The sequence below is a fragment of the Shouchella rhizosphaerae genome, from assembly GCF_900142675.1.
Classification (GTDB): Bacteria; Bacillota; Bacilli; order Bacillales; family Bacillaceae_D; genus Shouchella; species Shouchella rhizosphaerae.
Genome location: NZ_FRBS01000005.1, coordinates 230331 through 288001, shown reverse-complemented (window position 1 = coordinate 288001; position 57671 = coordinate 230331). Strand labels below are relative to the sequence as shown.

Genomic DNA, 57671 nt, shown 5'->3' with positions numbered 1-57671 from the left:
TTTGCTATTCAACCGTTTCTTTATTAATAGCCTGACGCAAGGCGCAGTGAAAGGATAGAGTCGTTTGAAAGAGAACCATGCAATTACGATTAAAGACATTGCTAAAAAAGCCGGTGTTTCCCAAGCGACCATTTCAAAAATCCTAAATGATTACCCTGATGTGAGTCAGAAAACAAAAGAACGGGTTTTTCGAATTATGGAAGAAGCAGGATACCGGCCTTCCCACTCTGCGCGCACATTGGCGCAAAAAACGTCAAAGCTCATTGGCGTTGTTTATGCAGGGCGGATAAATGCAGATTTTGACCACCCATTTTTTATTGAAGTGCTCAACGCGTTTAAACGGACGATTGGCATGCACGGGTACGACTTGTTGTTTTTTTCCGATGAAACATTCCAAAAGGAAGAAAATTTCTATGCCAGATGCCTTTATTATAAAGTGGATGGCTGCATTATTATTGCTGGGGAAGATGTCCAGCAATCGATTGAGGATTTAACAAAAAGTGAAATTCCCTGTATCGGCGTGGACATTCAATTAGATGGGCCAAAGTCAGGCTACGTGATGACCGATAACAAAAAAATTTCCCAATCGGTTGTCGACTATTTCTATTTGCAAGGCCACCGTGATATCGCTTACATTGGAGGGGCAAACGAATCGGCTGTTTCGAATATTCGGCTAAAAGGGTTTCGCGAAAGCATTCATGAATACGGGCTGACGCTCCGCCCAGAATGGGTAATTGAAGGGGATTTCTTTGAACAAAGTGGGTATGAGGCAGGTTTGTCCTTGTTTAAGGGAAACGCTCAGAAACCGACAGCTGTTTTTTCTTCCTCTGATTTGATGGCATTTGGCTTTATGAGGGCTATGCAAGAACTAGGAGTATCGATACCAGGCGATGTCTCGCTTGTTGGCTGTGACGACCAGCTAGCTGCAAGATACGTGCAGCCGCCACTTACAACGGTCCGCCAAAATAAAGAGAAAATAGGGAGACTCGCTGCATTGATGTTGCTTGATTTTATTGCCGGCAGGGCAAGTACAGCCCGGATTTTAGTCGAACCTGAGTTAATTGGTCGTGAAACAACCGCTTCTCTTTTGCTGTAACGTAACATTCGTTTCATTTGTCGCTAGAATCGCGATCGAAAAAGAGTAGTGGTTTGTTTTTTTGGTCGATAACGAAACCGATTTCGTTTGCAATAATTCTAGGAGGCGTCATATGAAGAAACAATGGTCCGCAGTGGTATTGGGCATGTTGCTCATGGCTCCGATCGAGCAAATATCTGCTCAATCTGTCGTCGAGGAAGTGGGAAAAGGAAGCTATTCACTCGAATATCCACCGATTGATTTCGATTCAATTGCTGATCCAGGCTACGCTGAGCAACAACAAGAACCTCCTGAGCACATTTACCGTACGGAAAACGTGAACGGGCCAATGCCAACGAACCGTTGGTGGAGCTCTCTTGCAGTTGATCGGTTTTCAAACAACCACTATCCTCATCCGTTTAGCGTCAAGCATCAAGAAAATGGTTTAAATGTGTTTTATGATGCACCTCATAATGTCGTTGTCCATGAAAATGCCGAGGCTGGCACGTGGCATATTACAGGCGCGATCTCAACGGACTTTACCATTGGCCATTCGGCTACCGCTTCGTTTGATGATGCCAAAGTCGATGTCTTTAGCGATTGGTACGTGAGTGGGTTGTTGCAAGACGGCGATGCCATGCTTCGCCTCACTTATGGCGTCGGTTCCCCATATATATTTGCCGAGTATGAAGGGGGGCATGCGGAGATCGATTTCCCAATTGAGCCGCAGATTTGGGCCAATCAAGGCAATGTCATTGGTTTTTCCACCCATGACAATAAGCATTATGCTGTCTATGCGCCAGATGGATTTGACTGGCAACTTCAAGGAAATAAATGGGGAAATGACGCGTCGTTTATCTCTGTGGCGAAACTGCCGGAAGCAACCGATGAGCTCCTCCACACATTTGAAGAATATGCCTTTTCCGTTGTACGTGACTCAAGGGCAGAATATAGCGTTGACCATGATACTGGGGAAGTCCGCACTGTTTATTCAGTAGAAACCGAAGCAAAGGTCGCAGGAGCGAAAGAAGGCACCATTTTTGCTTTATACCCCCATCAATACCACCATTTAGCAGCAACTTCAGAAGGACAATTGTTGGAGCAAACGATTTTTACGATTCGTGGGGATATGAAACTGCTCCCAGGCAACGAATTTGAAACAACACTTCAATATACAGGCGTATTGCCGAGCCTGCCAAATGTCGGGACCGATACCGATCGCTTGCACGGATATTTGCAAGAAGCACAAGCCGATTACCCAACAGGCCAAGATACGTATGAACTTGGCAAGTATTTAGGGAAGCTAGCTAACCTTGCGCCAATTGCCGACCAAGTAGGTGACGAAGCCCTTGGCGATTCTTTTCGAGATGAACTGCGAGTGCAGCTGGAAGATTGGCTTGTGGCCACAGACGAGGATGGACGGCTAAAGAGCGAAAATCTTTTCTACTATAACGAAAATTGGGGAACGTTGCTTGGGTATCATGCCGCCCATGGATCAGCGGTACGGATCAATGACCACCATTTCCATTACGGCTATTTTGTGAAAGCAGCTGCTGAAATTGCCCGGGTCGATCCAGAATGGGCAAACGATGAAGAGTGGGGCGCCATGATCGATTTGTTGATCCGTGACTTTGCTGCGGGGCGCGATGATGACATGTTTCCATACTTGCGCATGTTTGACCCTTACTCTGGGCACTCCTGGGCAGACGGCCTAGCCACGTTTGACTCAGGCAATAACCAAGAATCATCTTCTGAAGCCATGCATGCTTGGACCAATTTAATTTTATGGGCTGAGGCAACAAATGATTCGGAATTGCTTGACCGCGCTATTTACTTGTATACAACGGAAATGAGCGCTATTAATGAATACTTCTTTGATGTCTATGACGAAATCCATCCGGAAGCATACAAACCTGAAATTGTGACGATCAACTGGGGTGGCAAGATGGACCATGCGACATGGTGGCATTCTGGCATGGTCGAAAAATACGCGATCAATTGGCTCCCCCTGCATGGCGGCGCCTTATACTTAGGCCATCATCCTGATTACGTCGAGCGTGCCTATCAAGAATTGTATACGCGCAATGGCTCAACGGATTGGAACTTGTGGGCGAATATGGTGTGGGCGTATCGTGCTTTAACCAATCCAAGCGATGCCGTCTCGCAAATGAACGCCAAAATCGATGATTATGGCGAGTTTAATCCAGGGGATGAACGAATTATCGAAAGAGGCAGCACGAAAGCACAGACGTACCAATGGGTTACTAGCTTGCATGCCCTTGGCCAGGTCGACCCTACCGTACAAGCCGATACGCCAACATATGCTGTCTTTACCAAAAATGGCGAGCGTATATATGTCGCCTACAACTATCGTGATGTACCAACAACAGTGACGTTTACTGACGGCCACACCGCCCAAGTCGAGGCAAATAGCTTTTACACGAACGCCACCGATGTGGGGCCTCCGATTGAACAGCCAAACCCTGGCCCTAATCCAGAACCTAACGAGCCTGGGAACGGAGACCAACATGAGCATGACCATTATTCTGTTACAGTTGCACAAGATCATAACCAGACGGTCATTGCTTTTTCACCAACGGCACCAGCTCGTTACGTTGACTTTCATTATCGTTTAAATGGCGGCGACCAGCAAAATGTCCGCATGAATGAAGGAAACGGACAATGGCACTATTCCATTCAAGGTGTAAGCGGAGGAGATGAACTAACGTACCGGTTTACGTATGAACGAGAAGGGCCTCAATACGAGACAGAGTGGTACACATTTAGGCCATAGCGTGTAAATGCCAAGCTAGCCTGTTAACCGGAGCGACCAAACGGCGGTTAACAGGCTTTTTTTGTAAAACAAACGTGATTAGTATCGGTATGTTTGCGGTTGAGGGTGTTCTGTATAGTAATGCTTGTATGAGGCGGTTCCTTTCGGATGCTGCCCTTTCTCGTTGCACCATGTCGGCGGCCCTAGAATGACCGATTCCTGAATCGGTGCCACTACGTTTTCATAGGCGTTGCCATTGACGCAATAAGCAAGCTCCATCATGCTGCCCGGCGTAAAGCGAAGGAAGTCAGAACCGTAGACGATATCAGGTGTCGGTTTATCAAAAATCGTCAGTAAATGAGTTCCATCTGTTAAAGCGACAATCCAATGAAACCACCCTTTTGGCAAGACGACCGCTTGCCCAGGAACAAGCTCGTATGTAAGCAGCTTTTGGGAGAATGGATTAAAAACAGATGCCTGTACTTTGCCGCAAATGACAAATACAAGCTCTGAGGCGTTCGTATGCCAATGTGGCGTGATCACAATGCCTGCGCTCATATGGACATTAAAAAATCCCGTGGGGATGGCGGGAAGTTGGGCAGCAAACAACTGAGTAATATAGTTTTGCGGATCTCGTTGGTAATTAAGTGTTCTTGTGGAGTCGCCTGCTAAATTCAATGAAGGTGACTGCAACACGGACGTATTCATGTACACTCCTCCCTTTTTTGTCATTGTATGCATAGAGGGAAAAGGTTAGCACACTTAGAGTTTGTTCCCACCGTGATCCTAGCTAAGTTAAACGCTTATTTCATTCACTCAAGAAAAGGCTTCTTGGCAAATGCCAAGAAGCCCTAAAGATTGCTTACGTTTCGACAGCAGTGATGTCATCGCAACAAATGGTTACGATTCTTGATTTTTTGTGGCAGTCACAATTTGCTAAGAACACTAAGTTTTTGCGGACATCAACAAACTCGCCACGGACGCAGCCTCCGCCTTTTAGAAAGACAACGACAAATTGGCCACGGGCAATGTGTTTAAAGAAAGAATGGCAATCGCATTTGTCCCTGTGATGTCGATCGTGTCGATCGTGTCGATCATGCTTATCGCACTTATCGCACTTATCGTGTCTGTCGTGCCTGTCACACTTATCGCACTTGTCGTGTCTGTCGTCCCTATCGTGCTTTTTGTGTTTCTTGTGTTTATGGGAAAAATCTTCAAAGTTGCTTGAGTAGCTGTAAAAGCTCATGTTTTATTCCCCCTTTCTGTTCTATGCTAGTACTATATGTACGATTCCGTTTTTTGCATAGGCAAGGCAAGCAGTACATTCGCACGTTTTGCCATAAACAAACAAATGCTGATAGATAGAAGTCTAATGGGGTTTTTGCCGAATGGCTCGATTCTTATCTAGTATGTGTTCATTTGCTTTCACACTGTGTGATTCCATACAGTGTTTTTTTCTGTCTCGTAAATGGGTGTCCTTAAAAAGTTGATTCGTGTCTCAGCCTCTAGTCGCAGACGAAGTTCAATCTGCCGCTCGTTTTGCCAAACGGCGCAACTGTCTACAATAAATGTATGGACGACAGAACTTACACCAAAGGAGGTGAACGACATTGACAAAACGTGGATGGATGGTCGTTGCAGCCATTGTGCTTGCAATCATAGTGCTATCATCGCTAGGGGCGATCATTGGCCTAGGCGCAGGCGCAGTATTGGCATACTTTGGTTGGCGCCAAGCTGCCCTAAACAACCAAACAATTATGAAAGTGCTCTGGTGGGTGATTTTGCTTATTGGCGTATGCCTTGCGGTTGGCAGCTTGCCAGGAATCATCGGTGTCGGTGCTCTTTATTTGCTAGTCAAGCTTTATGAGAAATGGAAAGAAATGAAGGAATATGATTTCGAGGTTTAATATAGAAAACAAAGGAGAGTTAAACGACATGTCTTTTTTAAAACAGCTAAAAGAACAAGTGCAAGCTGACATTGAACATGTGCTTGATCGTAACGACAAGCCTTTTCAAACAGATGATGGCAAGTATGAAGCTGAATCAAAAAAACTCGACAAGCAGTTGAAATTATGGAAACAATCGATTGAAAAGCAGCGTAAACTAGAACGTTACTTTTACCAAGAGTGGCAAGACGCCAAAAAGATGGCCAGCAAACGGGCGGAGCAATTAGAAATCGCTGAAAATGCCGGGGTGGCAGAATTAATCGCTCAAGCACAAAGTGAATTGGCAGCTTATCAAGAACTTGCAAGTGAATACAGTGATTCCTACGAAGAGCAAAAAGAAAGAGTGAAAAAATTAGAAGCACGAGGCCGGGAGTTGGAATTTCTCCGCAAAAAAATCCGCCGCATGCAGCTTGATTTTATTGCTCGCACGGAAGAAGCCAAGCTTGAAAAAAATGTGGCAAAATGGACGTATTATGCAGAGGAGAACGGCGATCTTGATGGGTATGAAGAAGACGAGAACGAGCAAACTGAAGAGAGTGAAGCGGCAGCACTGAAGAAACAACCTAGTTTTGATGCGCAAATTGAGGAATTAAAGCAGCAATTAGATAAAAAAAGCGATGTTGCACCGTAAAGCCTTATAGTATAATAGAGGTTGTCAACCAACGAAAGACGCGAACGAATGTCTACCGTCTTATAGCGTCATAAAACGAGCCCGCCTATATTTAGCAGGCGGGCCATTTTTTAGAAGGGAGAGCAAAGAAATGAAAAAGAATCGAACGGACATTATTGCTTATATATTCTTTGCCTTGCTGGTTGCTGCCCTTCTAGAATTGGTATTAAGTGTTGGACCACTCATTATGCTAATCATTGCAGCAGGCTTTATTTATTATGGGCAAAAGCGAATGAGCCGCAGAAAAGGGCGTTTTGCTTTTTATATCGGGATCATCATGTTTGTGTTCACGTTGTTCTCCTCTACGTTTTTTATCATTACACTATACGGCTTGCTCTTTTATTCACTTTATTTGTTTTGGGGAAAAATGCGTAAACCGCGACGGGTGAATGTCAACATTGGCGATCAACCAACGGGTGAAGCTGTGCGGCAAAAAAAAGCGCTGTTTTTTAAAAACTTGATCTTTGGCGATCAGCGTGCTGAAGATCAAGTTTTTAGCAGTGATAATATTAATATTCTTTCGGGCATTGGTACTACGAATGTCCATTTTGAAAATACCGTGTTGCCAGTAGGAGACACGATTGTGATCGTTCGCGGGTTTATCGGCCGTATTCAGCTGTATGTCCCTTATGATGCAGGCGTATCTGTTGAGCATTCCGCTATCTTCGGGCAAACGGTTGTATTTGACCACGAAGAAACGGGCTTTAACCAAAATGTCGTCATTAAAAATAGTCAATATGATGAGGCGCCGCGGAAGCTGCGGATCTACACATCCCTTGTCGCAGGAGATATTGAGGTGATTTACCGATGAAATCAATGCAAAAGGTAGGCGTCCTTACATTCTGCATCTTGGCTGTTTGTGCTGGGTTTATTAGCTGGTACTTTGTTACAATCGGGCTATTTCATTGGGAGTCATTTGTAAAAATTGATCCTATTTTTTACAATGTTCCCCCTGTATTGTGGCTTGTTGCTATTTTTACGTTGATTGCGATCCTTGTTTACGTTGTTGCTATGCTCATTTGGAAGCGGGGAATGAATGATATTCGCGGGGCATTGCAACAATTAAGTGATGGCCATATGGAAAAAGGGCGAGAACAAGCTGGTCAGATGTCTGCCGATTTTAAAGAGGCGAGCAGTTTGATTATTGACATGGAACGACGGATGAGCAAGCAGGCAGATCGCTCACAAAAATTGATGGAACAATGGGCTGAAAAAGAAAGCCAGTTAAAAAGCGAAATCGTATCACAAGAACGAAATAGGATCGCCCGTGAACTCCATGATTCGGTCTCGCAACAATTGTATGCGGCATCGATGCTCTTATCGGCGGCTGTAAATGGGAAAAATCAAGATATAGAAGCACTGCAAAAACGGTGCGAGCAAATTGAAAAAGTGGTGAATGACGCCCAAAATGACATGCGCGCTTTGCTATTGCAACTACGGCCTATCCAATTGGAAGACCAATCCTTTAAAGAAGGCGTCGAACAGCTCGTAGACAGCCTTGCCGAAAAGCATCCGCTATCATTTTCTGTACGGATTGCCGACGCTCCCCTTTCACCAGGCATTGAGGATCAGCTCTTCCGTATTTCCCAAGAAGCGATTGCCAACGCCTTGCGGCATGCTGAGGCAAAAGAAATTAGCTTGTACTACGACAAGTTTGACCAATTTGCGCTTTTAAAGATTACAGACGATGGGGTAGGCTTTGACCGCAAAGAACACACAGGTGGCTATGGCCTAAACAGCATTGAAGAACGAGCGGAAGAAATTGGCGCGACAACGCGGATTGTTAGCGTTCCAGGCCAGGGCACAAGCGTCGAGGTCAAGGTGCCGATCGTAAAAGGAGGAGAAGAGGATGATCCAAGTGCTAATCGTTGATGACCATGAAACGGTGAGGATGGGGGTTTCGGCGTTCTTGTCGACCCAGGAAGACCTCCATGTCGCTGGAGAGGCGGCCAATGGCGAGGAAGGCGTTAAGTTGGCGCTTCAGTTAAAGCCAGATGTCATTTTAATGGATCTCGTTATGGATGGAATGGACGGGATCGAAGCCACCAAACAGATCAAAGCAAACTGGCCTCAGGCAAAAATCGTCGTAGTGACAAGTTTTGTGGACAGTGACAAGCTCCGTCCTGTACTGGAGGCAGGTGCTACGAGCTACGTGTTAAAAACGTCTAGTGCGATGCAAATTGCCGAAGCGATCCGAAAAACATACAATGGCGAGTCGGTGCTTGATGCCAAAGTACAAGGGCAAATGATCTCAGCTTTTACCGCCAATGTCCCGTTACACCAAGCCCTGACAAAACGGGAATTGGAAATTTTAAAGCTCATGTCGGAAGGGAAGACCAACCAACAAATTAGTGAAGAGCTTTACATAACGATTAAAACGGTAAAAACCCATGTTAGCCATATATTGGCCAAGTTAGAAGTGGAAGATAGGACGCAAGCTGTGATCTATGCGCTAAAAGAAAAATTGTTCGGCTCATAAAGCCTTGTCTACTGATGACCAAGGCTGAGCGAACCGTTCTTTTTTACTAGACTTCGGTGTGTGTTCTCATGAGACAGCATCGATAAGTGAAGAAGCACTAGACGATAATAACAAACTGGGATGAGGCTAACCGATCAATGGTTAGCTTTTTGCTTTTAACCGCTGTACTGCCGCCAACAGGCAAAACGCGAACACAATAATAGACGCAACCCAATAAAAGGCGAAAACCATATTTCCTGATTCTGTTGCTATGTAGATGCTTGTTGGAATCGTTCGTGTGACGCCTTCGATACTGCCGGCAAACATCATGGTAGCGCCGAACTCGCCAAGTGCTCTTGCAAGGCCGAGCATTCCCCCTGACACGACTGTTTTGGAAGATAAGGGAAACGTTACATTCCAAAAAACTTGCCATTCGCTTGCCCCCATTTGCCGGGCTGCCTCTTCTAAGTCGCTATCGACTGCTTCAAAGCCGTTGACGAACGTTTGATAAATTAACGGGAACGCGACAACGGCAGCGGCTATGACAGCTGCTAAATAAGTAAAGACGATGGGCTGGCCAAATAGTGATTCAAACCATGCGCCGATAAAGCTGCGGCGCCCAAACAAAACAAGCAGCAAAAAGCCAATCACTGTAGGCGGCAAGACGAGGGGCAGCATCAATGCTGTCTCTAAGGCAAGCTTGCCTGGAAAACGCCTTTTTTTAAGGAAAGCAGCTGCCACGAGCGCAGCCACAAAAGCAAGTGCTCCCGCCACTAATACGACACGAACGGAAACGAAAATCGGTGTCCAAAATGCTTCTGCAGCCATTAGGAAGCTCCTAAAAAGCCGAAGTCCTCGAAGACGGCGAGTGCTTCATCTGTTTGCAGCCATTCATAAAAATGGCGAGCTTTTTCATTGTCGTTGATGAGCCCGACTGGGTAATAGATCGGTTCGTGTGAGTGTTCAGGAGCTTCTGCCACAATCGTCACTTGATCCGATGTTTCCGCATCCGTTTGATAGACGAGGCCAGCATCGGCATTCCCGGTTTCAACATAGGTAAGCACTTGGCGGACATCGCTGCCAAAAATGAAGGATTCTTCGAGTTGATCCCACATTCCTAACGTTTCTAACGATTGTTTCGCATATTGACCGGCAGGGACTGTTTCCGTTTGTCCGATGGCAAGGCCCCGCAATTGAGCGCTCGTTAGGTCATCCCATTCGCTAAGGCTGTCGGCAACTTCAGGTGCAGCTACAAGGACGAGCTTGTTTTCAAGTAGATTTACTGAGTCAACAAGGTTGTCGGCATTGGCCACTTGTTCCATATCTGCAACAGAAGCCGACAGAAACACGTCTGCTGGTGCGCCTTCATTGATTTGCTGCCGCAGCTTTCCAGACGAACCATAGTTCATCACAAGTGTTTCCCCTGTTTGTTCTTCATACATAGACTCTAATTTTGTTAATGCATCCGTCAAACTCGCTGCCGCCATCACATGAATCCCATCATCTGCTTCCGGGCTTGTTCCAGAAGGGGTACAGCCTGCAATCATAAATAACAGCGCACAGGCACAAGTAGGCAGTTGTCGTTTCATCTTCGTTTCTCCTATCCGCTCATTCGAGTATCCTTTTTGATAAAAAGGCTAAGGCAATGCTTGGCGAAAGTCAATCCAAACGGCCTTGGGAACGATAGTAACAAAACGAACTAAAACGAATCTTATCCATATAAATTTGTAACATTCTTTTATCGAGTTATTGACGGTATTTTCACACACACTTAAACTAAAGATAAAATTGAATATTTTCCATAAAAAGTAAATAAAAAGGTGGCTAAAGGAATATGAACGTAAAGAGGTGTGAGGAGGTGCACTATTTTGTATTGTTCCGTAAAAGGGGAGGGAAAACGATAGGGCTGAACGGCTGTTTAAGGCCAAGTGTTTAAAATGGTGTGGAACATTTCTTTATGACAATGCTGCTGGCCGCTAGATTATTCGTACAAGTTTTTGAAAGCGGTGCCAAATGGCGGCGATTTCATCCATTATTGATAAAGTGAGGCTGAAAAACATGGAACGAGAAGTAAAAGTGTATACAGATTTACAACGAGGAACGATTAGCAAGCATATTTATGGCCATTTTTCAGAGCATTTAGGCCGTTGTATTTACGAAGGCCTCTGGGTTGGTGAGGACTCCTCCATCCCAAATACAGACGGAATTCGCACTGATGTGCTTGAAGCCTTGAAAGAGCTCAATATTCCGGTGTTGCGGTGGCCTGGGGGATGCTTTGCCGATGAATACCATTGGAAGGACGGCATCGGCCCAAGAGAAAGCCGCAAACGGATGGTCAACACCCATTGGGGCGGTGTCATTGAAAACAATCACTTTGGCACCCATGAATTTTTGCGGTTGTGTGAACTGCTCGGGGCTGAACCTTATATTTGCGGAAATGTTGGCAGCGGAACGGTCCAAGAAATGCAAGAATGGGTTGAATACATGACATTTGACGGCGAATCGCCAATGGCAAATTGGCGTGCAGAGAATGGCAAAAAGGAGCCGTGGCGTTTAACGTACTTTGGCGTTGGAAACGAAAACTGGGGCTGTGGCGGTCATATGAGAGCCGAATATTACGCTGACCTTTATCGTCGTTATCAAACGTATGTTAGGAATTACGGCAACAACAAGCTTTATAAAATTGCCGGTGGAGCCAATGTTGACGATTACCACTGGACGGAAGTGTTAATGCGGGAAGCGAGCCAGTTAATGGACGGGTTAAGCTTGCATTACTATACGGTGCCAGGTGATAACTGGAATGAAAAAGGCGCAGCCTTAGATAAGCATGAGTCGCAATGGTTTAAAACATTGAAAAAAGCCTTTCGTATGGATGATTTGCTGACGAGGCACTCAGCAATCATGGATCAATACGACCCCGAAAAGCGCGTAGGCTTAATCGTAGATGAATGGGGAACGTGGTTCGATGTAGAACCAGGGACAAATCCAGGTTTTTTATACCAGCAAAACACGATTCGTGATGCGTTGGTGGCGGGCGTCCATTTCCACATCTTCCACGAGCATAACGACCGCGTCCACATGGCAAATATCGCGCAAATGGTCAATGTGCTCCAAGCGATGGTTTTAACCGAAGGAGAGCGAATGCTACGCACGCCAACTTACCATGTGTTTCATATGTATAAAGTCCATCAAGATGCGACGAGGCTAGAAGTCAAAACAGATGCCGGTTTGTATCGCTACGATGAGCAAGAGCTGCCAGCCATTACAGCTACAGCCTCAAAAGATAGCAACGGAGCCATTCATATTAGTATTTGCCACCTTGATCCAAACCATGCTGCATCACTAGCGCTCAAACTTGAAGGAATAGAGAAGCCGCTGTCTGCTGCTAACGTTTCTGGCGAACTGCTAACAGCAAATGAGTTAAATGCGCATAACACATTTGAACAACCGAATAAAGTCGAGCCTGTGGCGTATGGGCCGACATCTGTCAGTGGACAGGAACTGAAGCTAGATGTTCCTCCTTCTTCTGTTTTGCGATTAACAATCAGGCCGTAAATCTTTATAAATCAGGGCTTCCAATAAAGGGAAGCCCCTGATTTGAAAAAAGGCTATGAACATGCATGAAAGGGGGAGCCAATGATGAATGAACCGCCTTGTAAAGGCTGTAAGGCAAGTGTGCGATTAACCGCAAGTGATTTGGAGCGGCTTATTGCAGAATATGGCGAGCGGGAAAACGAGCCTTTGGCCACAACAGCGGAGTATTTCCGGCGCCTCAGCCAATGCGGCCAATGTTCAGCGTTAGTGTACGAAACAACGTGCCGGCATAGTGGAATGTTGATCCAGTACGTTGCCAGGCTTCAAAACAAAGGTTGTCCCCATCCAGACGGCGGAAAATGGTAAGTTTTCACGTCCAATATGAAATTTCGTAATGAAGTCAGAAACGAAACGGTGCCGACCAATTTATTTGAGGAGGACTGCAAGTGAGAATGGGCAAACAGCGATTGTTCAGTAGCTTGCTAGCGTTTATGTTCATCTTGGCGATTGCCACTCCTGCACAAGCAGGTGACAGCCGACAGAACCAGGCGTTTCACAAACAACGACTAATAAGCGGTGCACCGACGTTTACAGAAGCGTCTGTCCATGACCCTTCCGTCATTCAAGCAGACGGGATGTATTATGTATTTGGTTCTCATTTGGCTTCAGCGAAAACAAGTGATTTATTGAATTGGCAGCAAATCTCCACTCATGTCCACAATGGCAATCCGTTAATCCCAAATGTTTATGAGGAACTAGCAGAAGCATTTGAATGGGCAAACAGCGATACGCTCTGGGCGGCCGATGTGATCCAGCTTGAAGATGGCCGTTATTATATGTATTACAATGCGTGCCAAGGGGACGCCCCAAGGTCTGCATTAGGGGTTGCCGTGGCCGATGACATTGAAGGTCCTTATAAAAATTTGGGCGTGTTTTTGAAGTCAGGAATGTGGGGAGAAGAAAGCCCAGACGGAACCATTTACGATGCCAATGTTCACCCAAATGCGATTGACCCCCACACATTCTTCGATCATGAAGGGAAGCTTTGGATGGTCTATGGCTCTTACTCGGGAGGAATTTTTATTTTGGAAATGGACGCGGACACGGGATTTCCGCTGCCTGGGCAAGGGTACGGCACTCACTTAACAGGCGGGAACCATAGCCGGATTGAGGCCCCTTACATCCATTATGACCACACAACTGGCTATTATTATCTGTATTTGACTTTTGGCGGGCTAGATGCGACGGGTGGCTATAATATGCGTGTAGCACGAGCAAAACAGCCGACGGGGCCTTATGTCGATGCAGAAGGGCGTTTCATGAGCGACGCGAAAGGGGCACCAGGCACATTTTTTGATGATGCTTCGATTGAGCCATTTGGCGCCAAACAAATGGGCAATTTCTTCTTTAAACGTGAGCCAGGTGAAATAGGTTCAAGTTTGGGAACAGGCTACGTTTCCCCTGGGCACAATTCTGTTTTCTATGATGAAGAAAAAGGAAAGGTCTTTCTCTTTTTCCATACCCGTTTCCCTGGGCGGGGAGAAATACACGAAATTCGTGTACACCAAATGGTGATGAATGAAAAAGGTTGGCCAGTCATAGCTCCTTACCGTTATACAGGGGAATCATTGGCTAAAATAGAAGACGAAGACGTAGTTGGTGACTACAAGTTCATTAATCATGGCAAGGAGATCACGGCTGACATCAAGGAGTCCACAACCATCCGTTTAGAGACGAACAAGCAACTTTCAGGCGCTGTGACAGGAACGTGGGAAAAAACAGGCGATTACGATGTAGAGTTGCGAATCAATGGCGCTACCTATAACGGCGTTTTCATCCGCCAATGGGACCCAGTGTCCAATAGGGAAATGCTGACCTTTACGGCCTTATCTGATGAAGGTGTCGCGATTTGGGGCAGTCAAATCGAAAGAGATCGTTGATTCTCTTGCATGACCTCATCCCGACACCTAAGTGCTCGAAAAACCTGTTGCTGTCGCAAAACTCTAGGACTTACCTAGAGTTTTGCGACAGCGTTTTTGTGATCCGCTTTTCGATTTCTACGACAGTGAACACAAACAAACCCATTAAAATTGGAATCGCCCACTGCCCGACGGTTAGTGGCGTTGTTTGGAAGACCGTATTCATAAACGGAATGTACGTTAAGGCAAGCTGCAATAGAAGCAAGAGAAAGGCGACAGCGAATGCAACTTTGTTTTGGAAGAAGCTGCGATTGAAGGCAAAGTCCAATTCGCTGCGGCAGTTAAACATGTAAAAAAGTTGCGCCATGACAAACATTTGCAAAATAATCGTTTGTAGCGTGCTGCCTTCGTAGCCTCTCGTTTGCATAAAATGATTCATCCAAAGCGTGCCAATGCCAATCATAGCCGAAACGGCTGTAATCCGGAAAAGATAATAGGGGGAAAGCAACTTTGCTTTTGGATTTCGAGGCGGGCGTTGCATAGCGCCTCGTTCTAGTTGTTCAAAAGCAAGGCCAAGGGAAACGGTAATAGCGACAACCATATTGACCCAAAGGATTTGTACAGGGGTAAGCGGCATCGACATACCGAGAAAAATGCTCGCGACAATTAAAATCCCCCCTGCTCCATTCGTCGGCAAAATGAAGAGAATCGTTTTTTTGACATTGTCGTAGACGCGGCGTCCTTCTTCAACAGCATGGACAATCGTTTGGAAATTGTCGTCGGCAAGAACCATCTTTGCTGCATCCTTTGTCACTTCTGTGCCTTTGATGCCCATCGCTACCCCAATATCAGCCCGCTTTAAGGCAGCAGCATCATTGACGCCGTCTCCTGTCATTGCGCAAATATGCCCTTGCTTTTGCAGCGATTTGACAAGCCGTAATTTATTCTCCGGGCTTGTCCGCGCAAATATGTGGGTGTTCGTAGCCGCTTCGTCTAGTTCTTCATCACTCATTTGATCCAACTCTTTGCCTGTAAGGGCTTTTGCCCCGTCGCCGATGCCAAGTTGTTTGCCGATTGCTTTGGCCGTGTCTCCATGGTCACCTGTGATCATTTTGACTTGAATGCCTGCTTTTTTACATGCCTGGACGGCGGCTATTGCTTCTTCTCTTGGCGGATCGACAATACCGGCCAAACCTAAAAACGTCACTCCTTTAGCTAAATCATGATGGCCGATGGAGTCTGCCTGAGCAGGCATTTCTTTGTATCCTGCAGCAAGTACGCGTTCGCCAGAATTGGCACGGGCAGACATTTGTTTTTCCCAATGAACCCGGTCAAACGGAACGTCGCTGTTTTGTTCGGCCATGGCGAAAATTTGATCAGGAGCGCCTTTTACAAAGAGCACGCGCTTGCCGTTTGTTTCTGCTAATACGGCCATATATTTGTACTCAGAATCAAAGGGGATTTTCGAAACAACTGTATAACGAGGCAAGTCCAATGTCGTTTTACGTACAAGTGTTAAAAAACACCCGTCCGTTGGGTCGCCGTCAATTGTCCACTGCCCATCGTCGTCTTGGCGCAAACTGGCATCGTTGCATGTTTGGACGCAAGCAAGAAAGCGCTCTAGCACAGGGCTCGCTTCATTGCCTGTCTCAGCGTTAGGGACAATCTCGCCGTCAGGGGCGTAGCCCGTTCCTGTCACCGAGTAACTGCCTGTGGTCGTTTCTACGGTTGTTACCGTCATTTCATTTTTTGTTAACGTCCCCGTCTTATCAGAACAGATGACAGACACAGAGCCTAGCGTTTCAACAGAAGGAAGGCTGCGTATAATCGCGTTTCGTCTAGCCATCCGTTTGACGCCGATAGCTAGAATGATTGATAAAATCGCAGGCAATCCCTCTGGAATCGCGGCGACTGCCAAGGCAATGACCGATAAAAGCAATTCCCCAGCAGCAAAGCCGCGGAATAGGTAGCCGAATAAAAACATGACGACGGCGATGCCAACGACAAAAAGAGCAATTGTTTTTCCAAACGCGGCGATTTGGCGCAAGAGCGGTGTCTGTGTGTATTCAACAGCAGCCATTGCTTCATTGATTTTTCCGAGCTCCGTTGCCGGGCCAGTCGCCGTGACAATGCCGACGCCACTTCCCGCGGCGACGGACGTGCCCGAGAATACCATATTGGTGCGGTCGTTTAACACAGTATCTCTATCAAGAACATCTGTTTGTTTATCAACAGCCGTCGATTCGCCTGTGAGCGCCGACTCCTCAACCCGAAGGTTGTGTGCTTCTATTAAACGGATATCGGCTGGCACTTTATCGCCAGCGCTTAAGACAACGACATCGCCGACAACGACTTCCGCCGCTTCCATTTCAAGGCGCTCTCCGTTGCGGCGGACGTTCGCGCTTAAGCTAAGCATCGCTTTAATGCCAGATAGCGCTTTTTCCGCTTGGCTCTCTTGAATATAGCCAATAAAAGCATTAATGATCGTAACAAGGAGAATGACGCTTGTATCGATGTAATGGCCAAGCAAAGCAGTAATAAGGGCGGCGGCAAGAAGAACATAAATTAACACATCGTTAAAATGCAGGATAAACTTTTTCAGTTCTGAGTCTTTCTTTCTCTCTGGCAATTCATTGCGTCCATTTTCATGCAAGCGCCGATTTGCTTCTTTTGTTTCTAACCCAGTCGTTTGATTTGTATGTAACGCACTTTCTACATTGTCAATTGTCGTCGCATGCCATTGATTCTCCATTCGCTTCACCTCCCTAGTATTATGTAACGGCTGTCTTTTTTCATGCATGAGCAGGTAGGACAAAAACGCGTTTGGCAATGAGTTTGATCCAACTTATAGACTATTGGACTTTTTCTTATCGGATAAACGATTTTTCCTTATAATAGACAAAACGGTATGGGGAGGAAAAGCGATGATTCGATTGTTAACACAAGACGATAAAGCACATTGTTTAACATTTTTGAAACAGCAAGCGGCCGAAAACTTATTTATCATTGGCGATATAGAGGCGTTTGGCTTTGAAACCGATTTCCAGCGTCTGTGGGGGGAATTTGATGAAACAGGCAAGCTAAACGCGGTTTTGCTAAAATACTATGAATCGTACATTCCTTATGGGAAAGAGCCGTTTGCGGCAGAAGCTTTCGCAAACATTATGATCAATGACGACTCGTTTAAACGGATGTCTGGGTTGAAATCTGTTTGTGAGGAAGTGGCAACTTATTTGCCTGCGTATAAACAAAAACGGCAAATGTATTATGCGAAATGCACCCGTGTCGAATACAACGAAGCGGATATTCCGGTTAAACTGGAAAAAGCGACGCCTGACGATGCAGAAGCCTTACAAACATTTTTAGATCAAATTCCTGAGTTTGCTGACTCTTTGCCTACGAATGTAGAGACAAAGCGCCAACATTTACAAACTGGTTTTGCAAGAGCGATTTATGTGAAAGACCAAGGGAAGATCGTCTCTAGCGCATCAACGACTGCGGAAAATTCCGCTTCAGCCATGATTGTTGGCGTGGCAACATTAAAGACGCACAAACAAAAAGGCTTTGCGAGTGCTTGCGTTGCCAGGCTTTGTAGCGACTTGATCGCTGAAGGCAAGGAGCCGTGCTTGTTCTATGACAATCCAGCTGCAGGCGCTATCTATAAGCGAATTGGTTTTTCTGACATTGGCTTGTGGATGATGTATGCTTATTGAACACAGGGAGATGCCGATAAAAAGGCTCGTTAACGGAACATGCAGCGAAGCGCTGCATTCGAAACAGTGCTATGTCAAAAGCACTGTTTTTTATGATTGTCCAAACTAGGCGCTTGTTTTCCGCAATTTTGTCGGATTTCAATAATGGCGCTCGAGATTTGTAGATGGTATTATATAGGGATGTGAAGACTATAAATATAGCGCACTGACAAACAGGCCAGAACATTGTTTTAAAGCTTGGCTGACGCGTTTTTGCTAAAAGTGCAGCTAATTTACCATCAAGGAGTACAAGCTATGAAGGCTGTTTTTCAATTGCTGAAAGAGCAATACGACAACAAACATCTTATTTTCCGCCTCGCTGCATTTGAGCAGAGGAGCAAGTTCCAGCTTCATTACTTAGGGGCGCTCTGGCAACTGTTTAGCCCACTCATGCAAGTCGTTGTCTTTTTCGTGATCTTTGGTTTAGGGATTCGCCAAGGGAAAGATGTGGGGGACACGCCGTTTTTTGTTTGGCTTTTATGCGGTTTAATCCCATGGTTTTTTATTAGTCCTACTGTACTGCAAGCGTCAAATAGCATACACAAAAAAATCAATATGGTGTCAAAAATGAAGTTTCCTGTCAGCGTGCTGCCGTCAATTGTTATTGTCGGTAATTCGATTAGCTTTTTTGTCATGCTTGGCGTTCTTGGTATTGTGTTGGTGATTTACTCGGTTTTTTCGGGTGCTTATTTGTTGCAGCTGCCTTATTACTTGTTGTGCTTATACGCGTTCCTATATGTATTTACCTTGTTTAGTGCTACGATAGCGACGGTCATCCGTGATTACTATAATTTTTTACAAGCAGGCATGCGGATGCTGTTTTTCTTGTCGCCAATTGTCTGGGTGCCGGCGTCGATGCCAGAGAAGTTGTTGGCAATTTTGCAGATGAATCCATTTTATTACATTATGACAGGGTTCCGGGACACCTTTATCGGTGGGCGCTGGTTTTATGAAGATTTGACGTATATGGCCTTTTTCTGGTCTGGAATTTTGTTAATTGGCTTCATCGGTTCCCATGTGTTCTATAAATTTAAAAACAGCTTTGTCGACTATTTATAAAGGGGGCAGGCAAATATGAACCCGAAAATGATATTAACGGGCGTATCGAAGAAATATACGCTTTATCGGAACAACACCGAGAAGTTAAAGGCGATGTTCTTTCCGAAAACCCGTGAGCAGCACCGTGACTTCTATGCCCTCAAAGATATAAACCTTGAAGTCTATGAAGGCGAGACAATCGGTGTCATCGGCATAAATGGGTCAGGAAAATCGACGATATCCAACATTTTAGCTAGCGTCATCCCGCCAACGGAAGGCGAAATGACGGTGAATGGTGAAACATCATTGATCGCCATTAATGTCGGCTTAAACAAAAATTTGAATGGCTACGAAAACATTGAGCAAAAATGTTTAATGCATGGTTTTAGCAAAAAAGAAATTGAAGAGCTGATGCCAGCAATCGAAGAATTTGCCGATATTGGCGATTTTATTGACCAGCCAGTTAAAAGTTATTCGTCAGGGATGAAATCCCGTTTAGGGTTTGCCATTTCTGCCCATACAAACCCCGATATATTAATTGTTGATGAAGCATTGTCCGTTGGCGACAAAACGTTTTACCAAAAATGCAAAGACAAAATTGATGAGTTTAAAGCGCAAAACAAAACGATCGTGTTCATTAGCCACAATATAAAAGAGATCAAAAATCTCTCTGACCGGGTGTTATGGCTTCATAATGGCGAAGTCCGGGAGTTCGGCGACAAAAACGAAGTCATTAAACAGTACGAAGACTACATTAACTGGTTTAATAAGCTCTCCAAAGAAGAAAAAGAAGCACACAAGCAAGAATTGAAAGAAATGCGCTCCCTTGCCCCATCCTTATACGAGGAGCAAGAAAACGGAAAAGCAGGTTCTGGCGGCGATGGAACACAACCAATTGTACAGCCAAAGAGGGACAAACAAGCAGTCAAGAGCGCTGTTTGGTTTTTTAGCCAGCTTGTCGTGTTCGCAGTCATCTTTTTAACTGCTGCTTATTTTCTTGTGGTGCCTCAACTGACGGATGGTTCAGGCAGTGAGGAGTTGGAACAAGTAGCGGTTGGCGCTGAAGTACACGCAGGGAGCAATATTGGCAAAATCGACGATTCCAATAGAAGTCTATGATCTTGTGCTCACACACGCCATCCTTTTACTAGAACGAAGTTGTCAATAATGGCACGACTACAGCCTGGACACTATATTTAGTGTTATAATGTGAGTTGTAATCTAAATATGGGGTGGTAGTGACGTGAATAGCAACGAATTTCAAAACTGGGTAGCGAACTATTATGAGAAACGAGGCTGGGCCGATTTAGGAATCTTTATTCGCATGGGGTTTTTGTCGGAAGAGACAGGAGAGCTTGCCCGTGCAATCCGAGCGCTGGAAATTGGCCGTGACAGGCCAGATGAAACAGTTGCCACCATGGAAGAGAACCGCCGCCAGCTTGCTGAGGAATTAGGGGATGTGCTTGGCAATATTAGCATGATTGCCAGCCATTACGACCTTACGTTGGAAGATGTATTCGCGGCTCATCAAAAAAAGCTAAGCAGACGCTACGCGCAAAGTTTGTAACAAAAAAAGGAGGGGGCCCCTCCTTTTTTTCGTACAGATAAAGTCCTTGCTAGCGGTCCACTGCAGCTTCAATGAGCAATATAATGGCGGTAATGACATGGAAGAGCCAGCCCAGAAACGGGATCCAGCCAATCACCGATGTCGCTATGCCAAAGATATGCCCTGCTTTGCCACGGTTCGAGGCAACGGCCAACAGAAGGCCGACAATATGAAAGACAAGCATGAACCATAAAGGCGAGTAACCTGACAATAGGATAAACAGTCCACCAAAAAAGGGGATGGCCAAAAGGCCTTCAAATACCCCGCCAAGACCTTTCATTACACGGCTTACCATACGTTCACCTCATCACGTAATTGTTCCACTGGTAGTATAGCACGTTATTCAACAAACGACTCACTAGATTTACGATTCGCCTATTCGCTTTTAACGTTCGCATTTAGTAAAATGAAAAAAGATCGTTATTTATTAGGAAGGAAGAGGCTTTCATGGAATCTTCAGCACAACAATTTTTACATCAGTTGCTATCCACGCCCTCCCCGTCAGGACTAGAAGCAGAAATTCAAAAGAAATGGCTTACCTACGTTGCGCCATTTGCTGATGCGTGTTATACGGACGAAGCTGGAAATGCAATTGCCGCGCTGAACCCTGGGGCGCCATTTAATGTCCTGCTGGCAGGGCATTGCGATGAAATTGGCTTCTTAGTCAAAGCGATTGATGAAAATGGTTTTGTATACGTTGAAAAACTAGGGGGAATTAGCCATAAACCAGCACTTGGCATGGAAGTGACGATACTTGGCAGCAATGGCAACGTCACGGGCGTGTTTGGCACCAATGCAGAACACCATGGCGGCGCGGGCGATAACTTTTCATTCGATGACCTTTTCATTGATTGCGGGGCTACTTCGGCTGAAGAAATAAAAGCCTATGTACAAATTGGCGATTATGCCGTTTATAGCCATGGAGCAATCGATTTGCTTGGCGACCGATTAAGCGCAAGGGGGTTGGATAACCGGAGCGGTGCCTTTATGGTTGCCGAAATATTGCGGCGCCTCCAACAAAAACGCCCTCAGGTCGGCGTGTATGCTGTCAGCACAGTTAACGAGGAAACCAATTTGGGCGGTGCTTACTTCGCCGCAGCAGGGATTAAGCCTAATCTCGCCATCGCCCTTGACGTCACTTTTGCGACGGACTATCCGACAGTGAATGCCAAAAAATACGGCGATGTGAAAGTCGGCGGCGGGCCAGTGTTGGCAAAAGGAGCGCCCATTAATCGCAACATCAATGCGCTGCTTGAACGTACAGCCAAAAAGGCAGGCATTGATGTCCAATACGAGCTGACCCCTAGAAACACAGGCACCGATGCTGACCGCATGCGCTTGACAGGCGAGGGTGTGCCGATTGCGCTCGTATCGTTGCCACTCCGCTATATGCACGCTCCCCGTGAAGTCGTTTCGAAACAAGATATGGAACAAGAAATTGAGTTGCTGGTTCAGTTTATTGCAAACTTAACGGGCAAAGAAGAACTGCGCCCAGTCGTTTGGCCGGCAACCTAGCAAAAAAAGAGGCGGACGCCTCTTTTTTTTGTTTTTGCTAAAACGAATGGCGCTTTTTCTGTTTATGCCAGTAAACGTACATAGCAAGTGGCCACCATAAAACGGCAAAAATCACAAACACCGCCCAAGGGGTAAGGGGTGTTGTCAACACATTGACGGCTACGAAAAACACAATGAGCAAGGCAGAGCCAGCCAGTGAGAAGGCGAATGGTTTTTTGTAGAGAGCGATGGACATCGGCCACCAAATAAGAGCAAAGATCGGGTAAATGGCCCAAATGGCTTCAGGTGTCGTGATCCAGTTCATAGCAATGAAAAAAACAGATGAAAGGAGCGTTCCCAGGACCCCGTAAGCAAGCGGGCGGCGGGCAACGCCTATAGACAAAGGCCACCATAGGAGGATGAATGCCGGGAAAAGAGCCCACGGAAAGCCGGTTTCCCAAAACATATTAAGGAGAATGTAATATAGGATCATGGAACTTGACGCCATGCTTGCGAAAAAGAGCGAGCGGCTCGCTTGGCCAAAAAAGGCGGAAAGGGGCCACCATAATAATGGGAAACAAATATACAAGATCCAAGGATAATCGGGCGTTTGTACCCAATTGACAAAACTTAAATAAACGATGAATGCAGTCGCCATTGTGAAGGCATAAAGCTTATAACCCAGTTTTCTATCTAGCATAATGCTGAGCGAGCTTAATAACAGTAGTCCGGCTGGATACAGGGCCCACCAATCTCCAGGGGTGGTCAAGAAATTAATAAGAAACAGAACGCCAATAAACACATGAGCCGCCAAATTAAAAAGAACGATCATTGGTGCCCGCCTTTCTGTTTGCGCCAATGGAAAAAGAGTGAGAGCGGCCACCACAGCACGGCAAACGTAGGGTAAACGAACCAGATGACAGTAGGGGTATAGTAATAATTAATGAAAGCGAACAGTGCAATAAGCAAGGCGCTTCCCCACAAAGAGAATTCAAGATTTAAGCGCGCTCGCGACTTTTTTAGCCAATGTGGAGCCGGTTTGCTTTCTTCTTCCTGAAAGGCTTGCTCGATTTCGGAAATATCGCCAAACTCCACAATCGCTTTATTGATGGCATCTTCTTGTGATTTTCCTTCCCGAATGAGGTCGTCGACTTTTTCTTCTAGATTTTCGATAATTTCTTCTTTCATTAACAAAGTTTCCTCGTTTTCTGGCACATCGCGGAATAAATGGTCAACGTGGTTGCGGATTGTTTTCATCACTAAACTCCCTTCAAAAATAGGTCAATGACTGACTTTAGTTCATTCCATTCCACCGTTATTTCGCGCAAATACGCTTTGCCTAACGTTGTTATGGAATAATATTTGCGCTTGCCTCCATGAGAGCGGGCGCCATAATAAGATACAATCAATTCTTTTTTCTCCAGCCGTTGGAAGACGGCGTAAAGCGTAGCTTCTTTTACTTCAAAGCGGCCATCGGTTTTACGGGCGATCTCTTTTGAAATTTCGTAGCCGTAACTATCCTTCGTTGCTAATAGGCTAAGCACGATTGAGTCGATATGGCCCCTCAATACATCACTGCGCATTTAGTTGGATCACCTCTTTTTAGCGAATCAATAAAAATGAAAATTACTCTTCTTCATAGAGTACTATCTGATGGAGTAATCGTACTATTAATTGCTCTGTCTGTCAAAGTAATTTTTTATAAAGAAAAACTTTTTTATAGGCACTTTTATATTTTCACTTGAAAAAGCGCTTACAAAACGTTAGAATGCAATTAAGTTTACTACTAAATCGGTTTAGTAAAGGAGGAATTGAATGGCCAGCGTCACAATGGCAGACGTAGCAAAGCTTGCAGGTGTATCAAAAAGCACCGTATCGCAATTTCTCAACAAACGCTACCACTATATGAGCGAAGAAACAAAGAGCCGAATCGAACAGGCGATTCATGAGTTAGGCTATAGCCCAAATGCGGTGGCGAGAAGTTTGCGGCAGAAAAAAACGCAAACGATTGGCGTCATTGTCGCCAATATACTCCATAGTTTTTCTACTGAAGTGATTCGTGCGATTGAAGATACATGTCATGCCTATGATGTCCATGTCATTGTCTGCAATGCAGATAACGACCCCCAGAAAGAGAAAAAGTACGTGGAGATGTTGCGGGCAAAGCAAGTTGATGGGTTGATCGTTTTTCCTACAAGCGACAATAAGGAGTTATTTAATGGACTCGTCGCTGCTCATTTTCCTCTTGTATTTATCGATAGACTCATTCACGGTGTCCCTGTAAATGCTGTGCTTGCCGATAATGAAGAAGCGATGCGTTTGGCAGTCCATGCATTAGCAGAAAGTGGTCGCCGCCGAATTGGTTTAGTGCTCCCACCGCTTTTAGAGGAAATTACCCCGCGAATGGAACGGCGGGACGGCTTTATGAAGGCAATTAGTGAAGCAGGGCTCGAATATGAGGAAGCGTATGTTGCGGCGGGGCAAGTAGAGGAAGCCCCCCATTTTCTTGCCGACATGCTGGCACTGCCAACTCCGCCTGAAGCCGTTATTGCCGGAAATGATCTAGTTTTGTATGAATTGCTGCGCTCGATCAAACAACAAAAAATCGATGTTCCTGAACAAATTGCACTAATTGGGATTGACGATGTGACGTTTGCTGACTTTTTTAATCCATCCATTACGACTGTAGCTCAGCCGACATTTGCGATGGGCCATAAAGCTGCTGAGCTACTGCTGGAAGAAATCAATGGAGGCAAAAAACATTCAGAAATTCGCACTCACCGCTTTCAGCCAACCTTAAAGTGCAGGCAATCTTGTTAATGAAGGAGAGTGGGCATTTGTGAGAAAACAGCTGTTTTTGTTGGCGACAGCCACCTTATTGCTTAGTGGCTGTGGAGCCGTAAAAGAGACGGCGGACAACGATCCAGGTGATCCGAAAAAGCTAATATTGGCGACGCAACTAGATGCGAATAGCCCATACGCAGTCGGTTTTCAAGCGTTTAAAGAAGCAGTTGAGGAAAAGACGGGAGGCGCTGTGACTGCAGAACTTCATACGAATGGCTCGCTAGGCGGCAATGAGGATATGCTGTTGCAAAGCATTGCCATAGGCGGGGTTGATATGGCTGTAATTTCGCCTGGGTTTATGACACAAGTATTGCGTGAAGTCGACTTATTTTCGCTGCCGTATTTGTTCACGAGCTATGAACATTGGGAGCGCGTTGTTGACGGCGAGATTGGCGTAGAAATGAGCGAGTTGATTGAAAGGGACACAAACTTGCAAGTGCTCGGCTATTGGACAGCGGGAGTACGACAATACTATGGGCCAGCACCACTTGCTCATATAGACGATTTGCGCAATGTTAGCATTCGAACGCAAGACTCGCCTGCCATCCAGGATAGTTGGACAGCATTAGGGGCACTGCCGACAAGTGTGGCCTGGGATGAGATGTACCAAGCATTGCAAAACCGGGTTGTCGATGCCTCGGAAAATGATTTTACAAATATTTATCAATCGAGCCATCATGAAGTGACGCCTTACTTGACGTTAACGAACCATGATTATACGACACGTTTCTTTTTAACATCGGACATTGTAATGGAGCGCTTCTCTAAAGAAGAGCAACAGGCGATCTATGAAGCGGCAGAGGAAGCGACTGTTGCTGCCCGCCAAGCAGATAAGGAACTGGCAAAACAGTCCCTTGAGCGGCTGGAGGAGGAGGGGGCAATTGTCCAGGAAATCGACACCGACCCATTAATTGAACAGACAGAAGAAGTAAGAGAGAAAGCAGCAGCGCAATTAGGCGCGACCGAACTTTATGAAAGAATCCGCTCCTTGGCGGATTAGAAGGAGGGCGCAAATCATGAAGGCGTTTTTAAATAGTCTAGAATGGGTGCTGATGCGTGCTGCGGCGGTGTTCTTTGTCGGCTTTGTCGTGTGCATATTTTTACAGCTGCTATCGCGTTACGTACCGGGGATCACGATTTTATGGGCAGCGGAAATTGCTACATATGCATTTATTTGGACGGTATTTTTAGGTGCTGCTGTCATGGTCCGCCATCAAGAACATTTTAAAATTGATTATTTGTATGAAAAACTTGCCGGCTTGCCGTTGCTTTTAACCAAATTGGTCAGCCACGTGTTGATTGGTGCTTTCGGTGCTGCTATGGTCGTTTACGGCTCTAAGCTGACGCACTTGTTTTGGGAGTGGACAGTAAACACGCTGCCGGAGCTACAGCAAGGATACTTGTGGCTTGTCCTTCCTGTATCTGGATTTGCGATGTTGGCCTTTGCCATTGGCAATGCTGTGGAAGACATTGGCGCCCATTCTTTAAAAAAGGAAAGTGATGCGGCATGATCGGTCTCTTTTTAGTGCTGTTGTTTATTGTGCTCTTGTTTTTAGGGGTACCCATTGCGTTTACGCTTGGGATTGTCGCTTTTGTAGGCATCTGGCTTCTCGATGCCATGCCGTTGCAAATTGTTGTACAGACGATGTTTGCTGGTGTGGAATCGTTTATTCTACTGGCAGTGCCTCTCTTTATTTTAGCGGCAAACATTATGAACCAAGGGCAAATTTCAGAGCGTTTAATCCAATTGGCGGTTTCAATGGTCGGCCACATTCGCGGCGGTCTCGCTCAAGCTAATATTGTGGTGTCGATGTTTTTTGGCGGCATCTCTGGTTCTGCACAGGCAGACACAGCTGGCATCGGAAAAATTTTGATTCCAAGCATGATGAAGGAAGGCTATAGCAAGTCAACCGCCGTCGGTACAACAGCGGCATCTTCCACAATGGGCTTGCTGATTCCGCCAAGCATCCCAATGGTCGTGTATGGCAGTGTGACAAGTGTTTCTGTCGGGCAAATGTTTATCGGCGGCATTATTCCTGGCCTTTTAATGGGCGTGGCGATGATGGCTCTTGTTGCCTTCGTTTCTCGTAGGCAAAACTATCCCCGCCATGAGCGTGTTAAACTCGCTGAAATTGGCCGGCAATTTCTAAAGTGCGTGCCGCCTTTATTGACGCCTTTGATTATTTTAGGGGGAATCATCGGTGGGTTTGTTACGCCGACAGAAGCGGCCATTATTGCCTGCTTGTATGCGCTCATTTTAGCGATGTTCGTCTACAAAACCATTAAATGGAAGGACATGCCGGAAATTATATTTGATACGATCCGTCTAAGTTCTCTTACGTTGTTTGCGTTGGCGACAGCAAGCGCTCTTGGGCGGTTATTTAGCTACTACCGTGTACCTGATGCGATTGCCGGATTTTTTGATTCGACATTTTCAAGTGCTGGCCTGTTCTTGCTTGCTGTCATTTTATTGTTTCTCTTTGTCGGCATGTTTTTAGATGCCATTCCAGCAATGATTTTGTTTGTGCCAATCGTCCTTCCAGCGTCACAAACACTTGGTATCGATCCGATTCATTTTGGGATTGTCATCGTGATGTGCTTGGCCGTTGGCATGATTACGCCGCCTTATGGCCTATGTATGCTGTTGGCAAGTTCAATAGCGAAATTGTCTGTTAGCCGTTCAGTAGTTGCTTTATTGCCTTATGTAGCGGTCATCCTTGTGGCGATTTTAATTGTTGCGTTTGTGCCGGCTGTGGCGTTATGGCTGCCAAGTTTATTAAATGAATACTAGGAGGAAGAACAAATGGACTCATTTAAAGAGACGGCCCAAGCATGCGTAGAGGAAATAAGTACGGTTATTTCCTGCACAAAGGAAGAAGAGCTGGCGGCGATTGCCCAAGGGTTTAAACACGCACGGCGCATCTTTATTAGCGGCGACGGCCGGTCTGGCCTAATGGGCAAAGCAATTGCTATGCGTTTAATGCATGGAGGCTACGAGGTGTACGTCGTCGGCGAAACGATTACACCAAGCATTGGTAAAGGCGATGTCCTGCTTCTCGTTTCTGGCTCGGCCTCAGGAGTCGCAGCTAGGCAGGTTATAAAAAAAGCAAAGCAAGCTGGCGCCAAGGTGATGCTTGTAACCGCAAACCGGGAAACAGAATTCGGCGATCTTTGCGAAACATGTTTGTTTGTACCGGCAGCAACAAAACAGCGAAAGCCCGACGAACCAAAAACGATTCAGCCTTTAGGTAACCAATTTGACCAAAGCATCCATCTGTTATTAGATGCCATTGTTGTCAAGCTCACAAAAGAAAAACAGGCAGAAATGAAAGCGCGTCACGCCAATTTGGAATAGGAGGGGAGCGTCTTATTTGGATCAGCTGAAAAGAATGGCGGCGGAAGCTGCTGCAGAGTATGTGAAAGATGGCATGAAGATCGGGCTAGGTTCTGGTTCAACGGTGTTTGAATTTGTCCGTGTGTTAGGAGAAAAAGCAAAAGAAGGGCTGAACATACAAGCTGTGGCGGCCTCACGGAAAACGGAAGCACTTGCTAAAGCATGTGGCATACACATCATCGATTTTCCAACAAAGGAAAAGCTAGAGGTCGCTTTTGACGGAGCTGATGAAATTGCCCCTGGCCTTATGCTATTAAAAGGGGGCGGCGGGTCGCTTTTACGAGAAAAACTGGTAGCGGCAGCAGCGAAGCGTCTCGTCGTACTTGCCGATGAAAGCAAGCTTGTAGAGGAGTTGGGCGCTTTCAAACTACCAGTCGAGATCATTCCATTTGGGTGGGAAACAACAGCCATGCGGATTGAAGCGCTAGGCGGTGTAGCGAGTTTGCGGCAAACGGGCAAAAGCCCATTTGTTTCAGATAACCATAATTGGATACTTGACTGTGATTTTGGCAACATTCGCGATCCTTATAGCTTGCATGAAAAGGTGAAAAAACTTGTTGGCGTCGTAGAAACAGGCCTATTTTTGGACATGGCTTGCGAAGCCATTGTAGCAAGCAAAAACGGTATCCATCATATAACAAAAGGAGACGAATTCAATGTTTGATGTCATTACACTAGGAGATGCAATGATCTCTTTTAGCCCAAATGCGACTGGGCCACTAAAATTTGTCCACTCGTTCGAGCGCCGTGTTGGCGGAGCTGAATTAAATGTGGCAATTGGCTGTTCACGACTAGGCTTAAAAACAGGCTGGATTAGCCGGCTTGGGAAAGATGAATTTGGCCAGCATATTCAAACATTTGCCCGAGGCGAAGGGGTAGACGTCAGCGAAACGAAATTAGTCGACGGCTATGCCACATCGCTTAACTTTAAAGAAATCATGGCAAACGGAGCGGGACGCACTCTTTATTATCGCAATCCGTCGCCAACAGAGACATTAAAGCCTGAGGATTTAAACCCGAGCTATTTCCAACAAGCGAAAATTCTCCATTTAACAGGGATTTACCCAGCAGTTGCCACTGGCAATATGGCAGTGACAAAGCAAGCAATCAAGCTTGCCAAAGAAAATGGCGTAAAAGTTGCGTTTGACCCCAATATTCGCCTGCGCCTTTGGAGCAAAGAGGAAGCGCGACTTGCTCTGTACCCGCTTTTGCAAGAAGTTGACATTCTCCTCACAGGCGATGAAGAGATGGAGATTATTCTCGGAACAAGCGACCCAACTGAGATTATCGCTGAAACGACGAAGCTTGGGATAGACTTAGTAGCAATTAAACGAGGAGAGAATGGCTCGGTCGGCAGTTATCAAGGCAAAGTCGTCGAGGCAGCACCAGTGCAGGCGACAAAAGTCGTCGACACAGTTGGCGCTGGAGACGGCTTTGATGCTGGACTGTTGTATGGGTATCTCCAAGGTTGGCCTCTTGAACGGATGCTGGCATTTGCTAACACAATAGGTTCGATGGTCGTCAGCATTGTCGGGGACAACGAAGGCTTGCCTTATTTAGAAGAAGTGCAAGCGCAGCTCGGCGAGCTTGAACGAATTGAACGCTAGTATTGAGGAAAGGGGAATCGACATGAAGTTGCAGCTTGCGCTCGACCGCCTTGATTGGGAAACGTGTTTTGCGCTAGTGGAAGATACAAGTGACGCTATTGATATAATTGAAATAGGCACTGGCGTTATCAAAGAATACGGCATGGAAATTGTAAGGCAAATGCGCAAAGCGTTCCCCCGCCACACGCTGCTTGCTGACATGAAAATTTGCGATGCCGGGAAACACGAGGCACGACAAGCGTTTGCAGCAGGCGCCGATATCGCAACGGTCATGGCATTCGCTCCAGCTGCCACCATTGCGGAGACGCTTTCAGTAGCCAGCCAAGAAGGCAAAGAAATGATGGTTGACCTCCTTGGCGTTGACAAAACCGAGCAAGTGAAGGCATTGAAAGAACAAGGCGTTTCATTTGTCGGGCTTCATCTCGGCAAGGACGAACAGCAGCATAAACAGCTTGGACAAGGGCTGTTTCAGTTAGTCGAAGGAACTGGACTAAAAACGGCTATTGCCGGTGGTGTTACGGTTGAATCGTTGCCAGTGATTCTCCCATACCGGCCAGACGTCATCATTGTCGGCAGCGGGGTCACTAAAGCCGAAAAGCCAAAGGAAGCGGCGATGCACATCAAAAAACGAATAGCGTCATCGGGGTAACGTTCTTCTTGACGATTGGATTGGCGTTACGTGCACACAATAGCTGGATTTCTTTCTAGGATGTTAAGAGCCGCTTTACACATCGTTCCCATTGTTGAACGAGTGTAGGCGGCTTTGTTTAACAAATCAGCATGATTTGCAATGCCGATATCAGCTAACGCTTCTTGAAAATAGCCGAGTTCTGCTTGATGGCTAGTTGGGCAATCTGCAGCTAATATCAGATGGCAGCGGGCAAACGTGGCAATGATCCAAAAAATGGCCTCACGGTGGTGGCCTTCGTCAATCAGTTTTTCTGTGCCATCTACTGCCAGTGGGCGTGCTTCTAGTGAAATGTCAGAGCTAAAAAAGAAAGCTGTTTTTTTCAGCTTTACCGTCATGTCAAACGTATGGGCCAGTGCCGTTAAATGGCGCTTGGCCTGTTTGGCATCCATGTGTTGGCAACCTAATTGGTGAAGCAAATGCTCATATACGTCCTCCAGTTGGTAAGACGTGAGCACATCTTTTGCCGCTAAGTAACGAAGCCGTACAGTAGGGTTGCGTAAGGCGGCGACAAGAAAAAGATGGGCGACGACACCAGTCGGGAAAAGCCAGTTCATGACAAGCTCGTGAAACGGTTTTTCAACGTGAAGTTGTTCTAGCCCTCTCTCCGATTTTGAACGGACATCGGCAAGGCGGCGCTTGACCCATTGTTCTTGGCAAAAGTGGCGTGCGACTTCCTTTTGCAAAGGCTTGAGAAACCCTTCTTGGTCAACAATAATCGTGTCGTTCTGAAAGGCATGGGCGATATGGTAGTGTGACAGAACGGCTTCAGCCGATGACAGCGCCTTTTCAGGAATAAAAGAAACTTCTAGTAAAACGCCTTTATAGCGAAATTTGCCGATTTTTAAAGGAGGCTCCTCAAAAGACGTGACGACCATGATGTCTAAATCTGAGTGAGGCGCCAAGTACGAATTATCTGCCTGTTCAGCGGCGGAACCACTAAAATAAGCTCCTTTGAACCACTTTTTTCCCTCGGCATACGCCCATACCCATTCATGAGCAATTTCCTTGGCTTTCCATACCTTCATCAAGCATTCCTCCCTTTCTGACTGCTATGCTTCGCGAGAAAGTCATTTTTTCCTCTATGAGAGTTAAAACATACTCTCCCCGGCGGCATGTAAGTTGTTGTTTGCGACAGTCACACATTCTATATGCCTCTTCATTCGCCTCCCTTTATTTTTAAAATAGAATAACATTTTAATGATAATTATTATCATAAGAAAATCTTTATAATTATATGTTATACTTAGTTTGTAACGAATATAGAGCTGTTTTTAAGGACTTAAATGAAATAGAGAAAACGATATTCATTCTCAATTAGTTAAAATAATTGAAAAGAGAGGGGATTACAATGGCTGCCACTACAGAGAGACTTGTGATCAACAACCGGAGGAACCGGTTTGGGAAATGGAAGGACCATGCTGAACTACTTGCAGCACTTGTATCAGGTGTGCTGATCGTTGTTGGCTGGCTCCTTGACAGCTACGGTCTGGCCGCTGCTGCTATTCCTGTATATTGCGGCGCTTTTATGATCGGCGGTTATGCTAAGGCAAGGGAAGGCATGGAAGAGACGTTTAAACACAAACAATTAAACGTGGAAATGTTGATGGTATTCGCAGCGGTTGGCGCAGCTATAATCGGTTACTGGGCCGAAGGAGCGATCTTGATTTTTATTTTCGCTTTAAGCGGTGCTCTAGAGACGTATACAATGGACAAAAGCCATAAAGAAATTTCGGCGTTGATGAAATTGCAGCCAGAGGAAGCTGTCCTGCTTGAAAGCGGCCAAGAAACGATTGTGCCAGCCGCGAAGTTGCGAATTGGCGATTCGATTTTAATTCGGCCAGGGGAACGTGTACCAGCGGACGGAAACATCATAGAAGGAATGACTGCTTTAAATGAAGCGGCTATTACAGGGGAAGCAATCCCTGTTACGAAAGCAGTCGGGCAAGAGGTGTTTGCTGGAACATTGAATGTGCAAGGCTCGGTGGTCGTAATGATAACCAAACCGATGGAAGAAACAATGGTTCAAAAAATTATTCGCATGGTACAGACGGCGAAAGAAGAAAAATCGCCTTCGCAACTATTTATTGAGCGCTTTGAAGGACTCTATGTGAAAGTGGTGTTAATCGCAGTGGCGCTTGTGGCGCTGTTGCCACCCTTGCTATTTGACTGGACTTGGCTGAATGCATGGTATCGAGCAATGATTTTGCTTGTGGTTGCCTCGCCTTGTGCGCTCGTCGCTTCTATTATGCCAGCGGTTTTATCGGCGATTTCGGCTAATGCGAAACGGGGCATTTTGTTTAAAGGCGGTGTCCATGTGGAGCATGCCGGCAAAATCAAAGCAATTGCATTTGATAAAACAGGAACGTTGACAAAAGGGAAACCAGAAGTATGTGATTTTATTTTACGAGAAGGCGCTAATAAAGATGATGTCCTCCTTCATGCGGCTTCAATCGAGCACCATTCTACCCACCCGTTGGCAGAAGCAATTGTTGCTTATGCGAAGGAAAAGGGCAGTACGAGGCTGTTAAATCCCATCCAAGTGCAAGATACGCCTGGAGCTGGCGTGAAAGGCCGATTTGATGATGGAGAATGGCGGGTAGGCCAGGCTGCATTTGTAGGTGAGCAGGAAGCAGAACATTTTCAAAATGGCGTAGCGAAGAAGCTAGCGGCTGAAGGAAAAACGGTTGTGTTCATTCAAGACACTAACGGCATTGTCGGTGTGCTGGCGCTCAGGGATGAAATCCGCCCAGAAACGCTTGCTGCCATGAAAGCATTACAAAAACAGGGAATTCAACTTGTGATGTTGACAGGTGATGGAGAGGAAACGGCGCAGGCAATTGCAGAACAAAGCGGGGTGGACCGTTATGTGTCCCGTTGTATGCCAGACAAGAAAGCGGAGGAAATTAAACGTATACGTCAAGAAATAGGAACTGTTGCTATGGTAGGGGACGGCATTAACGATGCCCCTGCTTTAGCAGCGGCTGATTTAGGAGTCGCGATGGGCGGCGGCAGCGATGTAGCGTTAGAAACAGCTGATATGGTCTTAATGAAGAATGAATTGCCCAACATCGCTGACGCCATCAAGCGGTCAAAAAAAATGAACCGTATTGTGAAGCAAAACATTGTTTTTTCGATTGCCGTTGTCCTTTTGCTCGTGCTTTCCAACTTTATGCAAGTGTTGGATTTGCCACTCGGTGTCATCGGCCACGAAGGAAGTACGATTTTAGTTATTTTAAATGGGCTTCGTTTGCTAAACGGGTAAAGGCGGCTGAGTTTTAAGCTGAAAAGAAGAGGTCGTATTGGGAGGGAAAAGCCGGTTCGCATAGAGAACCGGCTTTTGTGATGACGATGTACGCATCCAAACGTTGCACAATTTGTGCCCGTAAAGTTGTGATGAAAGCGCATACTTTTTAGGTTGCAACGATGATAGAATGGACGTTGAAAGGAGGGGCTGCATTGACACTTAATGGTCGAAGCCAGCAAATACTCAATGAAATCGCAAGCAATCGCCGAGTCACAAGCGCAACGATCGCCAAGAAATACGGACTTACCCGCAGGCAGATCAGCTACGCGATTGAAAAAATCAATGAGTGGCTGCAAAGGGAGCATATCCCTGAAATCGAGCGGACAAGGCAAGGCCATTTTATTGTTGATCAATCCGTTTTTTCAAAGATTACGGGGAAACAAGATTGCCTGCATTCAAATGGACAAGGGTTTTTAACCGAGGAGCAGCGCGTCCACTTTATTTTATTAATGCTGTTAGCAAAAAAGGAAGAGCTGTCACTGCTCCATTTTCATTCCCAGTTAGGTTACAGCAAAAACACCATTTTAAATGACTTGAAAAAAGTGCAGGAGTTTGTAACGCCATTCCAATTGGTGGTTCGCTATTCGCGGAAATACGGTTACTTGTTGGAAGGCAAAGAACTGCAAATCCGCAAATTGCTGATTCACTTAACGGAAGTGGTCGTGCAAACACAGACAGGCAGACGGCAACTTGAAATCGGTACAGACATTGGAAAACATGAAATCAGCGAAGTCCATGCCTGCATTGAAAAAGTCGAACAGAAGCTAGGCATCCAATTTACAGATGAAAAACTGATGGCAATGCCTTATATTTTAACGCTCGTTTTAAAGCGAATTAGCATCGGACATGTGTTGCCGCCGTTTCCAATCGAATACGATGAACTCTCAGATACGAAAGAGTACCAGGCTACAGAGGAAATTTTCCGCCATCTAAAAGACGTGCCAAAGCAGGAGCGGTTATTCGTAACGCTTTACTTGCTGACGACAAGCCGTTATTGGACTGAATGGGTAAATGCGGAAGAGGAGCTGCCTGATTTAATGCCCGCATTGGCCGATGTGTTAAGGCTATTTGAAAAAAGCGCCTGTATTTATTTGCAGGAACGGGACTTGCTGTTGAAAAAGTTGATTCAGCATATTAAGCCTGCGTACTACCGTATGAAATATGAGTTGACAGCCGTCGAAGCCGCCAAACCAATCCTGCCTGACGAATATAAGGAATTGCACCATATAGTCAAGCGTAGCCTTGGACCGTTGGAACGGCAATTAGGGAAGCGGATGCCAGAGGCGGAGAAAATGTATGTGACGATGTTAATCGGCTCCTGGATGATGAGGCAAGGGGAGAGCATTAATAAAAAAATAAAAGCGATCGTTGTCTGTCCGCAAGGTGTTTCGGTGTCTGGCTTTATGTTAAAGGAGTTAAGCGAGCTTTTTCCTGAGTTTGTATTTTTGGATTCTTTATCGGTTCGTGAATTCCAAACGTGTGATTTGGCGTTTGATCTGGTGTTCTCGCAAACGCCTCTTGAAACAAACAAAAGGCTTTATATGACTAGCTCATTGTTAAAGAAAGAAGACAGGGCAAGACTACGGCGCCAAGTAATGGAGGACGTTTATGGCTATGCACCTGTTGAGTTCAATGTCAACGCAGTGATTGAGATTGTCCGAAACCATGCCTTGATTACAGATGAAAGCGGGTTGCAAAAACAATTGCAGCAATATTTCTTTCCTAATCGTGAAGAGCGAATGCCTGATGGCCAGGCAGAGGAAAAGCAGAATCTCCAATCCTTCATCAAACCAGATTCAATCACGTTTGCCCCTGAAGCGCCTTCATGGGAAGAGGCGTTGTCTTTAGCTGCCCAACCTTTGCTCGATCAAGGAAAAATTGAACAGAGATATGTGGAGGCGCTAATGTCAAATAAAGAACGGGACCCATACATCATTATTGGCCCCTACATCGCCATTCCTCATGCTTCCCCTGAGGAAGGCGCAATTGAGGCAGGGATGAGCTTACTGCATTTGCGAAAACCAGTTCTTTTTTCAGACGGTGAGTGGGTTCATGTCATGGTTGTGATTGCAGCCATTGATAAGCACCAACATATCCGAGCATTAAGGCAGTTGATTAAGCTTGCTGGTTCAAAAGAAGCGCGAGAGCGGCTGATCGCAGCAAAAACAGAGACAGAAATAATGGAGCTCGTATCTTTTTATTCAAAGGATTAGGAGAATAAGCAAATGGAGGTCACCATGCTAGTCGATGAGAGTACCATTTTAATCAATGTGCATGCGAAACATAAAGAAGAGGTTCTACAGCTCATGTCGAACAACCTCGTCGCCCACGGATTTGTAAACAAAAGTTTCACTGGCGCGGTGATAGCGAGGGAGCATGAGTTTCCCACAGGTTTGCCGATGGATGGGATGGCAGTAGCCATTCCCCATACGGATATTGAACATGTGCGCAAAAAGACGATTAGCATTGCCCAGTTAAACGAACCTGTAGAATTTGGCGTAATGGGCGGAACGGCTTCAGAAAGAGTAGCCGTGAAACTTGTCTTTATGTTGGCAATGGAAGAAGCCCATTCCCAGTTAACGATTTTGCAGCAACTGATGAAGTTATTTCAAAACAACAAAGCAATGACACAATTAGCGTATGCAACATCGAAACGAGAAATCAAAACGGTCGTTCTCGATCATTTAGGAACAGAAGCTAAAGGAGGAAGATGTTGATGAAAACAAAAAAAGTTCTAGTTGCTTGTGGTGCAGGAATTGCGACATCGACAGTGGTAAATAGCGCGATTGAAGAAATGGCAAAAGAGAACGGCTTAAAGGTCAACTTAGTGCAGATCAAGATTTCGGAAGTAGGCAGCCATAAGGATACTGCTGACTTGCTAGTCACAACAGCGATGACGCAAGCAGATTTTCCTTTCCCTGTGATCAATGCCCGCTCTTTTTTAACAGGCATCGGCACGGAGCAAACAAAAAAAGAAATTTTAGAAGCGCTTAAAGCTTAAGCGAAACTGAGTGTTTTCAAAAGAGGAGGAACGTCATGGATGGGTTTGTCAACTTTATTCAAGGGTTCTTAGATTTAGGCGCAACCGTTATTTTGCCCGTTGCTATCTTTTTATTAGGGTTGTTGTTCGGGCAAAAACCAGGTAAAGCGTTTCGGTCTGGGTTAACGATTGGCATTGCCTTCGTCGGCATTTTTCTAGTCGTCGACTTGCTCGTCAACAATCTAGGGCCGGCTGCACAAGGGATGGTTGACCGGCTAGGTGTGGAACTGAATGTTATTGATGTAGGCTGGCCGGCATCTTCATCGATTGCTTGGGCTTCCATGGTGGCTGCTTTTATTATTCCGTTAGGTCTTTTGGTCAATGTGCTTATGCTTGTGACAAAAACGACAAAGACAATGAACGTCGATATATGGAATTTCTGGCACTATACGTTTACAGCAGCCATGGTATATGTGGCAACGTCCAATTTGTTTTTGTCTTTGCTGGCAGCCGTGATTTTTCAAGTTATTTGTTTAAAGATTGCCGATTGGACGGCGCCGATGGTGAGCGAATTTTATGACTTGCCTGGGGTTTCCATTGCCACAGGTAGCACGATTTCCTATGCACCAGGCATCTTTTTAGTAAAAGGACTGCAAAAGCTCCCAGGCGTCAATAAATGGAACGCTGACCCAGCGACGATTGAAAAACGGTTTGGCATTTTAGGAGAATCGATGTTCATAGGCTTAGTTCTCGGTGCTGCCATTGGCTTGCTTGCTGGCTATGGCATTGGCGATGTGATCGATATTGGCATTGCTATGGCTGCAGTAATGGTGTTAATGCCACGAATGGTTAAAATTTTAATGGAAGGGCTCTTGCCAATATCGGAATCGGCTCGCGAATGGCTGAATAAACGTTTTGGCGACCGGGAAATTTATATCGGTCTTGACGCAGCCGTCGCACTCGGGCATCCGTCTGTTATTTCAACCGCTCTTATTTTAGTGCCCATTACAGTCGCTTTAGCAATCATTCTTCCTGGCAATGCGCTTTTGCCTTTTGGCGATTTGGCTACAATTCCGTTTATTGTTGCGTTTATTGTTGGCGCTGCTCGAGGCAATATCGTCCATTCAGTCATCGTAGGAACGATTATGATTGCGATTTCGCTTTATCTGGCCACAGATGTTGCCCCATTATTTACGCAAATGGCAATGGAAGGGAACTTTACAATGCCGGAAGATTCGGCACAAATATCCAGCATTGACCAAGGAGGCAACCTGATTAACTGGATAATCGTTCGTTTATTCGGTATATTCGATTAATTTTACGAAAAGTAGGAGGGCTAGAATTGAAAGCATTAGTAAAAACAGCACCTGGATTTGGACATGTTGAACTCCAAAACAAGCCCGAACCTGCTCCAGGGGAAAAGCAAGTCAAAATAAAAGTCAAATATGCGGGCATTTGTGGGTCCGATATCCATACGTATGAAGGCCATTATAAAGTGGCCTTCCCGGTAACACTTGGCCATGAATTTGCAGGAGAAATTGTTGAAGTCGGGCCTGGCGTTCAATCTTTTAAAGTAGGGGATCGGGTCACCTCTGAAACCACTTTCTCCGTTTGCGGGCAATGTCCTTATTGCCAAACGAAAGACTACAACCTTTGCAGCGAGCGCAAAGGCCTTGGTACCCAGCAAGATGGCGGGTTCGCTGAGTATGTACTTGCCCGGGAAGAGAGTTTGCATCTTTTGCCAGACAATGTTGATTTCCGTTCAGCAACGATGACAGAACCGTTAGCCTGCACGCACCATGCGCTAGCGAAAACAACAATCAACGCAGGCGATTTGTGTGTTGTCATTGGTCCTGGTCCAATTGGCTTACTCGCTGCCCAAGCCGCGAAAAGCAAAGGCGCAAAAGTCCTGATAACCGGCCTCAATCATGACAAGGTTCGCCTTGAGAAGGCGCGTGCCCTTGGGATTGATTACGTCGTCAATGGCGAAGAAACGAATGTCGGCGAAGTCGTAAATGAACTGACAAACGGCTACGGAGCCGATGTGGTGCTTGAATGTTCTGGGGCCGTAAAAGCAGCCAATCAAGGGCTAAAGTTATTGCGGAAAAAGGGGCAGTATAGCCAAGTCGGCATTTTTGCTACATCAGAAATTCCCTTTGACCTCGAAACAATTATTCAGAAAGAAATATGCGTCATTGGCAGCAGAAGTCAGAAGCCAGCTGATTGGGAACCTTCTCTGATGCTATTAAAAACAGGCAATGTCAACGCTCGTGATCTGGTCACCCATGAATACGAGCTTCATCAATGGGAGGAAGCTTATCAAGCGATAAAAAGCGGAGAAGCGATAAAAGTGCTTTTAAAACCAGAGTAAAGCAGAACTGCAACGGAGGGACAGAATGGTTGAACATTTGCTAGATTTTATGCTTGGGCCGCTTAGAGGACTGGGGCGCTTTTACTTTGAACACCAACTCATCTTTAATACGCTTATTGTGGCTGTGGCGTTCGCTAACATCATCCGCCATAAAAAAAAGCCACAGCATAACGAGTAAAGCGATTTAGGAGGAAAGCGAGTGGAGGCTTTAAATTTATATGGTGCTGGCGACATCCGTTTTGAGCAATCGCCAAAGCCAACGATCATGAATGACAATGAAGTCATCGTCCGTGTAGAAACGGCAGGGATTTGCGGATCAGACTTATCCCGTTATAAAAAACTAGGGCCTTATATTCCCGGGACGACGTTTGGCCATGAATGTTCAGGTACGATTGAGGAAGTAGGCAGCAATGTCAGCCATTTAAAGGAGGGAATGCGAGTCGCCGTATGCCCTGCTCTCCCGTGCGGCGACTGCACCCAATGTCGGCAAGGGGCTTATTCACGGTGCCCGTCGCTAACCGTTATCGGAGCTGTCCAGCCAGGGGCGTTTGCAGAATATGTGAAGTTGCCTGCTGAAAATGTCCTCCCATTGCCGAATGAAATTGATGCTGATACGGCAGCGTTCATTGAGCCGGCTGCTGTTGTGGCACACGGTTTTTACAAGACGGCGATTGAACCAGGAGCAGATGTGGCCATTATCGGCTGCGGAAGCATCGGCTTGCTTGCCATTCAATGGGCAAAATTGTTTGGTGCCAGATATGTATACGCAATTGATATCGATGAACAAAAATTAAAAGTGGCTAAAGAACTTGGCGCCGACCAACGAGTGAATCCACTTGATGGCCCAGTGCATGAACAAATTCACGATTTCACTGCTGGAGAAGGGGTAGATGTGGCGATTGAAGCAGCGGGGACTCCGGTTACTTCTGCCCAAGCATTAGCATTGCCGAAGAAAGGCGGAGAAGTTGTTTTTCTTGGGATTCCATACGGGGACGTGACAATCGAGCGTTTTTACTTTGAAAAAATTGTACGAAACGAATTGCGTGTCCATGGTTCTTGGAATGGGCTGTCCGCCCCGTTTCCGGGCAAAGAATGGAAAACGGCGATTCATTCTTTGCAAACAGGAGCATTGCAAGTAAAGCCACTCATTACACACCGGTTGCCTTTATCCGATGGGCCATTTGTTTTTAAGGAAATGGCCAGCGGTTCCCCAGGGTATATAAAAACGTTGCTTTATCCAGGGAAAACAGGGCAGAAAGAACGAGCCATCAATCATCTGAAATAGCGTTTGTTCGCCAAAGTATGTCAAGACGGTTCGATTTCCCAGGAAATAAAGGCGAATTTTTAGAGATAAACAGTTTTGATGATGAACGAATGTAATGGCGTTGGAGTTAAGCCCTGGCTCTTATGCCTGTTAACAATTTTTTTCTTATTTTCATGTGGGCAGTTGACAGATTGGCTTTCATATGACATGATAACGTCAAATACGAAGAAAGGAAAAGGTACCTCAGCCAATGAAGCAGTAATTCTATCTACAAACAGTAATTAAACATCCATTGAACGAGCGTTTATGTCCGCTCCATGAATATGGCGATTAATTATGTTTAGAGATGGGATTCGTCTGCTTTTTTGATAGAGGTGCACGTATACTGCGATTTTTTCTGCCCGTATAGGCAAAAGTAGGTCGACGTATGCGCACATTCCTGCGGACGGACTCTCTCTAGCATATAGAGGGGGTTTTTTTATGTTGTTAATGAAAGCAAAAGAGATTAAGAAAAGCGTTGGTGCACGGGAACTGTTGAATATTAAGGGGCTCTATCTTTATAAAGGCGACCGTGTCGGGCTTGTCGGAAACAATGGCGCAGGCAAGTCGACGCTTTTGCGCATACTGGCCGGCGAGGGAAAGGCTGATTTGGCGACTGTGGAAACGTATGGCTCAGTCGCTTATGTGCCCCAGCTAGAAAACGAAAATGAGGCAGTGGCAGGAGAGTTGGCCAGCAAATGGCATGTCCCAGATGGAAGCGTCCAAACAATGAGTGGCGGGGAACAAACACGCAAAAAAATTGCCGCTGCTTTAGCATCCGATCCGCATATTTTTATTGCCGATGAGCCAACGAGCCATTTGGATATAGACGGAATCGAACAACTAGAGAAGGAGTTAACGGCTTTTAATGGTGCAGTGCTGTTAACTTCCCATGATAAAGTATTGGTTAATAAAGTGTGTACGACCATTTGGGAACTGGAAGATGGCTGCCTCACTGTATATGAGGGAAATTACGATCATTATCTTAAGCAAAAACAGGCCAACAAGCAAAAAGCACACAAAGAATACGAAGCATTTGTCCAAGAAAAGAACAGGCTGGAGCAGGCAGCCAAACAGATCCAAGCAAAGTCTGCGAAAATTAAGAAAGCACCGAGCAGGATGGGCAATTCAGAAGCACGGTTGCATAAACGGAGTTCAGGTGTCCAGAAAGCAAAGTTAAACCGCGCTGCTGAAGCAATGCGGACGAGAATCGAGCAGCTTGAAGTGAAAGAAAAGCCGAAGGAGGTTGAGCCAATTCGTTTTGATATGGCCCAATTTCCTACTCTTCATAGCAAACGAGCGGTCCAATTCCAAGGCTGCCCTGTACAAATCGGCGCCAACATTCTAAAAGCAAACGTTCATGGAGAAGTGCCGACAGGGTCTAGGTTGGCGATTATTGGACCGAACGGATCGGGAAAAACAACGCTTGCCCGGCAAATTGTTGACCGCAGCGGCGGCTTGCATGTAGCAGCACCAGCTAAGGTCGGATTTTTTCAACAGCAGCAAGAAAACTTGCACGAAGGAAAAACCGTTTTAGAAAATATGATCGAAGACAGCCCGTATACACAAACGTTCATCCGCACAGTCTTGTCAAGGTTGGCATTTTCCAGGGACGAAGTCGATAAGAAAGCGGCTGTGTTGAGCGGCGGTGAGCGAGTAAGGGCTTCCCTTGCCAAAGTCTTCCTTTCAAATTGCAATGTCCTTGTCCTTGATGAACCAACGAACTACTTGGATATCGCGACAAAGGACTCACTGTTAGAAGTGCTGAAGGCCTACCCTGGGACCATTTGTTTTGTTACCCATGAACGAGCACTGATTGACGACCTTGCAACCCATATCCTTTCCTTCGCTGACGAGGAACCGACCGTAACAATGGTTGCGCCTGATGCAGAAGAGCATAAACGAGACGGTGCTGAAGAGGTGAAAGCAGCGCTATTGGCAGTTGAACTGAAGCTGTCGGAAACGCTCGGCCGCCTTTCGACAGCAGTCGATGAACACGAAAAGCAGGAACTGGACCAAACCTTTCAGCAGTTGCTTGCTGAAAAAAAGCGGCTTTTGCAGTGAGGGATCGCAAGTTCACTCAAAACCGCTAAAAACAGAATAAGACATTTAAACTAAAATACAGGAAAGATCGAAACTGGGTGAACCAATGAACGGTTTGCCCGGTTTTATATAGAAAAGGACCAGTCTAACTTCAAATTAAAACGTTGATAGGATGCTAAGGAAGATCAATAATTGAATAAGTGATTCTACGGCTTTTCATTATATGTAGAGAGGTTGCTCTTCAACCGAAATGTAGTGGTTTTTCATTGCGTTTCAGCTGTTCATTTTGAACAGCTGACTGTTCGCTCGTTAGTTAGCTTTAGCCAAGAGGAGTCTAGCCGATGTTTTACGGATGGCGGGCGGCAAAAACTATGCTACAATACGTGATAAGTGCCCACGATGTTCGCTACTCGCGGTGTACTTATTTTAACTGTAAGGCGGGACAACCGATGTATTCTTTTGTGCTTCTGCTCGTATTGATCGCCGTTTTGTGGTATGCCTATCAGAAAAACAAAGAAACGTTCAAACAGCTTTCAATTGGGCAAACTGCCGGTGTTTTCGTTGCGTATGGCGCTGCGGTCGCTATCATTGTGGCTGCGCTCTATTATGTGGTGCAGCCAGTAACGGAGCCGATTGCCAATGAGCTGCTAAAGCTAGCTGCTCGCTTTGGGTTGCTCATTATTGTATTGTTTGTTTGCATGTTTTTCCTAGAAAAAGTACTTAAAAAGATTACGAATGGCGCCTTTCCACCAAAAAGGAGATAAGCTACGTTCTACACGATTCATTCGTACATCGTAGGAAGGAAGAGTCGATTCCCCTCATTAAGGGGGATGGCTTCCAAGTCTTGAGCAACCATAGCCCTTGCCAAGCAGCAATTAGGCTATGGTTGTGGTTCGTTAGACGATTACGGCGACCGCAATTCGTCTTCTGTTACCCATTTATGGTTTTGAACTGTTTCGCCATCTGCCTCAAAATCAACCATATAAACCGTTGTCTGTTCACTCGAATCAATGACTGCCTCGGCTCCAGCCATCCCTTCCATATGATCTGCGTTTAGCACGACAGTATCGCCAGGGGCATAAGCCTCATCTTCATAACCTTCCAACTCTTCGTGTATGACCCATTTATGGTTTTCGACAGGAGCTTCCCCCGTCGTTGGCGTATACGATACAGCATAAGCCGTTGTTGTATAGGCGCCGACAATGGTCGCTTCCGTTCCTTTCATTCCTGGCATATGGTTAGCTTCCATCGTTGCTTTGCTCCCGACTGGATAGGAAGGATTGTCTGCTTCCTTTAAGCCTTCAGGTACTTCACCAGAACTTGAATGGTCCCCATGGTGGTGCTCGCTGTTGTGGTCGCCTGTCTCTTCATGAGCTGGTTGTTCAGGCTCTGGGTTGTCCGAACCAGCACCGCAACCTGCCAAACTAACGGCCAGTACAGTACTTGTTATTAGTAATCGTTTCCTCATCAAAATGCCTCCTTTTCCATTCTCTTTTCATATTATACCCTAGAGGGGTATGTAAAAAACACCCTTTTTTCAGAGAGATCCTGTTTTAGATAGAGGCGGAAGTAGAGAAAGTGGAAAAAGAAGCTCGCCCCATTTTGAGGCATAAGCTTCCTTCAAACCATTTGTTGAAATGGGGATAGTTTAACTCACGGTATTTTCCAAAATCGTAATCCGCCCGTTTGTTCCGTCTACTTCTACTTCTGCTCCGATTGGCACACTGGCTTTGTAGTAACCATGTCCTGATTGAAGATTCGTGACAAGTGGTTTGCCTAAAGGCACAAGAAAACCGGAAATCAATTCGTCATAGCTTGTGTTGTAGGCGATCGGGCAGCTCGTGCATGTGCCCATAATAATCGCTTCGCAATCAGCGAATTTGCCAGCAGCTTCGAGGTGTGCCAAATAGCGGTAGACAGTATTGACTGGTTCATGCGTATCTTCTAAAAAAATGACTTTTCCGGCTGTATCAATTTCATAAGGCGTGCCAAGGCTGTCAACAAAAGAGGTGAGGTTGCCACCAACAAGCGGGCCTCTTCCTCTTCCATTAACGAGGCCGTTAAGCGGGAAGCCAGGTGGGTTTTCTAGAAGGCGTGGGCTTGATGGCATCATGGTTGACGAGAAGAACTGGTTGAAATTGTAGTCAGGCGTGCCGTTTTGAAAATCAAGCAAAAGCAAACTATGGAAGCCAATCAAGTCTGCTTCCTGGTAAAGCACGTTTAATAAAATCGTAATGTCGCTATAGCCTGAAATGATTTTTGGATTGGCGCGTATGGTATCAAAATCAAGGTATGGAAAAATGCCAGCAACGCCTACGCCGCCTCGTGTCGGCAAAATCCATTTAATCGAAGGGTCTTCGATCATCGTCATAAAATCACTGGCGCGGTCTTGTGGCGGACCAGCTAAAAATCCGGTACGGGCATAGACATGTTCGCCGAGCACAGGCTGGAAGCCGAGCCCCCTTAAGTAAGCAACATTCGCATTTATCGCATCAGCAGAGCGGGGGCTACCAAGAGCGACGATCCCAACTGCATCCCCTTGCTGTAAACGCGGTGGTTTTTGGGCCATAGTATACCTCCTTTGCGGCGTCCTTGCTTTTGCATGTATATGTGGAGGAGGCCTGCACAAAGAACAGCAAATCACGACCATTTACATCCAAACAAGCGAAAGCCCTGCACACTGATTAGTGGAGGGCTCAAGCGCACACGTTCATTTGTCTCGTGTATGCTTTGCAATTGTTGCTCAACAACTTCCTTTGAGCAAAACATGTTCTATAATTAGTCTGAGTCGATTTTAACGAGTACGGATTTTCTCGATTTCGTCAGCGACAAATTGTACATGTGGGCCAATAATGACTTGAATATTATGGTTGGATACGACATTAATGCCAGGAATGCCGGTGCGTTTAATTTTTGTTTGGTCGACTTGAGCCATATTTTTGACTTCAACACGTAAGCGGGTGACACAGTTCTCAATTGAGACAACATTACGATCACCGCCTAGTCCATCATAGATCATGGCCGCCATTGCTGTATACTTGCTCTTGTCTTGAGCGTTTTCAGTATCCTCTGGCACTTTTTCTTCATCGTTCTCCTCTTCACGCCCAGGCGTCATCAAGTTAAATTTGACAATCGTAAAGCGGAATAGCGCGTAATAAACGACAGCAAAGCCAAGCCCTTGCACAAGCAGCATCCATGGCTGGTTCGCTAGCGGCAGCCTTGAGCTTAAAATAAAGTCAATTAGTCCGGCGCTAAAGCCGAATCCAGCTGTCCACTGAAAATAAGCGGCAATGGCCAACGATAAGCCGGTAAGCACCGCGTGGATTACATAAAGAACAGGTGCTACAAACATAAACGCGAATTCAAATGGCTCGGTCACGCCTGTGAAAAACGAAGCAAATCCTGCAGCGAGTAGCAACGACGCTGTTTGTTTTTTGCGTTTCGTTTTCGCCGTATGGTACATTGCTAGCGCTGCGGCTGGAAGACCAAACATCATAACTGGAAAAAAGCCAGCTTGGTACATGCCTGTAATGCCTTTTTCACCGCTTCCAGACCAGAAATTCGCAATGTCATTGATGCCAGCAACGTCAAACCAAAAGACGGAATTTAAGGCATGGTGAAGACCAGTTGGAATGAGAAGGCGGTTAAAAAATCCATATACACCAGCTCCTACATAGTGCAAGTTGCTAATCCACGTTCCAAATGTGACAAGGCCAGAGTAAACAAATGGCCAAACGATAAAAAGAACGGCGGAAATGACCAACATGGAAGCTGCCGTCATAATTGGCACGAGCCGTTTTCCGCTGAAAAAAGCAAATGCGGCCGGAAGTTGGACATGGCTGAAACGGTTATACATCATAGCAGCGACAATACCGGATAAAATCCCAATAAATTGCGTCTGAATCGAACCAAACGCGGCATTTACATTTTCTGGGTCCGTGCTTGTCAGCAGTGCAACTGAATCGGTAGACAACAAGTGGGTTACAACGAGGAAAGCAACGAGCCCGCTTAGTGCAGCTGATCCATCACGCTCCTTTGCCATGCCTAGGGCTACACCGATTGCAAACAAAAGGCCCATGCTCGGCCCGCTAACAAGAGATTCGCCTGCTGCAATTAAAAAGGCAGCGACCGGATTGCCTTCTCCCCAACCGCTCGGGTCCATCCAATAGCCGATTCCCATTAATATCGCAGCTGCAGGCAGCACGGCAACTGGCAACATCAATGAGCGCCCAATGCGCTGTAAGTAATTCATCATCAACGATCCATCCTTTTTTAAAGTAGTGTTTGTTGCAACCGTCTTTTCAACATCCTGATGGCAATAAGGAATGGCGGAGGTAGCGCATGGAAACGTAATCGCTTAACGCCCTCTGCCAGCATGAACGGAATGATCTCCATAAAAAAATCCAAATAGCAGCATAAAACATGCTGCCATTTGGATAATGCCTGGTTTTTCCCAGTAACACGCCAATTGTCTATTACGTTATTTAATAAAGCAACCGCCAAATATGCAACGTTAAATAGAGCTCTTCATTGGAGGAGAGTTCCCAGCCGTACTGCTTATGAAGGATACGGCCAATTTTTGTTGCACATTGATAGGCTTTTTTGTATGTTCCTTGGATAAGTTCAATTAATTCAGGGTTAAATTGTTTGTATTCGACTTTCTCTTGGTGAAGCTGGCGTAAAACAAAGTACCGTAAATGCGTGAGCAGCCGCAAGTAATCAAATGATTCTTCATTTAGCTGGAGCTCGTAATCGAACTCAATGATTTTGACAATCCGGTTGATCACTTCCGTCATTTTTACCGTTTCTTTCATATGTCGTTGTTGCCCTTGGGCATTCACAAAATGGTACGTTAAAAACGACTCTTCGCTTTTCGGCAATAGCACATCTAATTCATCAAAGACAATCCGAACCGCTTCTTTTGCAGCCTTATGCTCTTTTGGGTAAAGGCGATCAAGCTCCCACGGATGTGAATGGGGGTAATCGATGCCATCTAACGTGCGCTGAATCGCGTAATTGAGATGGTCGGCCAGCGCCAAAAACAAATGGTCGCTTAACTGGACGCCAATAATTGTTTCCGCTTTACGGATCATCATCGCTGCCACTTCGAAAACGGCAACGGGAATGTTGTCAATCAACTCTGAAAAGGGGTGAGTGCTAGACCTTTCAGCCGAATATTTTTTAGTGACCAATGTTTCATCAATCGCATCGCCTTTTTTGCGGTTAAAGCCGACGCCTGTTCCAATCACAACCCATTCTAAGCCAGCAGCATCCTCCACCAAAGCAATATTGTTATTAAACGATTTGATGAGGTTCATGCGATGCCTCCTAGCCATCAGAGCGGCCATAGCTGATGCCTGATCGGATCAGTAACACGTACGACCTTGTTTGTACGTATTATAGTATATGAAAGCATTTCCGTAAATAGCGAGAAGTGGAAGTCATGCTTGCCGGAGCGCAAAGGGAAGGCATTTCTTGCAGCCGCCACTATCGGGGTATTGTTCGCTGAATAGGCTAGCTAGGAACGTTTCGGCCAAACTGTATAGGACCATGAATAAATCGTGTCGATCAAGAAAATGACACCCCAAAGCATCGAAATCGAGTGGATCGTTTCATTCGGATAAGGGCTGTTAGCTGGATTGTACGCTTCGCTGCTTAGCCAAGACAAATCGCGTACATAAGAAAGCGCGTCGTCCCAATTGCTCGTACCGAGTGCAAAAAACACCGTTTGCCCAATGAGAAACACCAACAAATGGGCAAAAGAGGATCGGCGGTACATCCGAGCTTGATAACTGGGGTCCTTTTGTTTTGCGATTTGCTCCCGGTCTTTGTCTGTAAGCAAATCAATGCCCCGTAAACGGCCAATTTTTTGTTTCATCCAACGGTCAAGCTTTTTAAAATCTTGGATGCCAAATGTGACAGCGTACAGGACAAAGACCGTAATAATGATTTGCAATGTTGATAATTCACCAGTTTCTTTGTACAACAACCAGCCAAGCCCGGCTTCCAACGCAGTAATGCCAATAAACAAAAAAATAAAGACCATGCTGGCCTTCCGTTTATCAAGGCCGTAACGGACCACGCCAAACAAAAGCAGGCAAACGAGCGATGCAAGTTCCATTGCAATAAAAAGCGGTGCGGCAAATTCGATAATTCCTTCCATTGCATGCATGTCTTATATCCATCCTTTCTCTTCTGCGATCCGCAATGCGTCGTGGCGGTTAGTCGTTTCAAGTTTTTGCATCGCAGATGATAAATAGTTGCGGACTGTTCCGAGGGAAAGGTGCATGGCAGAGGCGATCGTTTCTGTGCTTTCGCCATTGCGCACTCGCCGGAGCATCTCTTGTTCACGGTCATTTAATGGGTTGGGCTGCAAACGAAACAACATGTTGCTAAGAGCCGGAGAGATGACGTGTTCGCCAGCTACAATGCGGCGGATCGCTACAATCAATTGATCAATCGGGTCATCTTTAAGCAAATAGCCGTCCACGCCAAGTTTCATCGCTTGTTCAATATAGCCTGGCCGCGAAAAGGTCGTCAACAGCGCAATTTTCCCTTTGAATCCATGCTGTTTCATGTATTTCGCTGTCTCGAGCCCTGTCCCATCAGGCATTTCGATATCCATGAGAAGCAAATCTAGCTCCCCAAGGCCGGGAAACGAGCGGACTGAAGCGCCGCTAGAAACGGCTCCGGCTACATGAATGTCTTTTTCTAAGTTAAGCAGTGACTCAAGCGCATTGCGCAAAATCGTTTGATCTTCAGCAATTAATATTTGAATCATTTTCCTTCTCCTTTTACGTGTCAAGTTGGCACGGCCAACGTAACCGTTGTGCCTGAGCTACCGCTTTCCCATAAACATGTGCCGCCAACGAGGCGCATGCGCTCTTTCATTGAGGCGATGCCGTCGCCTTTTTTTATGTCAGGTGATCCGATTCCCACTCCGTCATCGCGAATGTGGCAAACAAGCTCGCGCTCTGTATGGGAAAACGCCAATTCCACTCTATCAGCGCGGCTATGTTTATAACAGTTTACAAGCGCTTCTCGAATCGACAACGCCACCATGGTTTCAACCACTTCCGTAAGTGTAGGGATTTGTTCTTCACCGCGGACAGAAAAGGTGGTGAACGTTCCTTTAAACAACGTTTTCGCATGGTCGATTTCAGGCTTGATTTCGATATGCTTTAAACCAGACACCACCTCGCGGACTTGCTTGGCAGCGGAACGTGCTGTATCAAGGACATCCTCCATTTCCCGTTTGGCTGCTAGGGGATGGCTGTCTGCTAATCGGATCGCCAGTTCGCTTTTAAATTTAATGACGGCAAGTGTGTGGCCTAGCGTATCGTGCAAATCTCTAGCAATCCGGTTTCGTTCTTCTTCTTTCGCAAAGGCAGCAAGTTCTGATTGGGCACTAGCGAGATCTCGTTCGAGACTGTGGGCTCGTTTCATATAGCGAATCGTTACTGGCAAAATGAGTTGTAAGAATAAAAAAGGCGCATAAACAGTCGTCAAAAACGAAAGAGGCTTGCCTGTTGTGACCGTAAAGACAGCCAGATAACTGGACGTCAAGAACAACATTGACAGGCATAAGTAAGGCCAAAAACGGACTCTGCCACTTACATCGCTAAAAAGAAAAAGATAAATCAATAAGCTGTGATCAATCAATATTGCGGCAAATGCGAACAGACAAATGCCGGCGGCGCTCGCAGCGACAAAGCGCCAATCCTTCCACCATAGTGCTACATAATAAGCAGCTAAAATAGCCGCAAAACAAAACAAGCGTAGCAACAAAGGCACTTCGCTTTCTAACGTTAACAAATTAAAAAACAAAAAAGTAAACACGAAAATATCAACGAAAAGATAGCGTTTCATTTGTTCCCGGGGATAAAGTCGAATCATAGGGAGGCTCCTTTATAGGCAATCCCTTATATTATAGCGCCTTTATAGATTAAGCGATAACCGGCTAGAGTGCTATTCATAGATGTCATTGCTTTTTTGTGACAGGTGTCACACGTAAATTGATTTAAAAAAATGTTGTGATTTAAATTTTTAAATTGTATGATAGAACGTAAAGAAAAAGCTGTTGTGTGATCAAAAGAAGGGCGGTCTCGCTCTCTGCTTTGACAGTAACCTTAACCTCCACATTCCATTGATGCATGCATTATGTAAAAGATGGGAGGAACAAAAAAGAATGATGAAGAGGGGACGTAAATGAAAACACGATCATTTTTACGTGAAAGAAATTTTATGATTTTGCTTTCTGGCGTGTTTATTAATGGAATTGGTGCAGGCGTTTATGCGGTTTCGGGTATGTTGCTTGTCCTCTATTTGAGCGGAAATGTCTTTTATTCAGGTCTCGCTTATTTCGCAGTAACATTGGCAAATGCGTTGGCTTTCTTAATCGCGCCATTTGCTCGATACGTCACGTACAAAAAAGGCTTAATCGTATGCGAAGTGTTGAAGTCAGCATTGCTATTTACACTACCACTGTTCTACGCAACGATTGGCCTGAACGTTTATTATGTCATCACATTGCTATTTGCTGTTTCTTTGCTAGCCAAGTTTACATACCCGATCGAATCAACGATTATGCCAATTATTGTTGGTAAAGAAAACATTATTAAAGCAAATGCGTATTTGCAAACGGTGAGGGAAGGAATGGGTATCGCTTTTGTTGCTGGGGCCGGTGTTCTTGTTGCTTTCATCGGCCCTGTTCAAGCCATTTTAATTACAGCGGTTTGCCATTTGTTGTCATCATTAACGTATACATTATTCCGCTTTAGACAAAACACTGTCCCTCAAGACAGACAAGGCATGAAACAAAGCGTGGTCGCCTACAAAACAGATTTAAAGGCAGGGATGACGTATATTTCTCAATCGCTTATCCCAAAAATGATTGGGTCGATTATTTTTATTAATATGGCGCTGGGCGTAATGGTTCCGAATTTGCCTGCCTTTACATTAATGAAAGGCAATAGTGAAGCCATTTATGGTTTTTATTTGGCTGGATTGTCACTTGGCGTCATGATTGGCACACTAGTGACTCCGATAGTCAAAGAATGCCGTTTCGGGCTGCTAACGGTCATTGGTTTTTCTAGTACCGGCATTGCCTGGCTTGGTACTGCTTTTCTGCCCGTTTACTTTTCTTTGCCTTGCTTCTGTATCGGCAGTATCGCGATTGGCATCTTTAATATCCTCATTTTTTCGTCCATCCAACAACAAGTGGAAGAAGCGATGATTGGCCGTGTCGTGACAGTCCTATCCAGTGCAGCAGCAGTCGGTGTGCCGGTTGGTTCCCTTATAGGTGGGGCGCTTGGCTCTACCTTTACCCCCGTCTTGCCTGTGGCGTTTTGTGGGATAGCGATGTTGTTATTTAGTGCCAGCTGGTTGGTTCACCCAGTCCTTCGAAAGCTTCCGGCCATTGAAAAAGCCTCTTTGTTTGTTCAAAAGCCAGTGCAAAGTCAGTCGGTATAGGAAAAACATGATTGTAATTTAGGAGAGAGGAAAACGTCAAAACCGAAGGAGAGTCCCTTCTCCTTCGGTTTTGACGTTTGATTTTGGCGAAGAGGCATGATGGTCATAAATTCGATTTGTCCGGCTTACGGGTGTTTTTTCATTTTTTTATAAGCAATGTTATGTTGGGAAAATGTAATTCCATTCCATTTAGAGGAGAAATCTTTTAAACTGAAGTATAAACGATTAGCAAAGGGTGGTGTTGAGATGAAGCGTATTATTGTGTGTGACCGTGACTTAAGCGAGTGCTACGGAATGGAGTGGTTGATTCGTTCTTCTCATTTGCAAGTAGAGCGTGCCGGCATTGCATGTTCGCCGGAAGAACTGTTTGAACAAATGGAAACAGAACGGCCTGATGTCATTTGCCTTGAATTGGATATGTTTCAGGGGCGTGAATGGGAACAATTAAAACATTATACGGCCATCTTTACGCCTGCTCTTGTGGCGGTTTCTGCAGAAGGAACGTATGCAAAAGCAATGCAGGCGCTAGAACTTGGCTGTGTCGACTTGCTTATAAAACCACTTGATTCTGAGAAACTATTGCGGCATTTACACAAGTTACTGCGAGAAAAGCACTCTGTTGTCCAGAGCGAAAAAGAAGAGCCTGAGTGGCCCTGTCCATCGTACCGTGACCTTTTTTTGCCTGGTCGGACCGATTCGTTTTCAGGAGATGTGGTGCTCATCCAACATGAAGAGAAAAGAAAAACCGTAAAATTGCTTGAATTTGCCGAAGCTTTCCCATTTACAGATAAACCGGCTATTCTCCCGCTTAGTGACGTGGTGATACTTGTGTTTCCTGATCGGGACCCTTGGCGGGAAAAACTGTGCCATAAGCTGCTTAATAGTTGGGGGGACGAAAACAACGGCTTAGCTGTCTTTGTTTTGGACCAAAAGGAAAATCGTACTTTGCAGGAAGCGTATCAGCGAGCGCTACTCCATTTGCAACGAGCATTTTTTATTGGTTTTGACCAAGTGATCGTAACTGGCGAAGCATTTTCATGGGAACGAATTGATCCACTTTTGACACCAGAGGAACAACGAATTTGGATCGAAATGCTGAGAGAAAATAAACTCACTTCCCTTAAGCAATGGCTATACGGGGAATTTTATTATGCCAGTGGCGCTTTGCCCGATCCTAGACTGCTGCGGATTAAGTTGACAAGCATTCTTGCCCAAGTGCGCCGGTATATGCGTAATTGGAAAATGGCAGGAGAGGACGTGGAACGCGCCTATTACAATTTGTTTAATAGCGTATTAAATATGCCAGTTTTAGCAAGGATTGTCCAAGAGCTCATTTTGTTTATTCAATTTCTGTTTGAGCAAACGCGTCGCGTGGAAACGGTCCAAAAAACGGACGTTGTCCATGAAGCGCTCCGATATATGAACAAGCATTACCAAAACCCTAAGCTTAATTTAACCCGTGTAGCAGAGCATGTCGGCAGAAATCCTTCGTATTTAAGCCAGTTGTTTTCCATACGGCTCAAACAATCGTTTCGCCACGCGCTGCAAGACATTCGGATTGCGGCGGCCAAGGAGCTCCTTGCTGACCCTATGCTCGCCATCGGTGAGATTGCCGAACGGGTAGGCTATGCAAACCCAGCCTATTTTTCAAAGGCATTTAAAAAACAAACCGCGTACAGTCCGAACCAGTACCGCATTCGAGAACTAACTACAGAAAAGGATTAAACCTAAAAAAAGTGCAAATGAAAGGAAAATTTTCGGACAGAAATAAATGAAAAGTCGAATATATGAAATAAAAATCCAATCGAAATCAGCTAGGCGCAAATGATGTAGCTCCCTATACTGCTAAGTAAGACATGTAAAGGGGGAAATGCCACAGTGAATCTGAACAATGAACCGATTCGTGCGAAAAGAGGCACTGCCTTAACGGCCAAAGGGTGGGTGCAGGAAGCAGCGCTCCGTATGCTTATGAATAATTTAGATGAAGAAGTAGCAGAGCATCCAGATCAATTAGTTGTCTACGGCGGGATTGGCAAGGCTGCGCGCAATTGGCCGTCTTATCATAGTATTGTTTCATCGTTAACAACGCTTGATAACGATGAAACGTTGCTCATTCAATCTGGGAAACCGGTTGCTGTCTTTAAAACACATGAAGATGCTCCGCGGGTGTTGCTTGCCAATTCCAACCTTGTCCCTGCTTGGGCGAATTGGGATACCTTTCATGAGCTTGATAAGAAAGGCTTAACCATGTACGGGCAAATGACAGCTGGAAGTTGGATTTATATTGGTAGTCAAGGCATTGTTCAAGGGACTTACGAGACGTTTGCCGAATGTGCACGACAACATTTTGGCGGCTCATTAAAAGGGACGATTACCGTAACAGCTGGATTAGGAGGCATGGGCGGCGCCCAACCATTAGCGGTCACGATGGCAAATGGGGTGGCTATTTGCGTTGACGTGGACCGTTCCCGGATCGACAAACGTATGGAGACCAACTATTTGGATATTGTCGCCCATACGCTAACAGAGGCCATTGAGGAAGCAGAACTCGCGAAAAAGGAAGGCATCCCCCTTTCAATCGGCTTAGTCGGCAATGCGGCTGAAGTGTTGCCAGAAATGCTTGATCGCGGGTTTGTTCCAGACATTGTCACTGATCAAACGTCTGCGCATGATCCTTTGAATGGCTATTTGCCAAAAGGGTTCACCCTTGAACAAGGGCAAGTGCTGCGAAGGCAAGATCCCCAAGCTTACATTAGCCTTGCGAAAAAGAGTATGGCCGAGCATGTTGAAGCGATGCTTGAGTTAAAAAAGCGTGGCGCGATCGTGTTCGATTATGGCAATAATATTCGCCAAGTTGCTTTTGATGAAGGGATTCGTGACGCCTTTTCATTTCCTGGTTTTGTTCCTGCATATATCCGCCCGCAATTTTGCGAAGGCAAAGGGCCTTTCCGCTGGGTGGCCCTTTCTGGCGATCCAGCAGATATTGATAAAACGGATGAAGTGATCTTGCAAGAGTTTGCCGACAATGAACCGTTATGCCAGTGGATCCGCATGGCACGTCGCCATATTTCTTTCCAAGGCCTTCCGGCAAGGATTTGCTGGCTCGGCTATGGGGAACGTGCCCGTTTTGGCAAACGGATTAATGAAATGGTCGCTTCTGGAGAATTGTCCGCCCCCATTGTGATCGGACGTGACCACCTTGATGCAGGCTCGGTCGCCTCGCCGAATCGGGAAACAGAAGCAATGAAAGACGGCAGTGACGCCGTTGCTGATTGGCCAATTTTAAATGCACTTGTGAATACAGCTGCAGGGGCAAGCTGGGTATCTGTCCATCATGGTGGCGGCGTCGGTATGGGCTACTCCCTTCACGCTGGCATGGTTGTCGTCGCAGATGGGACAGCGGAAGCGGCACGGCGTTTGGAGCGTGTGCTAACAACGGATCCAGGCCTAGGCGTCGTTCGCCATGCCGATGCTGGTTATCAAAAAGCTATCGAAACGGCAAAAGCAACAGGCATTGTCATTCCAGCCCTTGCAAGGGAGGGAAAAGAAAATGGCTGAACTTTTATATCTCAAGGAAGCTGAACAAGTTGTCACTGTTGCCGGAGCAAGCGACAAACCAAAAGTAGGAGAGGACTTATCTGAAATTGGCGTCATTGAACGGGGGAGTGTCATCGTTGAGGGAGAGAAGATTGCCTTTGCCGGTACAGACGCAGATGCTCGTCATTACTTGCAAAAACGTTCTGGAAAGGTGAAAACGATTGAGGCAACGGGGAAAATCCTCACGCCTGGACTCGTCGACCCTCATACACATCTCGTCTTTGCTGGCAGCCGTGAACAAGAATTGACGATGCGTTTGAAAGGCAAGTCGTATATGAGCATTTTACAGGCAGGCGGCGGCATTTTAAGCACAACAAAAAGCACGAGAGCAGCCACTGCTGACCAGTTGGCCCATGAATCGCGGCTGCGGCTTGACCGTTTTTTGAAGCACGGGGTGACGACCGTTGAGGCGAAAAGCGGCTACGGGTTAGCGACAGACGCTGAACTAAAACAGCTCCGTGTCGCTCAACAATTAAACAATGAACACCCAGTAGACGTCGTCTCGACTTTTATGGGGGCACATGCGATTCCGCCTGAGTGGAAACAGGATCCTGATGGGTTTGTACAATTAGTGGCAGAAGAAATGATTCCCCAAGTCGCAGCTGAAAACTTAGCTGAGTTTTGTGATGTCTTTTGTGAAGAGGGCGTCTTTACGGTCGCCCAATCGCAATACATTTTGGAGGAAGGGAAAAAGCATGGGCTAAAGCCGAAAATCCACGCCGATGAGTTGGTTTCCTTTGGAGGGGCTGAGCTTGCCGCAAAAGTCGGGGCAGTCAGTGCAGACCATTTGTTAAAGGCCTCACCAACAGGCATCGAACAAATGGCCGAGGCAGGCGTTATCGCCGTGCTTCTGCCAGGAACAGCCTTTTTTCTAATGACCGAGCCCGCCAATGCTCGGGCGATGATCGAAGCAGGAGTACCAGTTGCCTTATCGACAGACCGTAACCCAGGTTCATCGCCGACTGAGTCATTGCCATTCATAATGAATTTGGCTTGCCTGACAATGAAAATGACGCCAGAAGAGGTGCTTGCCGCTTCCACGATCAATGCCGCACACGCCATTGGCCGAGCGAAGGACATCGGCAGCATTGAAGCAGGCAAAAACGCTGATCTCGTGCTATTTGACGCGCCCAACTATCAAACATTGCAGTATAACTATGCTGTTAATCGAGTCGATACAGTCATGAAAGCAGGGAAAATCGTTGTGGAAGGCGGTGTGTTACTTGAAAAAACCGACAATCAACGGTGCTCGCTTGCAACGGAAGATCGAGGAACTCGGCCAATTTGGCAAAAATGAGAAAGGCGGGTTAGATCGGACAACGTTCACGTCGGCGGAACTCGCTGCTCGGGAATGGTTGCAAACACAATGTGTCAGCCTTGGGCTTGATGTTAAGTGCGATCCCGCCGCCAATATATGGGCTTTTCGCAACGGGCGACAACCTCTTCCTGCTATTTCGTTTGGCTCCCATATGGATACGGTGCCAAACGGTGGCATGTATGATGGCGCGCTCGGTGTTCTCATTGCCTTAGAAGTAATGGAACGACTGAACGAAGAAAGAATCGAAACACGCCATCCATTCGCACTCGTTTCCTTTACGGCAGAGGAGCCGAACCCGTTTGGCTTATCGACATTTGGCAGCCGGGCAGTAGCAGGAAAGTTAACAAAGCAAGACTTAGAGGGTGTGACAGATGACAATGAGCTGTTGTTGACGGAAGCGCTTAGGCAAGCAGGGGGAGATCCCGATCGCTTTGAGGACACGCACGCGTTAGCGCCGCCTTTATCTGCTTACCTTGAAGTCCA

The 57671-nt window shown here is 46.0% G+C and carries 55 protein-coding genes and 1 pseudogene (2 of these 56 cut by a window edge); 40 read left to right on the top strand and 16 right to left on the bottom strand.

Translation table 11 applies throughout. From position 1 onward, the window contains the following. The 3 genes and pseudogenes from BUC05_RS21770 to BUC05_RS15555 all read left to right on the top strand — a co-directional run. Window positions 1–58 (top strand): annotated as a pseudogene (locus BUC05_RS21770) (carbohydrate ABC transporter permease); its annotated part reaches 89 nt to the left of the window's first position; the annotation flags it as partial. A gap of 6 nt (window positions 59–64) precedes the next feature. Next, window positions 65–1096, top strand: a complete 1032-nt coding sequence (locus tag BUC05_RS15560; RefSeq protein WP_011248221.1) for a LacI family DNA-binding transcriptional regulator — start codon at window positions 65–67, stop codon at window positions 1094–1096. 112 nt (window positions 1097–1208) lie between these two features. Beyond that, entirely contained in the window at window positions 1209–3869 is a 2661-nt protein-coding gene (locus tag BUC05_RS15555; RefSeq protein WP_035203128.1) for a glycosyl hydrolase, read from the top strand. A gap of 78 nt (window positions 3870–3947) precedes the next feature. On the opposite strand, the gene BUC05_RS15550 is transcribed toward BUC05_RS15555, so the two are convergent. Continuing rightward, the gene (locus tag BUC05_RS15550; protein ID WP_244153320.1) at window positions 3948–4556 is read right to left on the bottom strand and encodes a cupin domain-containing protein; all 609 of its coding nucleotides are present in this window, start codon (window positions 4554–4556) and stop codon (window positions 3948–3950) included. A 337-nt stretch (window positions 4557–4893) separates the two neighbouring features. On the opposite strand from BUC05_RS15550, the gene BUC05_RS21550 reads away from it, so the two are divergent. The 6 genes from BUC05_RS21550 to BUC05_RS15520 all read left to right on the top strand — a co-directional run bounded on the left by BUC05_RS21550 (window position 4894) and on the right by BUC05_RS15520 (window position 8943). Continuing rightward, window positions 4894–5076 (top strand): hypothetical protein, encoded by a 183-nt coding sequence (locus BUC05_RS21550; protein ID WP_167369583.1) that lies wholly within the window; start codon window positions 4894–4896, stop codon window positions 5074–5076. A gap of 382 nt (window positions 5077–5458) precedes the next feature. After that, window positions 5459–5755 (top strand): lmo0954 family membrane protein, encoded by a 297-nt coding sequence (locus tag BUC05_RS15540; protein WP_011248217.1) that lies wholly within the window; start codon window positions 5459–5461, stop codon window positions 5753–5755. 28 nt (window positions 5756–5783) lie between these two features. Further along, window positions 5784–6425, top strand: coding sequence for a hypothetical protein (locus BUC05_RS15535; RefSeq protein ID WP_073305313.1), 642 nt, complete (start codon window positions 5784–5786; stop codon window positions 6423–6425). Between the two features lie 130 nt (window positions 6426–6555). Further along, complete coding sequence (gene liaF, locus BUC05_RS15530; RefSeq protein WP_011248215.1) at window positions 6556–7275, top strand: cell wall-active antibiotics response protein LiaF; 720 nt, start codon at window positions 6556–6558, stop codon at window positions 7273–7275. Beyond that, the gene (locus BUC05_RS15525) at window positions 7272–8336 is read left to right on the top strand and encodes a sensor histidine kinase (protein ID WP_011248214.1); all 1065 of its coding nucleotides are present in this window, start codon (window positions 7272–7274) and stop codon (window positions 8334–8336) included. Before liaF ends, BUC05_RS15525 begins: the two co-directional genes overlap by 4 nt. Then, entirely contained in the window at window positions 8314–8943 is a 630-nt protein-coding gene (locus BUC05_RS15520; RefSeq protein WP_011248213.1) for a response regulator, read from the top strand. Before BUC05_RS15525 ends, BUC05_RS15520 begins: the two co-directional genes overlap by 23 nt. Window positions 8944–9084: 141 nt before the next feature. Here BUC05_RS15520 and modB read toward each other — a convergent pair whose 3' ends face one another. Further along, on the bottom strand, window positions 9085–9750 hold the full coding sequence (gene modB / locus BUC05_RS15515) for a molybdate ABC transporter permease subunit (RefSeq protein ID WP_063608508.1): 666 nt from the start codon (window positions 9748–9750) through the stop codon (window positions 9085–9087). Then, window positions 9750–10511 (bottom strand): molybdate ABC transporter substrate-binding protein, encoded by a 762-nt coding sequence (modA, locus tag BUC05_RS15510; protein WP_073305310.1) that lies wholly within the window; start codon window positions 10509–10511, stop codon window positions 9750–9752. Before modA ends, modB begins: the two co-directional genes overlap by 1 nt. 469 nt (window positions 10512–10980) lie before the next feature. On the opposite strand from modA, the gene BUC05_RS15505 reads away from it, so the two are divergent. The 3 genes from BUC05_RS15505 (at window position 10981) to BUC05_RS15495 (ending at window position 14396) form a co-directional block, all read left to right on the top strand. After that, on the top strand, window positions 10981–12477 hold the full coding sequence (locus tag BUC05_RS15505) for an alpha-N-arabinofuranosidase (RefSeq protein ID WP_063608533.1): 1497 nt from the start codon (window positions 10981–10983) through the stop codon (window positions 12475–12477). A gap of 84 nt (window positions 12478–12561) precedes the next feature. Further along, window positions 12562–12822 carry a hypothetical protein gene (locus BUC05_RS15500; protein WP_235360753.1) on the top strand — a complete coding sequence of 87 codons (261 nt, stop codon included), beginning with the start codon at window positions 12562–12564 and terminating at the stop codon, window positions 12820–12822. An 86-nt stretch (window positions 12823–12908) separates the two neighbouring features. After that, complete coding sequence (locus BUC05_RS15495) at window positions 12909–14396, top strand: arabinan endo-1,5-alpha-L-arabinosidase AbnB (RefSeq protein ID WP_073305308.1); 1488 nt, start codon at window positions 12909–12911, stop codon at window positions 14394–14396. Window positions 14397–14466: 70 nt separating this feature from the next. Here the strand turns inward: BUC05_RS15495 and BUC05_RS15490 are convergent, their stop codons facing one another. Then, window positions 14467–17127 (bottom strand): cation-transporting P-type ATPase, encoded by a 2661-nt coding sequence (locus BUC05_RS15490; RefSeq protein ID WP_073305306.1) that lies wholly within the window; start codon window positions 17125–17127, stop codon window positions 14467–14469. A gap of 172 nt (window positions 17128–17299) precedes the next feature. Between BUC05_RS15490 and BUC05_RS15485 the strand changes: the two genes are divergently transcribed. From BUC05_RS15485 to BUC05_RS15470, 4 genes are all read left to right on the top strand, one after another. Then, a complete protein-coding gene (locus BUC05_RS15485; RefSeq protein ID WP_035203108.1) occupies window positions 17300–18088 on the top strand; it encodes a GNAT family N-acetyltransferase in 789 nt (262 codons plus the stop codon). A 294-nt stretch (window positions 18089–18382) separates the two neighbouring features. Next, window positions 18383–19186: an ABC transporter permease gene (locus BUC05_RS15480; RefSeq protein ID WP_011248205.1), complete on the top strand. Its 804-nt coding sequence runs from the start codon at window positions 18383–18385 to the stop codon at window positions 19184–19186. Window positions 19187–19201: 15 nt separating this feature from the next. Beyond that, complete coding sequence (gene tagH / locus BUC05_RS15475) at window positions 19202–20284, top strand: teichoic acids export ABC transporter ATP-binding subunit TagH (RefSeq protein WP_073305302.1); 1083 nt, start codon at window positions 19202–19204, stop codon at window positions 20282–20284. Between the two features lie 124 nt (window positions 20285–20408). Continuing rightward, window positions 20409–20732 carry a MazG nucleotide pyrophosphohydrolase domain-containing protein gene (locus BUC05_RS15470; RefSeq protein WP_035203103.1) on the top strand — a complete coding sequence of 108 codons (324 nt, stop codon included), beginning with the start codon at window positions 20409–20411 and terminating at the stop codon, window positions 20730–20732. A 49-nt stretch (window positions 20733–20781) separates the two neighbouring features. Here the strand turns inward: BUC05_RS15470 and BUC05_RS15465 are convergent, their stop codons facing one another. Next, on the bottom strand, window positions 20782–21066 hold the full coding sequence (locus tag BUC05_RS15465) for a hypothetical protein (RefSeq protein WP_011248202.1): 285 nt from the start codon (window positions 21064–21066) through the stop codon (window positions 20782–20784). 152 nt (window positions 21067–21218) lie between these two features. On the opposite strand from BUC05_RS15465, the gene BUC05_RS15460 reads away from it, so the two are divergent. Continuing rightward, the gene (locus tag BUC05_RS15460; RefSeq protein ID WP_035203101.1) at window positions 21219–22286 is read left to right on the top strand and encodes a M20/M25/M40 family metallo-hydrolase; all 1068 of its coding nucleotides are present in this window, start codon (window positions 21219–21221) and stop codon (window positions 22284–22286) included. A gap of 37 nt (window positions 22287–22323) precedes the next feature. On the opposite strand, the gene BUC05_RS15455 is transcribed toward BUC05_RS15460, so the two are convergent. From BUC05_RS15455 to BUC05_RS15445, 3 genes are read right to left on the bottom strand one after another with little or no spacing between them, the layout of a single operon-like run. Further along, window positions 22324–23097 carry a hypothetical protein gene (locus BUC05_RS15455; RefSeq protein WP_050748995.1) on the bottom strand — a complete coding sequence of 258 codons (774 nt, stop codon included), beginning with the start codon at window positions 23095–23097 and terminating at the stop codon, window positions 22324–22326. After that, window positions 23094–23522, bottom strand: a complete 429-nt coding sequence (locus BUC05_RS15450) for a permease prefix domain 1-containing protein (protein WP_035203098.1) — start codon at window positions 23520–23522, stop codon at window positions 23094–23096. Before BUC05_RS15450 ends, BUC05_RS15455 begins: the two co-directional genes overlap by 4 nt. A gap of 2 nt (window positions 23523–23524) precedes the next feature. After that, the gene (locus tag BUC05_RS15445) at window positions 23525–23848 is read right to left on the bottom strand and encodes a PadR family transcriptional regulator (RefSeq protein ID WP_011248198.1); all 324 of its coding nucleotides are present in this window, start codon (window positions 23846–23848) and stop codon (window positions 23525–23527) included. Between the two features lie 232 nt (window positions 23849–24080). Here BUC05_RS15445 and BUC05_RS15440 point away from each other — a divergent pair, with 232 nt between their 5' ends. The 8 genes from BUC05_RS15440 to hxlA are packed head-to-tail and all read left to right on the top strand — an operon-like array spanning window position 24081 to window position 30759. Further along, the gene (locus tag BUC05_RS15440; protein ID WP_073305299.1) at window positions 24081–25085 is read left to right on the top strand and encodes a LacI family DNA-binding transcriptional regulator; all 1005 of its coding nucleotides are present in this window, start codon (window positions 24081–24083) and stop codon (window positions 25083–25085) included. Window positions 25086–25104: 19 nt separating this feature from the next. Beyond that, on the top strand, window positions 25105–26109 hold the full coding sequence (locus BUC05_RS15435; RefSeq protein WP_073305297.1) for a TRAP transporter substrate-binding protein: 1005 nt from the start codon (window positions 25105–25107) through the stop codon (window positions 26107–26109). A gap of 16 nt (window positions 26110–26125) precedes the next feature. Then, window positions 26126–26620: a TRAP transporter small permease gene (locus BUC05_RS15430; RefSeq protein ID WP_011248195.1), complete on the top strand. Its 495-nt coding sequence runs from the start codon at window positions 26126–26128 to the stop codon at window positions 26618–26620. Then, window positions 26617–27900, top strand: a complete 1284-nt coding sequence (locus BUC05_RS15425) for a TRAP transporter large permease (RefSeq protein ID WP_095335897.1) — start codon at window positions 26617–26619, stop codon at window positions 27898–27900. Before BUC05_RS15430 ends, BUC05_RS15425 begins: the two co-directional genes overlap by 4 nt. Window positions 27901–27912: 12 nt before the next feature. Then, complete coding sequence (gene hxlB, locus BUC05_RS15420) at window positions 27913–28464, top strand: 6-phospho-3-hexuloisomerase (RefSeq protein WP_011248193.1); 552 nt, start codon at window positions 27913–27915, stop codon at window positions 28462–28464. Between the two features lie 16 nt (window positions 28465–28480). Then, window positions 28481–29167, top strand: a complete 687-nt coding sequence (gene rpiA, locus BUC05_RS15415; protein ID WP_084140076.1) for a ribose-5-phosphate isomerase RpiA — start codon at window positions 28481–28483, stop codon at window positions 29165–29167. Further along, a complete protein-coding gene (locus BUC05_RS15410) occupies window positions 29160–30110 on the top strand; it encodes a sugar kinase (RefSeq protein ID WP_035203088.1) in 951 nt (316 codons plus the stop codon). Before rpiA ends, BUC05_RS15410 begins: the two co-directional genes overlap by 8 nt. A 22-nt stretch (window positions 30111–30132) precedes the next feature. Beyond that, complete coding sequence (gene hxlA, locus BUC05_RS15405; protein ID WP_011248190.1) at window positions 30133–30759, top strand: 3-hexulose-6-phosphate synthase; 627 nt, start codon at window positions 30133–30135, stop codon at window positions 30757–30759. 26 nt (window positions 30760–30785) lie between these two features. On the opposite strand, the gene BUC05_RS15400 is transcribed toward hxlA, so the two are convergent. Then, window positions 30786–31826 carry a hypothetical protein gene (locus BUC05_RS15400; protein WP_011248189.1) on the bottom strand — a complete coding sequence of 347 codons (1041 nt, stop codon included), beginning with the start codon at window positions 31824–31826 and terminating at the stop codon, window positions 30786–30788. Window positions 31827–32149: 323 nt separating this feature from the next. Between BUC05_RS15400 and BUC05_RS15395 the strand changes: the two genes are divergently transcribed. The 10 genes from BUC05_RS15395 (at window position 32150) to BUC05_RS15355 (ending at window position 43566) form a co-directional block, all read left to right on the top strand. Beyond that, window positions 32150–34063: a heavy metal translocating P-type ATPase gene (locus BUC05_RS15395; protein WP_011248188.1), complete on the top strand. Its 1914-nt coding sequence runs from the start codon at window positions 32150–32152 to the stop codon at window positions 34061–34063. Between the two features lie 194 nt (window positions 34064–34257). Then, entirely contained in the window at window positions 34258–36318 is a 2061-nt protein-coding gene (locus tag BUC05_RS15390; RefSeq protein WP_073305292.1) for a BglG family transcription antiterminator, read from the top strand. A 12-nt stretch (window positions 36319–36330) separates the two neighbouring features. Next, a complete protein-coding gene (locus BUC05_RS15385) occupies window positions 36331–36822 on the top strand; it encodes a PTS sugar transporter subunit IIA (RefSeq protein WP_051881168.1) in 492 nt (163 codons plus the stop codon). Further along, a complete protein-coding gene (locus BUC05_RS15380) occupies window positions 36822–37106 on the top strand; it encodes a PTS sugar transporter subunit IIB (RefSeq protein WP_035203081.1) in 285 nt (94 codons plus the stop codon). Before BUC05_RS15385 ends, BUC05_RS15380 begins: the two co-directional genes overlap by 1 nt. Window positions 37107–37141: 35 nt before the next feature. Next, window positions 37142–38401: a galactitol-specific PTS transporter subunit IIC gene (locus BUC05_RS15375; protein WP_035203079.1), complete on the top strand. Its 1260-nt coding sequence runs from the start codon at window positions 37142–37144 to the stop codon at window positions 38399–38401. Window positions 38402–38427: 26 nt separating this feature from the next. Then, window positions 38428–39456, top strand: coding sequence for a zinc-binding dehydrogenase (locus BUC05_RS15370; protein ID WP_073305290.1), 1029 nt, complete (start codon window positions 38428–38430; stop codon window positions 39454–39456). A gap of 25 nt (window positions 39457–39481) precedes the next feature. After that, on the top strand, window positions 39482–39634 hold the full coding sequence (locus tag BUC05_RS21545) for a hypothetical protein (RefSeq protein WP_167369582.1): 153 nt from the start codon (window positions 39482–39484) through the stop codon (window positions 39632–39634). A gap of 21 nt (window positions 39635–39655) precedes the next feature. Continuing rightward, window positions 39656–40741, top strand: coding sequence for a galactitol-1-phosphate 5-dehydrogenase (locus BUC05_RS15365; RefSeq protein ID WP_073305288.1), 1086 nt, complete (start codon window positions 39656–39658; stop codon window positions 40739–40741). 459 nt (window positions 40742–41200) lie between these two features. Then, on the top strand, window positions 41201–42823 hold the full coding sequence (gene abc-f / locus BUC05_RS15360; RefSeq protein WP_073305286.1) for a ribosomal protection-like ABC-F family protein: 1623 nt from the start codon (window positions 41201–41203) through the stop codon (window positions 42821–42823). Window positions 42824–43251: 428 nt separating this feature from the next. Next, window positions 43252–43566, top strand: a complete 315-nt coding sequence (locus BUC05_RS15355) for a hypothetical protein (protein ID WP_035203069.1) — start codon at window positions 43252–43254, stop codon at window positions 43564–43566. 140 nt (window positions 43567–43706) lie between these two features. Here the strand turns inward: BUC05_RS15355 and BUC05_RS15350 are convergent, their stop codons facing one another. The 7 genes from BUC05_RS15350 to BUC05_RS15320 form a co-directional block, all read right to left on the bottom strand. Then, window positions 43707–44270 (bottom strand): YdhK family protein, encoded by a 564-nt coding sequence (locus BUC05_RS15350; protein ID WP_073305284.1) that lies wholly within the window; start codon window positions 44268–44270, stop codon window positions 43707–43709. Window positions 44271–44450: 180 nt separating this feature from the next. Continuing rightward, entirely contained in the window at window positions 44451–45371 is a 921-nt protein-coding gene (locus tag BUC05_RS15345) for a S66 peptidase family protein (protein ID WP_035203063.1), read from the bottom strand. Between the two features lie 225 nt (window positions 45372–45596). Next, window positions 45597–47057 carry an N-acetylglucosamine-specific PTS transporter subunit IIBC gene (nagE, locus tag BUC05_RS15340; protein WP_073305282.1) on the bottom strand — a complete coding sequence of 487 codons (1461 nt, stop codon included), beginning with the start codon at window positions 47055–47057 and terminating at the stop codon, window positions 45597–45599. A gap of 229 nt (window positions 47058–47286) precedes the next feature. Then, window positions 47287–48120 carry a PRD domain-containing protein gene (locus tag BUC05_RS15335; RefSeq protein ID WP_035203058.1) on the bottom strand — a complete coding sequence of 278 codons (834 nt, stop codon included), beginning with the start codon at window positions 48118–48120 and terminating at the stop codon, window positions 47287–47289. Window positions 48121–48320: 200 nt separating this feature from the next. Then, entirely contained in the window at window positions 48321–48974 is a 654-nt protein-coding gene (locus tag BUC05_RS15330) for a hypothetical protein (protein WP_082369183.1), read from the bottom strand. A gap of 3 nt (window positions 48975–48977) precedes the next feature. After that, window positions 48978–49583, bottom strand: a complete 606-nt coding sequence (locus BUC05_RS15325; protein ID WP_035203056.1) for a response regulator transcription factor — start codon at window positions 49581–49583, stop codon at window positions 48978–48980. Between the two features lie 20 nt (window positions 49584–49603). Further along, window positions 49604–50698, bottom strand: coding sequence for a sensor histidine kinase (locus BUC05_RS15320; protein WP_035203054.1), 1095 nt, complete (start codon window positions 50696–50698; stop codon window positions 49604–49606). A 312-nt stretch (window positions 50699–51010) separates the two neighbouring features. Between BUC05_RS15320 and BUC05_RS15315 the strand changes: the two genes are divergently transcribed. The 5 genes from BUC05_RS15315 to BUC05_RS15295 form a co-directional block, all read left to right on the top strand. Continuing rightward, the gene (locus BUC05_RS15315) at window positions 51011–52273 is read left to right on the top strand and encodes an MFS transporter (protein WP_035203052.1); all 1263 of its coding nucleotides are present in this window, start codon (window positions 51011–51013) and stop codon (window positions 52271–52273) included. Window positions 52274–52519: 246 nt separating this feature from the next. Next, window positions 52520–53998: a response regulator transcription factor gene (locus tag BUC05_RS15310; RefSeq protein ID WP_035203050.1), complete on the top strand. Its 1479-nt coding sequence runs from the start codon at window positions 52520–52522 to the stop codon at window positions 53996–53998. A 153-nt stretch (window positions 53999–54151) separates the two neighbouring features. After that, a complete protein-coding gene (gene hutU, locus BUC05_RS15305; RefSeq protein ID WP_035203048.1) occupies window positions 54152–55831 on the top strand; it encodes a urocanate hydratase in 1680 nt (559 codons plus the stop codon). Beyond that, the gene (gene hutI / locus BUC05_RS15300; RefSeq protein ID WP_035203046.1) at window positions 55824–57167 is read left to right on the top strand and encodes an imidazolonepropionase; all 1344 of its coding nucleotides are present in this window, start codon (window positions 55824–55826) and stop codon (window positions 57165–57167) included. Before hutU ends, hutI begins: the two co-directional genes overlap by 8 nt. Beyond that, window positions 57085–57671 carry the beginning of a Zn-dependent hydrolase gene (locus BUC05_RS15295; RefSeq protein WP_094978802.1) on the top strand. It continues 694 nt past the right edge of the window, so 587 of the gene's 1281 nt are visible here — the first part of the coding sequence; it begins with the start codon at window positions 57085–57087; the stop codon falls past the right edge of the window. The genes hutI and BUC05_RS15295 overlap by 83 nt, the downstream gene beginning before the upstream one ends.

Excerpts from the sequence above, each read along its gene's own strand:
- BUC05_RS15555 (WP_035203128.1), top strand. The coding sequence starts at position 1,209 with ATGAAGAAACAATGGTCCGCAGTGGTATTGGGCATGTTGCTCATGGCT.
- BUC05_RS15550 (WP_244153320.1), bottom strand. The coding sequence starts at position 4,556 with ATGAATACGTCCGTGTTGCAGTCACCTTCATTGAATTTAGCAGGCGAC.
- BUC05_RS21550 (WP_167369583.1), top strand. The coding sequence starts at position 4,894 with ATGGCAATCGCATTTGTCCCTGTGATGTCGATCGTGTCGATCGTGTCG.
- BUC05_RS15535 (WP_073305313.1), top strand. The coding sequence starts at position 5,784 with ATGTCTTTTTTAAAACAGCTAAAAGAACAAGTGCAAGCTGACATTGAA.
- liaF (WP_011248215.1), top strand. The coding sequence starts at position 6,556 with ATGAAAAAGAATCGAACGGACATTATTGCTTATATATTCTTTGCCTTG.
- BUC05_RS15525 (WP_011248214.1), top strand. The coding sequence starts at position 7,272 with ATGAAATCAATGCAAAAGGTAGGCGTCCTTACATTCTGCATCTTGGCT.
- BUC05_RS15520 (WP_011248213.1), top strand. The coding sequence starts at position 8,314 with ATGATCCAAGTGCTAATCGTTGATGACCATGAAACGGTGAGGATGGGG.
- modB (WP_063608508.1), bottom strand. The coding sequence starts at position 9,750 with ATGGCTGCAGAAGCATTTTGGACACCGATTTTCGTTTCCGTTCGTGTC.
- modA (WP_073305310.1), bottom strand. The coding sequence starts at position 10,511 with ATGAAACGACAACTGCCTACTTGTGCCTGTGCGCTGTTATTTATGATT.
- BUC05_RS15505 (WP_063608533.1), top strand. The coding sequence starts at position 10,981 with ATGGAACGAGAAGTAAAAGTGTATACAGATTTACAACGAGGAACGATT.
- BUC05_RS15500 (WP_235360753.1), top strand. The coding sequence starts at position 12,562 with ATGAATGAACCGCCTTGTAAAGGCTGTAAGGCAAGTGTGCGATTAACC.
- BUC05_RS15495 (WP_073305308.1), top strand. The coding sequence starts at position 12,909 with ATGGGCAAACAGCGATTGTTCAGTAGCTTGCTAGCGTTTATGTTCATC.
- BUC05_RS15490 (WP_073305306.1), bottom strand. The coding sequence starts at position 17,127 with ATGGAGAATCAATGGCATGCGACGACAATTGACAATGTAGAAAGTGCG.
- BUC05_RS15485 (WP_035203108.1), top strand. The coding sequence starts at position 17,300 with ATGATTCGATTGTTAACACAAGACGATAAAGCACATTGTTTAACATTT.
- BUC05_RS15480 (WP_011248205.1), top strand. The coding sequence starts at position 18,383 with ATGAAGGCTGTTTTTCAATTGCTGAAAGAGCAATACGACAACAAACAT.
- tagH (WP_073305302.1), top strand. The coding sequence starts at position 19,202 with ATGAACCCGAAAATGATATTAACGGGCGTATCGAAGAAATATACGCTT.
- BUC05_RS15465 (WP_011248202.1), bottom strand. The coding sequence starts at position 21,066 with ATGGTAAGCCGTGTAATGAAAGGTCTTGGCGGGGTATTTGAAGGCCTT.
- BUC05_RS15460 (WP_035203101.1), top strand. The coding sequence starts at position 21,219 with ATGGAATCTTCAGCACAACAATTTTTACATCAGTTGCTATCCACGCCC.
- BUC05_RS15455 (WP_050748995.1), bottom strand. The coding sequence starts at position 23,097 with ATGATCGTTCTTTTTAATTTGGCGGCTCATGTGTTTATTGGCGTTCTG.
- BUC05_RS15450 (WP_035203098.1), bottom strand. The coding sequence starts at position 23,522 with ATGAAAACAATCCGCAACCACGTTGACCATTTATTCCGCGATGTGCCA.
- BUC05_RS15445 (WP_011248198.1), bottom strand. The coding sequence starts at position 23,848 with ATGCGCAGTGATGTATTGAGGGGCCATATCGACTCAATCGTGCTTAGC.
- BUC05_RS15440 (WP_073305299.1), top strand. The coding sequence starts at position 24,081 with ATGGCCAGCGTCACAATGGCAGACGTAGCAAAGCTTGCAGGTGTATCA.
- BUC05_RS15430 (WP_011248195.1), top strand. The coding sequence starts at position 26,126 with ATGAAGGCGTTTTTAAATAGTCTAGAATGGGTGCTGATGCGTGCTGCG.
- BUC05_RS15425 (WP_095335897.1), top strand. The coding sequence starts at position 26,617 with ATGATCGGTCTCTTTTTAGTGCTGTTGTTTATTGTGCTCTTGTTTTTA.
- hxlB (WP_011248193.1), top strand. The coding sequence starts at position 27,913 with ATGGACTCATTTAAAGAGACGGCCCAAGCATGCGTAGAGGAAATAAGT.
- BUC05_RS15410 (WP_035203088.1), top strand. The coding sequence starts at position 29,160 with ATGTTTGATGTCATTACACTAGGAGATGCAATGATCTCTTTTAGCCCA.
- hxlA (WP_011248190.1), top strand. The coding sequence starts at position 30,133 with ATGAAGTTGCAGCTTGCGCTCGACCGCCTTGATTGGGAAACGTGTTTT.
- BUC05_RS15400 (WP_011248189.1), bottom strand. The coding sequence starts at position 31,826 with ATGAAGGTATGGAAAGCCAAGGAAATTGCTCATGAATGGGTATGGGCG.
- BUC05_RS15395 (WP_011248188.1), top strand. The coding sequence starts at position 32,150 with ATGGCTGCCACTACAGAGAGACTTGTGATCAACAACCGGAGGAACCGG.
- BUC05_RS15385 (WP_051881168.1), top strand. The coding sequence starts at position 36,331 with ATGGAGGTCACCATGCTAGTCGATGAGAGTACCATTTTAATCAATGTG.
- BUC05_RS15380 (WP_035203081.1), top strand. The coding sequence starts at position 36,822 with ATGAAAACAAAAAAAGTTCTAGTTGCTTGTGGTGCAGGAATTGCGACA.
- BUC05_RS15375 (WP_035203079.1), top strand. The coding sequence starts at position 37,142 with ATGGATGGGTTTGTCAACTTTATTCAAGGGTTCTTAGATTTAGGCGCA.
- BUC05_RS21545 (WP_167369582.1), top strand. The coding sequence starts at position 39,482 with ATGGTTGAACATTTGCTAGATTTTATGCTTGGGCCGCTTAGAGGACTG.
- abc-f (WP_073305286.1), top strand. The coding sequence starts at position 41,201 with ATGTTGTTAATGAAAGCAAAAGAGATTAAGAAAAGCGTTGGTGCACGG.
- BUC05_RS15355 (WP_035203069.1), top strand. The coding sequence starts at position 43,252 with ATGTATTCTTTTGTGCTTCTGCTCGTATTGATCGCCGTTTTGTGGTAT.
- BUC05_RS15350 (WP_073305284.1), bottom strand. The coding sequence starts at position 44,270 with ATGAGGAAACGATTACTAATAACAAGTACTGTACTGGCCGTTAGTTTG.
- BUC05_RS15345 (WP_035203063.1), bottom strand. The coding sequence starts at position 45,371 with ATGGCCCAAAAACCACCGCGTTTACAGCAAGGGGATGCAGTTGGGATC.
- nagE (WP_073305282.1), bottom strand. The coding sequence starts at position 47,057 with ATGATGAATTACTTACAGCGCATTGGGCGCTCATTGATGTTGCCAGTT.
- BUC05_RS15335 (WP_035203058.1), bottom strand. The coding sequence starts at position 48,120 with ATGAACCTCATCAAATCGTTTAATAACAATATTGCTTTGGTGGAGGAT.
- BUC05_RS15330 (WP_082369183.1), bottom strand. The coding sequence starts at position 48,974 with ATGCATGCAATGGAAGGAATTATCGAATTTGCCGCACCGCTTTTTATT.
- BUC05_RS15325 (WP_035203056.1), bottom strand. The coding sequence starts at position 49,583 with ATGATTCAAATATTAATTGCTGAAGATCAAACGATTTTGCGCAATGCG.
- BUC05_RS15320 (WP_035203054.1), bottom strand. The coding sequence starts at position 50,698 with ATGATTCGACTTTATCCCCGGGAACAAATGAAACGCTATCTTTTCGTT.
- BUC05_RS15315 (WP_035203052.1), top strand. The coding sequence starts at position 51,011 with ATGAAAACACGATCATTTTTACGTGAAAGAAATTTTATGATTTTGCTT.
- BUC05_RS15310 (WP_035203050.1), top strand. The coding sequence starts at position 52,520 with ATGAAGCGTATTATTGTGTGTGACCGTGACTTAAGCGAGTGCTACGGA.
- hutI (WP_035203046.1), top strand. The coding sequence starts at position 55,824 with ATGGCTGAACTTTTATATCTCAAGGAAGCTGAACAAGTTGTCACTGTT.